General features: G+C 56.8%; 54 protein-coding genes (1 of these 54 cut by a window edge). 22 read left to right on the plus strand and 32 right to left on the minus strand.

Annotation, left to right across the window (positions count from 1 at the left end; all coding sequences use genetic code 11):
• From thiC to ACU6HM_RS12200, 3 genes are all read right to left on the minus strand, one after another.
• Positions 1–881, minus strand: partial view of a phosphomethylpyrimidine synthase ThiC gene (gene thiC / locus ACU6HM_RS12190; protein WP_009460552.1) — the 5' end (the start) only. Its footprint begins 1,036 nt before the window's first position; 881 of the gene's 1,917 nt are visible here — the first part of the coding sequence; it begins with the start codon at positions 879–881; the stop codon falls past the left edge of the window.
• Between the two features lie 190 nt (positions 882–1,071).
• On the minus strand, positions 1,072–1,449 hold the full coding sequence (locus ACU6HM_RS12195) for a helix-turn-helix domain-containing protein (RefSeq protein WP_446763860.1): 378 nt from the start codon (positions 1,447–1,449) through the stop codon (positions 1,072–1,074).
• A 212-nt stretch (positions 1,450–1,661) separates the two neighbouring features.
• Entirely contained in the window at positions 1,662–2,036 is a 375-nt protein-coding gene (locus ACU6HM_RS12200) for a helix-turn-helix domain-containing protein (protein ID WP_022983603.1), read from the minus strand.
• A gap of 112 nt (positions 2,037–2,148) precedes the next feature.
• On the opposite strand from ACU6HM_RS12200, the gene ACU6HM_RS12205 reads away from it, so the two are divergent.
• Complete coding sequence (locus tag ACU6HM_RS12205) at positions 2,149–2,910, plus strand: helix-turn-helix domain-containing protein (RefSeq protein ID WP_009460558.1); 762 nt, start codon at positions 2,149–2,151, stop codon at positions 2,908–2,910.
• An 81-nt stretch (positions 2,911–2,991) separates the two neighbouring features.
• Here the strand turns inward: ACU6HM_RS12205 and ACU6HM_RS12210 are convergent, their stop codons facing one another.
• The 5 genes from ACU6HM_RS12210 to rplU form a co-directional block, all read right to left on the minus strand.
• On the minus strand, positions 2,992–4,245 hold the full coding sequence (locus ACU6HM_RS12210) for a D-amino acid dehydrogenase (RefSeq protein WP_009460560.1): 1,254 nt from the start codon (positions 4,243–4,245) through the stop codon (positions 2,992–2,994).
• A gap of 129 nt (positions 4,246–4,374) precedes the next feature.
• Complete coding sequence (gene proB / locus ACU6HM_RS12215) at positions 4,375–5,532, minus strand: glutamate 5-kinase (protein WP_026484420.1); 1,158 nt, start codon at positions 5,530–5,532, stop codon at positions 4,375–4,377.
• Positions 5,533–5,665: 133 nt separating this feature from the next.
• Complete coding sequence (gene obgE, locus ACU6HM_RS12220; protein WP_009460564.1) at positions 5,666–6,754, minus strand: GTPase ObgE; 1,089 nt, start codon at positions 6,752–6,754, stop codon at positions 5,666–5,668.
• 286 nt (positions 6,755–7,040) lie between these two features.
• Complete coding sequence (gene rpmA / locus ACU6HM_RS12225; RefSeq protein ID WP_009460566.1) at positions 7,041–7,301, minus strand: 50S ribosomal protein L27; 261 nt, start codon at positions 7,299–7,301, stop codon at positions 7,041–7,043.
• Between the two features lie 50 nt (positions 7,302–7,351).
• The gene (gene rplU / locus ACU6HM_RS12230) at positions 7,352–7,663 is read right to left on the minus strand and encodes a 50S ribosomal protein L21 (RefSeq protein ID WP_003801901.1); all 312 of its coding nucleotides are present in this window, start codon (positions 7,661–7,663) and stop codon (positions 7,352–7,354) included.
• A 395-nt stretch (positions 7,664–8,058) separates the two neighbouring features.
• On the opposite strand from rplU, the gene ACU6HM_RS12235 reads away from it, so the two are divergent.
• Together ACU6HM_RS12235 and ACU6HM_RS12240 are read left to right on the plus strand one after the other, a co-directional pair.
• Positions 8,059–8,262, plus strand: coding sequence for a CsbD family protein (locus ACU6HM_RS12235; protein ID WP_009460568.1), 204 nt, complete (start codon positions 8,059–8,061; stop codon positions 8,260–8,262).
• Positions 8,263–8,367: 105 nt separating this feature from the next.
• A complete protein-coding gene (locus ACU6HM_RS12240; RefSeq protein WP_009460570.1) occupies positions 8,368–8,529 on the plus strand; it encodes a DUF1328 domain-containing protein in 162 nt (53 codons plus the stop codon).
• A 75-nt stretch (positions 8,530–8,604) separates the two neighbouring features.
• Here the strand turns inward: ACU6HM_RS12240 and argJ are convergent, their stop codons facing one another.
• Entirely contained in the window at positions 8,605–9,831 is a 1,227-nt protein-coding gene (gene argJ / locus ACU6HM_RS12245) for a bifunctional glutamate N-acetyltransferase/amino-acid acetyltransferase ArgJ (RefSeq protein ID WP_009460572.1), read from the minus strand.
• A 94-nt stretch (positions 9,832–9,925) separates the two neighbouring features.
• Positions 9,926–10,456: a MarR family winged helix-turn-helix transcriptional regulator gene (locus ACU6HM_RS12250; RefSeq protein ID WP_009460574.1), complete on the minus strand. Its 531-nt coding sequence runs from the start codon at positions 10,454–10,456 to the stop codon at positions 9,926–9,928.
• A 733-nt stretch (positions 10,457–11,189) separates the two neighbouring features.
• Between ACU6HM_RS12250 and ACU6HM_RS12255 the strand changes: the two genes are divergently transcribed.
• On the plus strand, positions 11,190–12,839 hold the full coding sequence (locus ACU6HM_RS12255) for an AMP-binding protein (protein WP_009460576.1): 1,650 nt from the start codon (positions 11,190–11,192) through the stop codon (positions 12,837–12,839).
• Between the two features lie 55 nt (positions 12,840–12,894).
• On the opposite strand, the gene hemL is transcribed toward ACU6HM_RS12255, so the two are convergent.
• From hemL to ACU6HM_RS12270, 3 genes are read right to left on the minus strand one after another with little or no spacing between them, the layout of a single operon-like run.
• Positions 12,895–14,178 carry a glutamate-1-semialdehyde 2,1-aminomutase gene (hemL, locus tag ACU6HM_RS12260; protein WP_022983602.1) on the minus strand — a complete coding sequence of 428 codons (1,284 nt, stop codon included), beginning with the start codon at positions 14,176–14,178 and terminating at the stop codon, positions 12,895–12,897.
• 44 nt (positions 14,179–14,222) lie between these two features.
• Positions 14,223–14,909: a thiamine phosphate synthase gene (thiE, locus tag ACU6HM_RS12265; protein WP_254498821.1), complete on the minus strand. Its 687-nt coding sequence runs from the start codon at positions 14,907–14,909 to the stop codon at positions 14,223–14,225.
• The gene (locus tag ACU6HM_RS12270) at positions 14,902–15,729 is read right to left on the minus strand and encodes a bifunctional hydroxymethylpyrimidine kinase/phosphomethylpyrimidine kinase (protein ID WP_009460580.1); all 828 of its coding nucleotides are present in this window, start codon (positions 15,727–15,729) and stop codon (positions 14,902–14,904) included. The genes thiE and ACU6HM_RS12270 overlap by 8 nt, the downstream gene beginning before the upstream one ends.
• Positions 15,730–15,851: 122 nt before the next feature.
• Here ACU6HM_RS12270 and ACU6HM_RS12275 point away from each other — a divergent pair, with 122 nt between their 5' ends.
• The 4 genes from ACU6HM_RS12275 (at position 15,852) to ACU6HM_RS12290 (ending at position 17,862) form a co-directional block, all read left to right on the plus strand.
• Positions 15,852–16,016, plus strand: coding sequence for a rubredoxin (locus ACU6HM_RS12275; protein ID WP_009460582.1), 165 nt, complete (start codon positions 15,852–15,854; stop codon positions 16,014–16,016).
• Positions 16,017–16,128: 112 nt separating this feature from the next.
• A complete protein-coding gene (locus tag ACU6HM_RS12280) occupies positions 16,129–16,650 on the plus strand; it encodes a YqgE/AlgH family protein (protein WP_009460584.1) in 522 nt (173 codons plus the stop codon).
• A 16-nt stretch (positions 16,651–16,666) separates the two neighbouring features.
• Positions 16,667–17,074, plus strand: coding sequence for a Holliday junction resolvase RuvX (gene ruvX / locus ACU6HM_RS12285; RefSeq protein WP_009460586.1), 408 nt, complete (start codon positions 16,667–16,669; stop codon positions 17,072–17,074).
• A gap of 23 nt (positions 17,075–17,097) precedes the next feature.
• Positions 17,098–17,862 carry a lysophospholipid acyltransferase family protein gene (locus ACU6HM_RS12290; RefSeq protein ID WP_009460588.1) on the plus strand — a complete coding sequence of 255 codons (765 nt, stop codon included), beginning with the start codon at positions 17,098–17,100 and terminating at the stop codon, positions 17,860–17,862.
• Positions 17,863–17,867: 5 nt separating this feature from the next.
• Here the strand turns inward: ACU6HM_RS12290 and ACU6HM_RS12295 are convergent, their stop codons facing one another.
• The 8 genes from ACU6HM_RS12295 to mpl form a co-directional block, all read right to left on the minus strand.
• Positions 17,868–18,704, minus strand: coding sequence for a symmetrical bis(5'-nucleosyl)-tetraphosphatase (locus tag ACU6HM_RS12295; RefSeq protein ID WP_250756133.1), 837 nt, complete (start codon positions 18,702–18,704; stop codon positions 17,868–17,870).
• Positions 18,705–18,707: 3 nt separating this feature from the next.
• Entirely contained in the window at positions 18,708–19,868 is a 1,161-nt protein-coding gene (lptG, locus tag ACU6HM_RS12300) for an LPS export ABC transporter permease LptG (protein ID WP_086061563.1), read from the minus strand.
• A 53-nt stretch (positions 19,869–19,921) separates the two neighbouring features.
• Complete coding sequence (gene mtgA, locus ACU6HM_RS12305; protein WP_035275164.1) at positions 19,922–20,641, minus strand: monofunctional biosynthetic peptidoglycan transglycosylase; 720 nt, start codon at positions 20,639–20,641, stop codon at positions 19,922–19,924.
• A gap of 1 nt (position 20,642) precedes the next feature.
• The gene (aroE, locus tag ACU6HM_RS12310; RefSeq protein ID WP_035270447.1) at positions 20,643–21,494 is read right to left on the minus strand and encodes a shikimate dehydrogenase; all 852 of its coding nucleotides are present in this window, start codon (positions 21,492–21,494) and stop codon (positions 20,643–20,645) included.
• A gap of 106 nt (positions 21,495–21,600) precedes the next feature.
• On the minus strand, positions 21,601–22,470 hold the full coding sequence (locus tag ACU6HM_RS12315; protein ID WP_009460600.1) for an energy transducer TonB: 870 nt from the start codon (positions 22,468–22,470) through the stop codon (positions 21,601–21,603).
• A gap of 5 nt (positions 22,471–22,475) precedes the next feature.
• Positions 22,476–24,365 (minus strand): ribonuclease catalytic domain-containing protein, encoded by a 1,890-nt coding sequence (locus tag ACU6HM_RS12320; protein WP_446763861.1) that lies wholly within the window; start codon positions 24,363–24,365, stop codon positions 22,476–22,478.
• Between the two features lie 41 nt (positions 24,366–24,406).
• Entirely contained in the window at positions 24,407–24,994 is a 588-nt protein-coding gene (locus ACU6HM_RS12325; protein WP_336974200.1) for a YqiA/YcfP family alpha/beta fold hydrolase, read from the minus strand.
• A 28-nt stretch (positions 24,995–25,022) separates the two neighbouring features.
• On the minus strand, positions 25,023–26,387 hold the full coding sequence (gene mpl / locus ACU6HM_RS12330) for a UDP-N-acetylmuramate:L-alanyl-gamma-D-glutamyl-meso-diaminopimelate ligase (protein ID WP_446763862.1): 1,365 nt from the start codon (positions 26,385–26,387) through the stop codon (positions 25,023–25,025).
• Between the two features lie 108 nt (positions 26,388–26,495).
• Between mpl and ACU6HM_RS12335 the strand changes: the two genes are divergently transcribed.
• The 8 genes from ACU6HM_RS12335 (at position 26,496) to ACU6HM_RS12370 (ending at position 33,261) form a co-directional block, all read left to right on the plus strand.
• Complete coding sequence (locus tag ACU6HM_RS12335) at positions 26,496–26,993, plus strand: TlpA family protein disulfide reductase (RefSeq protein ID WP_026484403.1); 498 nt, start codon at positions 26,496–26,498, stop codon at positions 26,991–26,993.
• Between the two features lie 161 nt (positions 26,994–27,154).
• Positions 27,155–27,589, plus strand: a complete 435-nt coding sequence (gene aroQ / locus ACU6HM_RS12340) for a type II 3-dehydroquinate dehydratase (RefSeq protein WP_009460608.1) — start codon at positions 27,155–27,157, stop codon at positions 27,587–27,589.
• An 86-nt stretch (positions 27,590–27,675) separates the two neighbouring features.
• The gene (accB, locus tag ACU6HM_RS12345) at positions 27,676–28,128 is read left to right on the plus strand and encodes an acetyl-CoA carboxylase biotin carboxyl carrier protein (RefSeq protein WP_009460610.1); all 453 of its coding nucleotides are present in this window, start codon (positions 27,676–27,678) and stop codon (positions 28,126–28,128) included.
• A gap of 4 nt (positions 28,129–28,132) precedes the next feature.
• A complete protein-coding gene (gene accC / locus ACU6HM_RS12350) occupies positions 28,133–29,482 on the plus strand; it encodes an acetyl-CoA carboxylase biotin carboxylase subunit (RefSeq protein ID WP_009460612.1) in 1,350 nt (449 codons plus the stop codon).
• Positions 29,483–29,578: 96 nt separating this feature from the next.
• Positions 29,579–30,499, plus strand: a complete 921-nt coding sequence (gene prmA, locus ACU6HM_RS12355; protein ID WP_083054656.1) for a 50S ribosomal protein L11 methyltransferase — start codon at positions 29,579–29,581, stop codon at positions 30,497–30,499.
• A 24-nt stretch (positions 30,500–30,523) separates the two neighbouring features.
• Positions 30,524–31,762, plus strand: coding sequence for a zinc-ribbon and DUF3426 domain-containing protein (locus ACU6HM_RS12360; RefSeq protein ID WP_369327169.1), 1,239 nt, complete (start codon positions 30,524–30,526; stop codon positions 31,760–31,762).
• Between the two features lie 8 nt (positions 31,763–31,770).
• Positions 31,771–32,712, plus strand: a complete 942-nt coding sequence (locus ACU6HM_RS12365; protein WP_009460622.1) for a carbohydrate kinase family protein — start codon at positions 31,771–31,773, stop codon at positions 32,710–32,712.
• Between the two features lie 57 nt (positions 32,713–32,769).
• Positions 32,770–33,261, plus strand: coding sequence for a glycine zipper 2TM domain-containing protein (locus ACU6HM_RS12370; protein ID WP_003801873.1), 492 nt, complete (start codon positions 32,770–32,772; stop codon positions 33,259–33,261).
• Positions 33,262–33,322: 61 nt separating this feature from the next.
• Here the strand turns inward: ACU6HM_RS12370 and ACU6HM_RS12375 are convergent, their stop codons facing one another.
• From ACU6HM_RS12375 to ACU6HM_RS12390, 4 genes are all read right to left on the minus strand, one after another.
• Positions 33,323–34,558 (minus strand): methylated-DNA--[protein]-cysteine S-methyltransferase, encoded by a 1,236-nt coding sequence (locus tag ACU6HM_RS12375; RefSeq protein WP_250756131.1) that lies wholly within the window; start codon positions 34,556–34,558, stop codon positions 33,323–33,325.
• A 137-nt stretch (positions 34,559–34,695) separates the two neighbouring features.
• Positions 34,696–35,259, minus strand: a complete 564-nt coding sequence (locus tag ACU6HM_RS12380; protein ID WP_009460629.1) for a YggT family protein — start codon at positions 35,257–35,259, stop codon at positions 34,696–34,698.
• A 114-nt stretch (positions 35,260–35,373) separates the two neighbouring features.
• On the minus strand, positions 35,374–36,279 hold the full coding sequence (locus ACU6HM_RS12385; RefSeq protein ID WP_368044566.1) for a histone H1-like repetitive region-containing protein: 906 nt from the start codon (positions 36,277–36,279) through the stop codon (positions 35,374–35,376).
• 455 nt (positions 36,280–36,734) lie between these two features.
• Positions 36,735–40,193: an indolepyruvate ferredoxin oxidoreductase family protein gene (locus tag ACU6HM_RS12390; RefSeq protein WP_250756130.1), complete on the minus strand. Its 3,459-nt coding sequence runs from the start codon at positions 40,191–40,193 to the stop codon at positions 36,735–36,737.
• 112 nt (positions 40,194–40,305) lie between these two features.
• On the opposite strand from ACU6HM_RS12390, the gene ACU6HM_RS12395 reads away from it, so the two are divergent.
• The 3 genes from ACU6HM_RS12395 (at position 40,306) to ACU6HM_RS12405 (ending at position 41,998) form a co-directional block, all read left to right on the plus strand.
• A complete protein-coding gene (locus ACU6HM_RS12395; RefSeq protein ID WP_009460635.1) occupies positions 40,306–40,764 on the plus strand; it encodes an Lrp/AsnC family transcriptional regulator in 459 nt (152 codons plus the stop codon).
• 99 nt (positions 40,765–40,863) lie between these two features.
• A complete protein-coding gene (locus ACU6HM_RS12400; protein ID WP_009460637.1) occupies positions 40,864–41,373 on the plus strand; it encodes a hypothetical protein in 510 nt (169 codons plus the stop codon).
• A gap of 76 nt (positions 41,374–41,449) precedes the next feature.
• Positions 41,450–41,998, plus strand: coding sequence for a YaeQ family protein (locus ACU6HM_RS12405; protein ID WP_446763863.1), 549 nt, complete (start codon positions 41,450–41,452; stop codon positions 41,996–41,998).
• A 201-nt stretch (positions 41,999–42,199) separates the two neighbouring features.
• Here the strand turns inward: ACU6HM_RS12405 and gltX are convergent, their stop codons facing one another.
• The 5 genes from gltX to ACU6HM_RS12430 form a co-directional block, all read right to left on the minus strand.
• Complete coding sequence (gltX, locus tag ACU6HM_RS12410) at positions 42,200–43,609, minus strand: glutamate--tRNA ligase (RefSeq protein ID WP_446763864.1); 1,410 nt, start codon at positions 43,607–43,609, stop codon at positions 42,200–42,202.
• A gap of 103 nt (positions 43,610–43,712) precedes the next feature.
• A complete protein-coding gene (locus ACU6HM_RS12415; protein WP_446763865.1) occupies positions 43,713–44,354 on the minus strand; it encodes a response regulator transcription factor in 642 nt (213 codons plus the stop codon).
• Complete coding sequence (locus ACU6HM_RS12420) at positions 44,351–45,430, minus strand: sensor histidine kinase (RefSeq protein WP_022983594.1); 1,080 nt, start codon at positions 45,428–45,430, stop codon at positions 44,351–44,353. Before ACU6HM_RS12420 ends, ACU6HM_RS12415 begins: the two co-directional genes overlap by 4 nt.
• Positions 45,431–45,560: 130 nt before the next feature.
• Entirely contained in the window at positions 45,561–48,263 is a 2,703-nt protein-coding gene (gene mgtA / locus ACU6HM_RS12425; RefSeq protein ID WP_022983593.1) for a magnesium-translocating P-type ATPase, read from the minus strand.
• Between the two features lie 134 nt (positions 48,264–48,397).
• Positions 48,398–48,616: a hypothetical protein gene (locus tag ACU6HM_RS12430; protein ID WP_009460652.1), complete on the minus strand. Its 219-nt coding sequence runs from the start codon at positions 48,614–48,616 to the stop codon at positions 48,398–48,400.
• A 392-nt stretch (positions 48,617–49,008) separates the two neighbouring features.
• Between ACU6HM_RS12430 and ACU6HM_RS12435 the strand changes: the two genes are divergently transcribed.
• Positions 49,009–51,480 carry a bifunctional acetate--CoA ligase family protein/GNAT family N-acetyltransferase gene (locus ACU6HM_RS12435; protein WP_083054631.1) on the plus strand — a complete coding sequence of 824 codons (2,472 nt, stop codon included), beginning with the start codon at positions 49,009–49,011 and terminating at the stop codon, positions 51,478–51,480.
• A gap of 187 nt (positions 51,481–51,667) precedes the next feature.
• Positions 51,668–53,746, plus strand: a complete 2,079-nt coding sequence (locus ACU6HM_RS12440) for a CocE/NonD family hydrolase (protein WP_446763866.1) — start codon at positions 51,668–51,670, stop codon at positions 53,744–53,746.
• Between the two features lie 59 nt (positions 53,747–53,805).
• Here ACU6HM_RS12440 and ACU6HM_RS12445 read toward each other — a convergent pair whose 3' ends face one another.
• Both ACU6HM_RS12445 and yjgA read right to left on the minus strand, forming a co-directional pair.
• Positions 53,806–54,474, minus strand: a complete 669-nt coding sequence (locus ACU6HM_RS12445) for an alpha/beta hydrolase (RefSeq protein ID WP_022983590.1) — start codon at positions 54,472–54,474, stop codon at positions 53,806–53,808.
• Complete coding sequence (yjgA, locus tag ACU6HM_RS12450) at positions 54,471–55,025, minus strand: ribosome biogenesis factor YjgA (protein ID WP_009460660.1); 555 nt, start codon at positions 55,023–55,025, stop codon at positions 54,471–54,473. The genes ACU6HM_RS12445 and yjgA overlap by 4 nt, the downstream gene beginning before the upstream one ends.
• Before the next feature lie 67 nt (positions 55,026–55,092).
• On the opposite strand from yjgA, the gene pmbA reads away from it, so the two are divergent.
• Complete coding sequence (gene pmbA, locus ACU6HM_RS12455) at positions 55,093–56,460, plus strand: metalloprotease PmbA (protein ID WP_060186674.1); 1,368 nt, start codon at positions 55,093–55,095, stop codon at positions 56,458–56,460.
• Positions 56,461–56,553 lie beyond the last annotated feature (93 nt).

Raw genomic sequence — 56,553 nt, forward strand, 5'->3', positions numbered from 1 at the left:
GGAACCGGCGAGTTGCGAATAATCCATTCGCGCGTCTCATGGATATTCTTGCCCGTGGACAAATCCATGATGGTGTCCGCACCCCAGCGAATCGCCCAGGTCATTTTTTCGACCTCTTCGCCAATGGTGGAGCCCAGGGCGGAGTTACCGATATTGGCGTTGATCTTCACCAGGAAATTGCGGCCAATAATCATGGGCTCGGTTTCCGGGTGGTTGATATTGGCGGGCAAAATGGCTCGGCCACGCGCAATTTCATCACGAACAAACTCGGGGGTGACCGTGGTGGGCAAGCTGGCGCCGAAACCTTGACCAGGGTGTACCTTGGTCAGGCGACGAGCCATCTCTTCGCCTTGCGGACCGCTGGCCCGCAAACTTTCAATGTATTGCTCGCGTCGCAGATTTTCCCGAATCGCCACAAACTCCATTTCGGGAGTGATGATGCCGCGCCGTGCGTAATGCATTTGCGTGACATTGGCTCCTGAAATGCTGCGTCGAGGCTGACGCTTCAACTCGAAGCGTAACGTGTCCAGTTCCGGGTCGGCCTGGCGGGCTTGACCGTACTGGCTGTTGAGTCCTGCCATCAACTCGGTGTCCTTGCGCTCGCTGATCCAGGCTTGGCGTAGCGGGGGCAGGCCTTTGCGAATATCGATCTGCACCGAGGGGTCTGTGTAGGGACCGCTGGTGTCATAAACGCTTAAGGGAGGATTCGGCTCGGCGCCGAAGTGGCTGGGCGTATCAGCCAGGGAGATTTCCCGAAAAGGCACACGCAGATCAGGCCGTGAGCCGGTTTGGTAGATTTTTCGGGAGTTGGGTAAGGGCTGGATCGCAGCCGGGTCTACGCTGGCCGCTGTGGCCGTAAAAGAAGGGGTTTTGCTTGTCATTGCAGCTCCAAAGAAATGGTGGAGCCGATATAGGAAGAAGTGCCGTGCAGGCATTGCACCTGTGGCACACGCTCCCAGCATCGGCATTATCCGTACTGGTACGAGGGTTTATCTCAACCCGCCAAATGGCGAGTACCCCTGCGTGCTGACAAGTATAGGTATCTTGGAGCTGCTTGTGGACGTATAAGGCTTATTTTCTTTTCATACCGTTGAGCAGATGACGGATGGTTTGATCCAGGTGGTCACGCTCTTTGGGTGGCAAAGCCACAATCTCGTCCACGGAAAAGCGGTTGAAGGGCCAGGTCACAATCGGTGGGCCTTCGCCGGAGTCTTGCAAGGTGGTAGCATGGGCTGCACTCAGCTCCATATTGCCCAGCCCGTTTTTCAGCCATTGAGCACTGATATTCAGGGCTTTGGCCAGATCCAGAATTTCGCGCGCGTCACGCCGCGTACCACTCTCGTAATTGGAGATGGCGCTTTGAGTGAGGTTGCACAGACGAGCCAGCTCGGCTTGAGAAAAGCCGCGTTGCAGGCGGGCGTGGCGGAGGCGATCAGAAAAGTGTTTCACAGTACAGATTGTTCATGGAACGCCCTGCACGATGGTTTTGAGTAAAGATGTCGTATGTGATAAAAATGTCTGGCTTAACCGGCTGAATGAAACGAAGAGAAGCTTAAGATGGGAGCAGCACCAGATTTGTCGGGTTCAAGCCTGTGCTTAAAGCTTGAATGTCAGGGGTGTTTAACAAGGCAGGCGGTATAGGCGGGTAGAACGTACGGTGCCTAGCGTTTTTTCATGCCGTCCAGTAAATGACGCAAAGTGCGATCGAGCAAATCACGTTCGCCATCTGCCAAAGCAACCACTTCATCGACGGAAAACAGACGGAAAGGCCAGGTAACAATGGGAGGACCATCCAGGGGTTCGGACAATGTGTAGCTGTCCTGCGTGAACTCCATCGTGCCGATACCCTTGCGCAACCACAAAGCGCTGACATTCAAGGCTCTGCTCAACTCCAGAATTTCACGTGCATCCCGACGAGTGCCATTTTCATAATTGGAGATGGCGCTCTGGGTCAATCCGCATAGACGTGCCAAATCTGCCTGAGAAAGACCGCGATGTTGACGTGCGTGGCGAAGGCGTTCGGAGAAATGTTTCACACAACAGATTGTTGATGTAAAGCCAAACACGATGGTTTTAATTAAAAATCACAGTCGTGATTTATACTGTCCGGCATAGTCATCAGATGTCATTATAGTTAAGGTATCAACTATGTCGGTTGCAAATGAAATTGCTGGCGGTCCTGTTGTTCTGTACCTGGCCACGTCTATCCCTGATCGAAACTTACTAGAACAACAAATTCAGGCTCTGGCAGAACGTGGTTATCGTCTTATTTTTTGTCCGGATGCGACGGCTTTGCTGCAGTTGGCCCAAACGCGGGGCCGTTACGCCGGTTCGATATGTATTGCCTGGTTGGGCGGGGCCTTGGCGGAAATCTGCTCGGCGGCCGTGCGCTTACGTATGCTGTGTCCGCAAATTGGAATCCTGATGCAGTCTGATGCGACGGACTCGGCCATGCTGCAAGCCTTGCATAGCGGCGGAGATCAGTTTTGCCCCAGGGATGCGTCTTTGGAGTTGCTGGCAGCCAGTTTGCACAGCTTGCAGCGGCGCATGATGCAGATGCCCATCATTCCTGAACCGTCTCAGCCCCAGGAGTGGGTGCTGGATCAGGAGGGCTGGGCCTTGATATCGCCTGTCGGGATCTCGTTTAGCCTGACCAGCACGGAGCGCGCCTTCATCGTCCGCTTGCTGCGCGAAGAGGATCGCCGGGCCAGTCATTACGAGTTGATGCGGGCTGTGGCTAGTAAAACGGATGTAATCAGCAATCCACCCGGTGCTTCGCATATCAACCGCCTGGGCGTTCTGGTCAGCCGTATGAGACGCAAATTCAACCAGGGAGGCACGGTTCTGCCTATCCGCTCGATTCATAACTGGGGCTATATGTTCGCTGCTAATTGCCAGTTGCTGGCCTAGTCAGGATGTCATCAGGGCAGTTGAAAAAGGCCCTGTCGGTTATACCGGCAGAGCCTTTGTTCATGCTGTGGGGGGCAGGGCTTAGTAGTAGCGCTGCACCGACAAGTCGTCTGCACGGATGGCAGGCTCCTTGTTGCTGATCAGATCAGCCAGCAATTGCGCACTGCCGGTAGCCAAGGTCCATCCCAGCGTACCGTGGCCGGTGTTCAGGAACAGATTGGAGTAGCGGCTACGCCCCACAATTGGGGTGCTGTCCGGCGTCTTGGGACGCAGGCCGGTCCAGAAATGCAGATCTGCATCGCTTTGGTAGCTGCCGGGGAACAGATCATTCAGGACCATCAGCAAGGTCTGTTCACGGCGGGGATTCAGGCGCTTGTTAAAGCCGACGACCTCGGCCATGCCGCCCACGCGAATGCGATTATCAAAGCGGGTTAGGGCGATCTTGTAGCTTTCATCCAGCAAAGTGGACTGAGGCGCACGCGAGGCATCCGCAATTGTGGCGGTAATGGAGTAGCCCTTCAACGGGTAGACCGGGATGGCCTGCAGGTCTTTCATCAAACCCGTAGACCAGGAGCCCAAGGCCACCACGTAGGCATCGGCAGTCAACAGGCCATCGGAGCTTTGGACGCCGCTGATCTGCGTGCCGTTGCTGTGAATGCGCTGAATGTTCTGGTTCCAGCGGAATTCCACGCCTTCCTTCTCGGCCAATTCGCTAAGGCGGCGGGTGAACATCTGGCAGTCGCCGGTTTCATCTTCCGGGAAGCGCAGGCCACCGCTTAGTTTGTGCTCTACGTGGCGCAGAGCCGGCTCAATCGTGTGCAATTCGGAGGCGGACAGCAGCTCGTAAGGCACGCCAGCTTCTTTCAGGACCTCGATGTCGGCAGCAATGCCGTCCAGCTGCTTTTGCGTACGGAAAAGCTGCAAGGTGCCTTGGGCACGGTGCTCGAATTGAATGTCGGTCTGGGCGCGCAGCTCGGCCATGCAGTGGCGGCTGTATTCAGCCAGACGCACCATGCGTTCTTTATTGATGGCGTAGCGGTCTGCTGTGCAGTTGCGCCACATGGCCAGTAGCCACTTGATTTGTGTCAGCGTGCCATCCGGGCGAATCGTCAGGGCCGGATGCTCGTCGAACATCCACTTGATGGCTTTGCGCGGGATACCCGGCGCAGCCCAAGGGCAGGCATAGCCAAAGGACAACTGACCGGCATTGGCAAAACTGGTTTCCAGAGCGGGCCCAGCCATGCGGTCGATGACCGTTACGCTGTGTCCTTGGCGGGCAAGATAATAAGCGCTGGTTACGCCTTCTACGCCAGCACCTAGCACGAGGATCTTCATACGGTTCCTTGGGCGCATCGCCCGAAAGGGAAAGTGTTGCAATCAGGCGCGCAAAAACCGCGCGCACTGTCGCAATTCGATACGTTTTATCCGTCTATTTCAACAGGCGGGCAGGGTAGGGGTCAAGGATTAGTCCTGATCCGGTGCACTGCGTGGGAACACCATATTGTTACGGTGTATCAGCTCTGTATCGTGTTCGCTGCCCAGCAATTCATTGATCAGGTGGCTGGGTTGGCCCATGATGCGGCGGGTGTCGTCCGAGGAGTAGTTGATCAGACCACGGGCGTATTCCACGCCGTGCTTGTCCACGCAGGCAACGACATCGCCACGGTCAAATTCGCCTTCTACATGGGTGACACCGACGGGCAGCAGGCTCTTGTGACCGTCTACCAGCGCACGTACAGCGCCTTCGTCCAGCGATACGCGACCACGCACACGCAACTGGTCGACCAGCCAGCGTTGGCGGGCCGAGCGTACGGGCAGGGTGGCACGCAGCTCGGTGCCAATGCGCTCACCTTGTGCCAGGCGGGACAGGACTTGCTGTTCGCGGCCAGAGGCAATAATGGTGTGGCCACCGCTTTGCGCAGCGCGTTTGGCGGCCAGGATTTTGGTGATCATTCCGCCGGTGCCGATATTGCTGCCCGAGCCGCCTGCCATGGCTTCCAGCGTCGGATCGCCCGCCTGTCCCAGCGAGATGAACTGCGCATCAGGATTGCTGCGCGGGTCGGCACTGTAAAGGCCAGCCTGGTCGGTCAGGATAATCAGGGTTTCGGCTTCGATCAGATTGGTGACCAGTGCGCCCAATGTATCGTTGTCGCCCACGCGGATTTCATCCGTGACCACCGTGTCGTTCTCGTTCACGATGGGGACTACACCCAGGTCCAGCAAGGTGTTGATGGTGCCTCGTGCATTCAGGTAGCGATGGCGGTCGGCCAGATCTTCATGGGTCAGCAGAATCTGAGCGGTGCGCACACCATGGCGGGCAAAAGCCACTTCATAGGCTTGAATCAAGCCCATCTGGCCGACGGCCGCCGCCGCTTGCAACTCATTCATGGCCTTCGGTCGGCGCGGCCAGCCCAGGCGGGCCATGCCTTCGGCAATGGCACCGCTGGAAACCAGCACCAATTGCTTGCCTTGGGCATGCAGTTGAGCAATCTGGGTAGCCCATTGCTCTACGGCATCCAGGTCAATCCCTTTGCCCTCGTTGGTGACCAGGGAGGAACCTACTTTAATAACCAATCGGCGCGATTGCGCAACGGCCGATTCAGAATGAGAAGAGTGCTGCATGACGAGTTCAGAAATCCATCGCTTGGCGTGTAAATAGAGAAAATGCCAGGAGTAGGGCGGTTGGCTTAACCGCGTCTTCCGGGCATTTTGGGGTTCAGTCCTGGAGTCTAGATCCTGGACCTGTGTAGCACGATCAGTCTGGGGCAAACCTCTCGTCGTAAATATGGGTGCCGTCGGCAATATCTTGCTCGATATGCTCTTTGCGGCTTTCTTCATCCAGCCAGGATTGCAGCTGATAGACCAGATCCTGTGTACCGACACCGGTCAGGGCGGAGATACCAAAGACCGGGCCTTCCCAGTTCAGCTCTTTGAGCAGGCGGGCTTTCAGGTCTTCCGGGTCCGAGACCATGTCCAGCTTGTTCAGAACCAGCCAGCGTGGCTTGGCGTACAGCTCTTCGCTGTACAGACGCAGTTCTTCAACAATGGCACGGGCCTCTGCAGCCACTTTGGCTACAACATCCTCGTCCGGGTCCAGGCTGGATACGTCCAGCAGATGCAGCAAGATACGGGTGCGGGTCAGGTGGCGCAGGAACAAGTGTCCCAGGCCGGCACCTTCGGAAGCGCCCTCGATCAGGCCAGGAATATCGGCCACTACAAAGCTGTGGGCTTCGGACGAACGCACCACACCCAGGTTGGGGTGCAAGGTGGTGAAGGGGTAATCCGCAATGCGCGGCTTGGCGTTGGAAATGCGGGTGATCAGCGTGGATTTACCGGCGTTGGGCATACCCAGCAGACCGACATCAGCCAGCACCTTCAGTTCCAGACGCAGCTTGCGATGCTCGCCTTCCTTGCCGTAGGTAAATTGACGCGGGGCACGGTTCACACTGGATTTGAAGTGCAGGTTACCCAAACCACCGGCGCCGCCTTGGGCCAGGGTTATTTTTTCGCCATGACGCTTCATGTCAAACAGCTGCTCGCCGGTTTCTGCGTCAAAAATCATGGTGCCAACGGGCACACGCAGGGTGATGTCCTCGCCACCCGCGCCATATTGGTCGGACCCACGGCCGTTTTCGCCGTTGCGAGCGCGGTGCAGGCGGGCGTAGCGGTAGTCGATCAAGGTGTTGACGTTACGGTCGGCCTCGGCATAAATGCTGCCACCGCGTCCACCGTCGCCGCCATTGGGGCCACCTTTTTCAATAAATTTTTCTCGGCGGAAACTGGCAGCGCCGTTTCCACCTTTGCCTGCGACCACTTCAATGGTCGCTTCGTCTACGAATTTCATGGTGATGAGTGCTGTATAGGTCCAGGGGCCGCAGAACCGTATGGGCTGCTGGTCTGGGAGCAGACCATTTTAAACAAAAACCCCAATTGCTTAGTGTATAGGAGATTGGCTTATCTGCCGGTATGTGCCGTGATAGTGGCCGATTTTTAATCTCTTGCTGTGGCCGTAGGGAGACTGGCTAAGCCGGGTGGGCGGGTTTGGGCGATGGCAGGTTGGCCATGCATAAAAAAAGCCCTGCCTAGGGCGGCAGGGCTTTTTCGCAGCGAGTACGCTTTGATCGGGTGGCTTATTCGCCAGCAACGACCGAAACGGTACGCTTGTTCAGAGCACCAGTGATGGAAAATTTAACTTTGCCATCGACCAGGGAGAACAGTGTGTGGTCTTTACCAATGCCCACGTTCACGCCGGGGTGAAACTGAGTGCCGCGCTGACGAACAATGATGCCGCCAGCCGAAATTACCTGACCGCCGTAGACTTTAACGCCCAGACGTTTGGCCTGTGAGTCACGGCCGTTCCGCGTAGAGCCGCCGCCTTTCTTCTGTGCCATTTCTTTAGCTCCTAGATGAAGAAAATACCAAATTCGCTTTTAGCAACAACTTAGGCGTTGATCGCTTCGATGCGGATTTCGGTGTAGTTTTGACGATGGCCTTGCGTTTTGCGGTAGTGCTTGCGACGGCGCATTTTGAAAATCTTGATTTTGTCGTGACGGCCTTGCGCAAGAACAGTAGCCTTGACCACAGCGCCAGCAACGAAAGGAGCACCGATTTGCAGTGCTTCACCTTCGCCGACGGACAGAACCTGGTCAAGCGAAATTTCTTGCCCAATGTCTGCCGGTATCTGTTCTATTTTGAGTTTTTGGCCAGCAGTAATGCGATATTGCTTACCGCCGGTTTTTATAACCGCGTACATAGGGAATCCCTTAAAGAGTCAAACAGGCATCGCGTAAAAGGCCAATAACAGCCCGCTGTAATGCCATCTAACATAAAAAAATCTTGACACGCAAAATGCCAAGCAAAAAATAATAGGATAAAAAGGCTTTGCTGTCAATGGCTTGGGCCTTCTCCTGTCTGTATTTTGCATCCAATCCTTTCGTTTTTCACTGGGTAGGCAGGGTAGGCCCCTTGTCTTGGGGGCGTAAAGGACGTGTGAGGGGACCTGCCCCGTCCAGAACAGGGCATATCGCTAATTTGTTACATTTCTCCTCAATCTGTGGCCTTTGAGTGGCTCGCCTTCCGCTACGGTAGAGCTGTTGCGTTCACAGAAGCGTAAGTCATTTATTTTTCGGACCTACTAAGGGGAAGCGTATGAATAAGGACACGATCGAAGGCAAATGGAAACAACTGGCTGGTAAAGCCCGCAGCGTCTGGGGCGAAATTACGGATGATGAGTGGGCCAAGGTGAAAGGGGATGCCACGCAATTGGCCGGTCTGGTGCAAGAGCGCTATGGCCGTACCCGCGAAGAGGCGGAGCGCGAGGTTAAAGACTTCTACGACAAGTACGACCGTTAGCGGGTGGGAACCTTTTTTTGTCTGTAGGTATTTCATGAGCTGTCGTTGAGATGGTCCGTCAGACAAGGTGCTGTCCCTGTACGTACTGATGATGAGGAGAATCGTATGCTTTACTACGCCGTAATCTTTTTTATTGTAGCTATCGTGGCTGCTGTGCTGGGTTTTGGTGGCATTGCCGCTGGTGCTGCTTCGATTGCCAAGATCCTGTTTGTCGTGTTCCTGATTCTGGCGGTGCTCTCGCTGGTCAAGGGCATGGGCAAGAAATAGAACAAGCCCGCCAGTGGCGGGCTTGTCCGTAAGGAAAAACCGTCTCCACCGATTGGGTGGAGGCGGTTTTTTTTATCAGGAGCGGTAGTCCGCGTTGATAGTGACGTACTCGTGCGAGAAGTCGCAGGTGTAAACCGTTTCGCTGTGTTGGCCACGGCCCAGAGAAACACGTACCAGAATTTCGGCTTCCTGCATGACGCGCTGGCCATCTTCTTCCTGGTAGTCGGGGTTGCGGCCACCGTCCACGGCTACCAGCACATCACCTAGCCACAGACGCAATTTGCTCACGTCCAGATCGCTAATGCCGGCGTAGCCAATGGCGCACAGAATACGGCCCAGGTTCGGGTCGGAGGCAAAGAAGGCTGTTTTCACCAGAGGTGAGTGAGCGATGGCGTAAGCCACTTTCAGAGCTTCTTCGCTGGAGCCGGCGTCATCAACCTGAATGGTCATGAACTTGGTGGCGCCTTCGGCGTCACGCACGATTTTCTGGGCCAGTTCGCGCGAGGCGTCGACCAGGGCATCCAGCAAGGTGTTGTAGTTCGGGTCTGCAATCGACTCTACCGTGACACCGCTTTGGCCGGTTGCCATAATGATGAAGGAGTCGTTGGTGGAGGTGTCGCCATCAACCGTAATGCGGTTGAAAGAGCGGTCTGCCGCCTGACGACACATATCGCGCAGCAGTTCGGGAGCAATACCGGCGTCCGTAGCCAGGTAACCCAGCATGGTGGCCATATTGGGGCGAATCATGCCCGCGCCCTTGCTGATGCCGGTCAGTGTGATGGTTTTACCCGACAACTGGATCTGGCGAGACACGATTTTGGGTTGCGTATCGGTGGTCATGATGCTGTGAGCAGCATTGAACCAGTTGTTGTCGGCCAGATCGTTCACCGCCGCAGGCAGAGCGCCCAGCAGGCGATCCATGGGCAGAGGCTCCAGAATGACGCCGGTGGAAAAGGGCAGCACTTGCTGAGGCAGGATGTTCAGCAGGCGCGCGGTTTCCGTGCAGGTTTGCTGTGCTTTTTCCAAACCAGCCTGACCTGTGCCAGCGTTGGCATTGCCGGTATTGATGACCAGGGCGCGGATGCCATCGTGCGTAGCCAAGTGCGCTTCGCACACTTGTACTGGAGCAGCACGGAAACGGTTGGTGGTGAATACACCGGCCACGCTGGTACCGGGGGCCAATTCAAACACGGTCAGGTCGCGTCGGTTGGCCTTGCGAATACCGGCTTCGGCAATACCGATTTTGACACCGGCAACAGGGTGAATATCAGATTCAGAGGGGATGAACAGATTGACGGCCATGACGCGATCCGAAAAACAATGTTAAAGGCGGCTCAAAGCAGTAATGATACTTGCTTTGAGCCGCCTGAGCATATCTTTGGTCGCGCCGGAGCGCTTAGCTTTCGCGAGCAGCCATGGCCACGTTGTTGCGAGTGATCAGCTTGAGTTCGCCCAGGGCTTCAAACAGGTTGACGCGTGCTTTTTCCGACAGGTTGGCAAACATCTCTTGTAGCCACTGTTCGTGGGAGGCAGCCATTTTCTTGAATTGGCGCTTGCCCTTGGGTGTCAGGCGGATCAGGGAGCTGCGACGATCGGTGAGCACCTTGATGCGTTCGACCAAACCTTCTTTTTCCAGCTGATCGGTAATGCCCGTGATATTGCCGTTGGTGACCATCAGGTGACGGGACAGCTCGCTCATTTTCATGCCAGCGGGCTGACGCTGCAATTGAGCCATCAGGTCAAAACGGGGCAGTGTGGTCGTGTGCTCGGTACGCAGGCGACTGCGAATTTCGCCTTCAACCAGATTGGTGCAGGCCATCAAGCGCAGCCACAGGCGGGTGTCGAAGTGGTCGTCGCTATGGGCACGGCTTTCCAAGTCGGGAGCGGCATCGGCGACGGCGGAAGCGGGGATATCGTTCATGATCATAGATAGCTTGCCTTAATGGTGCATGTCCAAAATGTTTAGCTTTGAAGGACGCAGACCGCAGCCATGAGCAAGCTGGGTTAGCTTGGTGGGTATCTTAGGGGCTGGTTCGAAGTTTGACATTGCGACAGATCAAAGTAAATTCGTTTTTAAGCTTAAATTAATCAACTTGATAGAAAGCACCGGCAAAGCAGGCAAAGCATTGGGTAAGGAAATGCAAACTCTTGTCTGCTATTTACTTTTAGGGCCACGGCTTTGAATAATCTTCGGACGGCACTCTAACTTTGATCCGACACGATAAGCTGGCTAAATTCAAGTGATTATTTATTTGAAGTATAAGGCATTTGCCTCTGTATCGCCTGTTCGCTTAATCACTTTTCTGCTTTTTCTGATACTTTTTTTTGTTTCAAAAATAATGCCTGCCGTAATTTTTCTTAATTGAAAAAAATGCATGCAGAAGATCGATTTATTTCTTATATCCTGAAATTCATTATTGAATTTTGCGTTGCGCGGGCAAGGGCCTCAGAGGAGCCGGGATCAGTCTAGGATACCCCTTGAAACAGCGGAGGATGATGCGCTACTGCGGATAACCCGTAGTCGGGATTGCTGATACTGGAGCATTTTTTTTGCTAATATCCTTTAGAACTAAACAATATAGACCTTGCCAATTTGGCTGGCGCCTTTGATGGACCAAGGTCTACGCCTGAGTGGGGCGTAATCTACGCAGGAGATAAGGATGGAACGTTCAGCGCACCTTGATACCTTTGCACGCGACAATCTGCCACCCATGGAGTGGTGGCCAGAGATGTTGCTGGAAGGCAATCCGGATGTGGACTATCCCGCTCGTCTCAATTGTGCCGTGGCGCTGTTGGGAGAGCAGGTAGCAGCGGGGCATGGTGATCGCGTGGCTTTGCAGTGGGCACAGGGCGATGAGAATCGCAGTCTGACCTACAAGCAGCTGGACGTGCTGACCAACCGTATTGCTCATGTTCTGGTTGAGGACATGAAGCTGGTGCCCGGCAACCGGGTTTTGCTGCGTGGTCCCAATAACCCCATGATGGCCGCCTGCTGGTTGGCCAGCATCAAGGCCGGTCTGGTTACGGTTCCCACCATGCCTTTGTTGCGGGCGGTGGAACTGAAGACGATTCTGGACAAGGCCGAGATTCATGCTGCCTTGTGTGACGAGCGCCTGCGTGAAGAGCTGGAACACTGCATGGACTCCACGCATGATTCCTACACGCCTGCTCTGAAGCAACTGCTGTGCTTTAACGATGAAAGCGCCAAGGGTCTGGAAGCCTTGTTGGCTGACAAGCCCGAAGAGTTCACCGCTTGCGATACGGCGGCTGACGATGTTTGTCTGATCGCTTTCACCAGCGGCACGACCGGCCAGCCCAAAGGTTGCATGCACTTCCATCGTGATGTGCTGGCAATGTGCGATACCTTCTCGCGTCACGTACTGCGTTTGACCCCGGATGATGTGGTCTGCGGTACGCCTCCTTTGGCCTTTACCTTCGGCCTGGGCGGTCTGCTGTGCTTCCCGCTGCGTGTGGGTGCATCTACTGTCCTGCTGGAGCGTCTGACGCCTTCCGATCTGCTGGGCATGATTGATCGCTTCAAAGTGACCATGAGCTTTACCGCACCCACCTTCTATCGTCAGATGGCTGGTTTGGTGGATCGTTACTCCTTGGCCAGCTTGCGTGCCACCGTGTCGGCAGGCGAAGCCTTGCCAGATGCAACGCGTCAGCTTTGGAAGCAGGCCAGCGGCATCGAGATGACGGACGGCATTGGCGGTACGGAAATGATTCACGTGTACGTGTCCAGCCCACCTGAAAAAGTGCGTGCTGGTGCCATTGGCCAAGTGGTGCCCGGTTATGTCGCCACGATTCTGGACGATGATCTGAATCCGGTGCCAGTCGGCACGGTAGGCCGTTTGGCCGTAAAGGGGCCAACAGGCTGCAAGTACCTGAACGACGAGCGTCAGAAGCAGTTTGTTCAGGGCGGTTGGAACTTCCCTGGCGACACCTTCAAGATGGACGAGGACGGCTACCTGTATTACCAGGCTCGTAACGACGACATGATTGTTTCCTCGGGCTATAACATTGCCGGTCCTGAGGTGGAAGGCACCTTGCTCAAGCACGAGGCTGTGGCCGAGTGTGGCGTTGTAGGTGCCGCCGATGAAGAACGGGGCCAGATTGTGCAGGCCTTCATTGTGCTCAAGCCTGGCTTTACCGGAAACGATGAGCTGAAAAAGAAGCTGCAGGATTTTGTGAAAGAGAACGCAGCGCCGTACAAGTATCCACGCGCCATTGAGTTCGTGACTTCGCTGCCTCGTACCGAGACAGGGAAGTTGCAGCGCTTTGTCTTGCGGCAGATGGCGCAAGACTGATTGTTCAGAGCATAAAAAAAGCGGGCATATAGCCCGCTTTTTTTGTCCGGCGCTTTTAGTTTTTGAAGGTGGCAAAAACTTCGCGTGCCGCTTGCACAGTGGCGTCGGTAATGTCCGGGGTGTGCTGCACCGAAACAAAACCTGCTTCAAAGGCCGAGGGTGCGAAGTACACACCCTTGTCCAGCATGGCGTGGAAGAACTGCTTGAAGCGCTCGATGTCGCCAGCCGACACTTGGGCCAGGGAGGTGGGCACGGTTTCGCTGAAGTAGATACCGAACAAGCCGCCCTGGTGGTCTGCCGTAAAAGGTACGTCTGCTTCTTTTGCAGCGGCCTTCAAGCCCTGGATCAGCTTGGCGGTGTTGGCTGTCAGGGTGTCGTAGAAACCGGGTTGAGCCAGTTTCTTCAAGGTTGCCAGACCCGCGGCCACAGCAACAGGGTTACCGGACAGGGTGCCTGCCTGGTAAACACCACCGACGGGAGCGACGCATTGCATGATGTCGCGACGGCCACCGAAAGCACCGACGGGCATGCCGCCACCAATCACCTTGGCCAGGGTGGTCAGGTCAGGACGAATGCCGGTCAGGCCTTGCACGCCTTGAGGGCCAACACGGAAGCCGGTCATGACTTCGTCAAAAATCAGTACGGCACCGTATTCGGTGCACAGTTCGCGCAAGCCTTCCAGGAAGCCGGGGGCTGGGCGCACCAGGTTCATGTTGCCGGCAAAAGGCTCAACGATAATGCAGGCGATTTCGCTGCCTTTCTGTTTGAAAGCATCGCGCACGGCGTCCAGATCGTTGTAGTCCAGCACCAGGGTGTGGCCGACAAATTCGGCTGGCACGCCTGCAGAGGTGGGGTTGCCAAAGGTCAGCAAGCCGGAACCGGCTTTGACCAGCAGACTGTCAGCGTGGCCGTGGTAACAGCCTTCAAACTTGATGATGGTGTTGCGGCCGGTAAAGCCACGGGCCAGACGAATGGCGCTCATGGTGGCTTCGGTGCCGGAGCTGACCAGACGCACTTGCTCGATGGACGGCAGCATCTTGGTCAGGGTTTCAGCCAGCACGACTTCGCCTTCGGTAGGCGCGCCGTAGGACAGGCCGTGTACGGCGGCTTCCTGTACGGCCTTGATAACGTCCGGATCGGAGTGGCCCAGAATGGCCGGTCCCCAGGAACCCACGTAGTCCGTGTATTGCTGGCCGTCTGCATCCCAGATGTAAGGGCCCTGAGCGCGTTCGATAAAGCACGGGGTGCCGCCCACGGAACCGAAGGCACGGACGGGCGAGTTGACGCCGCCGGGGATGACTTTGCAGGCACGTTCAAAAAGTTCGGAGTTACGGGACATGAGGCAAGAATCCAGATGTGAAAAGGTCAAGGCCAGGCAAGGGATCAGCGCACAAAGCGCGATGAGTCCTGGGCGTGAAAGTAGTCGGTAAAGCGTTGCGCCGTGGCGCGTATATCGCTGGTTTCAAACAGGCTGCTGATAACGGCAACGCTATCGACCCCTGCTTCCAGCAGTTCGGGCATTTTCTCGGGTGTGATGCCGCCAATCGCAACAATGGCAGCACGCCGTCCCTCGTGTTCTTGTTCTTGGCAAAGTAGTCGAGCTTGTCGCAAGGTGTTCAGTTCAGCCGGGGGGGCTTCGGGTTTGACGCTGGAAGGGTACATGGCCCCAAAGGCAATGTAGTCTGCATCGTCTGTCAGGGCCTGGCGAGCCAGATCCAGACTGTTATAGCAGGAGCGTCCCAGCAGGGCTTGCGGCCCCAGTGCCTGACGGGCCTGGGTCAACTCGCCATCGCTTTTACCCAGGTGCGCGCCTTGCACATCAAACTCTTGCGCCCAGCTCCAGTGATCGTTCACCAATAGTGGCAGATCCAAAGACAGGCACAGCTTGATCAACTCTTTGAGTTGTTGCTGGCGGATTGGTTCCGGGCCGTTCTTGCGACGGAACTGCAAGACCTGCAAACCCCCTTCGTGAGCGGCACGCACTGCGTTCAACAAGCGGGCGGTGTCGTCCCATTCGGGAGTAATGCCGTATAGACCGGCAGGAAAGCGCAGGGTGGTGGTGTCAGTCATTTTGGGGAGCAACAGGGTTGAACAGGCGGTGGCCCATACCGGGCTGGAAGGTGTCACTGGCACGTGCCTGCAGGTGCAACAAGGCTGATTCTACCGCGTTATCCAGCTCGTGGCCTTGAGCCAGAAAGCTCAGGCAGGCGGTAGCCAGCAAACTGTCTATGTCCTGCTGACGCAGGCCGCCATCCAGCGGCATGCTGTAGTCCAGACGACCGTGATGTCCCTGAAAACGCGTGTGCCATTGTCCGGCAGCACCGGGGACGCCGGTGACCAGTACGGCATTGGCTCCGTTGTTCAACAAGGTTTCCACGGCATCGGGGGTGTCGCCCAGCAGCTCGTCGGCCTGCCAGCGCTCCAGGCTGGGGTGGTCGATCAATAATAAGGAGCTCAGGGGCAGGAGCAGGCGTAAACTGGCATCAAGAGCATCGTCCGCATCCAGTTCGTCCAGGCCGGTGGGCATGGCGCTCAGGTGCAGGACCAAGGGCAGTTCAGGGTAGTCGGAGCAAAGCTCGGCCACCATGCTGGCGATTTCAGGACTGTAGACAGGACCGCACTTGATGGCCTGAATGTTCATGTCCTCCAGCAAGCAGCGCGCCTGGTCGTCGGCAATGTCCTCTGCCAGGGTCTGAATGTTTTCTTGCTGCGCGCTATCGCGCACCAGCAAGGCGGTGGGCACGCTGACGATATGGCAGCCCAGATGAGCGCCAGTGATGGCATCGGCGGGCAGGTGGGCACCGCCGCTGGGATCATAAGGAGCCAGCACGAGCGCCAGAGCAGGACTTGAATTTTTGATTTCAGCAGCCATCTTGTCTTGGTTACCCATGCAGGGCCGGCAAGGCTCTGGATGTCACGGGTTGAGTAATTTAGTAATATGAACCCCATTTTAATGGATTGCCCCGATTTGCACGCGGATCGGACTATGTTTACAAATACAGTAGGAATACTATGCGTACGTGGATGTGCCTGATTTGCGGCTGGATTTATGATGAAGAAGCAGGTTTGCCTGAGGAAGGCATTGCGCCGGGCACACTCTGGGAAGACGTCCCTCCGAACTGGGTCTGTCCCGAATGCGGCGCTCGTAAGGAAGACTTCGAAATGATCCAAGTGTGATCATCTCAAGTTCCAAGGTGGTTTGTTTTGACGGGAGGTGTGTATGAGTGCCACTAGCCAGTCCCCGCTAATCCAAGAAAGCGCTGATCTAACGCACCACCTGTTACTTGCCATGCCCGGTGTGGTTTCGGGCAGCTTGGCCGACACGGTGATTTATGTCTGTGAACATAATGAACAAGGTGCCTTGGGCCTTGTTATCAATCGACCAACGGATCTGAGCCTGGTTGAGCTCCTGTCTCGTATCGAGGTGGATGTGGAAAACCGGGCTGATCTGGCCGCGACGTCTGTCTACTTCGGTGGACCGGTGCAAACGGATCGCGGCTTTGTTCTCCATGATTCCGATAAAACCTATACCTCCAGTCTGGGGGTAGGTGATCTGACTCTGACTACTTCGCGGGATGTGCTGCAGGACGTGGCCCAAGGCCAGGGGCCAGTGCATATGCTGGTCACGCTGGGTTATGCCGGTTGGGCTGCGGGCCAACTGGAAAGCGAGATGGCCGACAATGCCTGGCTGAGCATCAAGGCTACCCATGAAATCCTGTTTTCTACCCCGGTTGGGGAGCGCTATGATCGCGCCCTGGCCTTGCTGGGAATCAGTCCTTTTACCCTGACAGGTGCTGCGGGCCATGCCTGAACACGAAACACCGTCAATGGTCAGCTCGGCGCAAACCTTGCTGGCCTTTGACTATGGCCTGAAAAAAATTGGCGTGGCGCTGGGCAATACCTTGACGCGCCAGGCCCGCCCTTATACGATTTTGCGGCCCGTTACACGGGAACAGCGCTTTGCGGCTATCGAGGCTTTGCTCAAGGAATGGCAGCCCGATCGCGTCGTGGTAGGTTTGCCTTTGACCCTGGATGGTGGCGAGCAGTATGCTTCGCTGCGGTGTCGGCGTTTTGCCAACCAACTGCACGGTCGCTATGGCGTTGCAGTAGACCTGGTCGATGAGCGGGGCTCCAGCATGGAGGCTCAAGAATTGCTGGGCAATAATGACGATGATGATGCCATGGCAGCTTGCGTGATCCTGCAGCGATATCTGGACAGCCTGCCACCGGCCTGAGCTCTCTACAAGGTTGCAGCCTTTTGATTAGTTTATTTCGTTTTAGTTGGCGCGCTGTCGCTCTGATTGTGTGGATCGTGGTCGGCTTGTTAAGCGTCGGTCTGCTTTTTCCGGTATTGCGTCCAGGCGGGCGCCGCGTCATGGTGTTGCGCATGTCGCGCCTCTTGATGCTGATCTGCGGCGTGCGTGTACTGCAGCACGGCCAGGCCGTTCAGGATCGATCCGTGCTCTATGTGTCCAACCATATCTCCTGGTTGGACATTTTTGTACTCAACAGCGTGCGTAGTACCTCTTTCATTGCAAAAAGCGATATTCGCCGTTGGCCAGTGATTGGCTGGCTGGTGGCGGGTGCAGGGACGGTTTTCATTGAGCGCGGGCAGCGTCGTGCCATTCAGATTGTCAGCCAGCAAATGGCTGTGTGCTTTGAGCGTGGTGATGCCGTAGGTCTGTTCCCTGAAGGCACCACTTCAACCGGTCTGGATGTACAGCCTTTCCACGCCAGTTTGTTTGAGACGGCTATCAGCCTGAATGTGGATATTCAGCCGGTGGCTCTGGTATTTGAGCAGAAAGGCCAGCGCAGTGAGCGCTTTGCCTTTGTGGGCGAGCAGTCTCTGGTTGGCAATATCTGGGTTCTGCTCAGTGCGCGTAATGTCTCTGTGCACTGCCATTTTCTGGACCTGATGCCGGCTCAATCCTGTACGGAGTGGGGACGTTCGCAAACGGCACAAACAGCTCGTGAACAGATCCGTGCGGTCGTGTGCCCCGAGGCCGTCACTGTCGAGGCCTGATGGCTTTAGCCCGGTTTCTTGCTTTCCGGGCAGTGAATCTGAACCAGATGCCGGTCTTGCAGGCGTACAGCACTAAGCTGGCGACCCCAGACGCAGCCGGTATCCAGACTGATCACGGTAGGCGTGTTCAGCAAGCCCAGCGTAGACCAATGTCCAAAAATAATAGGAACCTGGGCACAGGCGCGATTCGGCATTTCATACCACGCTAGCAAGCCGGACTCGGCATCCGGTGCACCCTTGTGCTTGAAGTCCATGCGGCCATTCACATCGCACATGCGCATGCGGGTCAAGGTGCTGACAATGGCGCGCAGGCGATCGTAGCCTTGTAGCCCAGCATCCCAGCGATCCGGGTTGTTGCCGAACAACTCAATAATCTTTTCTTGCCAGTCATCCGCACGTAAGAGTGCTTCCAGCTCGTGGGCGTATTCCAGCGTTTGCTCCGGGCTCCAGTCGGGGTGCACTCCGGCATGTACCATCAGATGGCCATGCTCATAATGAGCCAGCGGTTGGTGTCGCAGCCAGTCCAGCAGCTCTTGTGCGTCCGGCGCGGCCAGCAGTTCCTGCAAGGTATCCTGTTTGCCGGGCTTGCGCACCCCGGCAGCGACTGCCAGACAGTGAATGTCGTGGTTGCCCAGTACACAGACGGCGCGATCGCCCAGAGAACGAATCAGGCGCAACGCTCCCAGAGAGTCCGGGCCACGGTTGACCAGATCGCCTGCAAACCAGAATTTGGCCTGGCTGTCGGCTGCAATATCAGGATGGCTGAGCAAGCTGTCCAGGGGGCGGCAGCAGCCTTGAATATCACCAATCGCCCAGATGGCGGGGGAAGTAGCTAAGGACATGATTTAGTTGGTTGTGCTGGAGTTGCGACGACGCCGGTTGTGCCGGTTTTCCATCATGATAAGAGCACTCAAGGCCATGGCCATGGCGATCAGGTTCGGAACCAGAGCGGTGACCCACGGCGCCAGATTGCTGAGCATGGCCACGTTCAAGGCCAGCTGATTGATCATGAAAAAGCCCACGCCCAGCAAGATACCGGTAAAGACCTTGGTGCCCACACCGCCGTGGCGGGTCTGCATGAAGCCGATAGGCGCAGCAATGGTAATCATGACCAGCAAGGTAAAGGGGTAAGCGACTTTGCGCCACAGGGCCACAACCTGACGTTTGGTCTGCAGCTTGTTCGCGTCCAGGTAGCCGATGTAATCCTTCAGGTCCAGAATGGACATGCGCTCGGGTGTCACGACGCGTGCAATCAGTCGATCCGGCGTTAGCGTGGTGGTCAGCGTCAAGGTGGGGCGTTTTTCAATTTTGACCAGCGCTTGATCAGGCGCCTTATCCTGTGACAGAGCCGTGTGGGCCTGCTCATTGACGTGGGTTTCGGTAACGTCCTGCAAGTCCAGCTGGTTCTTGTGGAACTGTCCGCTGGGAGCTTGAGTCATTGCACTCAGGCGCTGCCCATCCGAGAAGTCGAACACGCTGACATCGCTTACTTTGCCATCGCCCTGCAGGTTGGCAATATTGATGATGCGCACCCCGCCACTGTCATTGCTCTCCTTGAACCAGTAGCCACTGTCCAGACGGCCGCCACCGGAACGTCCCAGCAAGGCCATGCCTTGCTCACTGGATTTGATCTCGGCCATGGGGGTGACATACTCGGACAAAACAAAGGCCCCCCCTACCAGGGGCAGGGTAATGGTCCAGAGCATCAGCATCATGTGCAGGCCGCTAACGCCTGACGCACGCAAAATTACCAGCTCATTGCGCTGAGCCAGACTGGCCAGGGCCAGGGTGGCACCAATCAACAGGCCAATGGGCAGCAGGTCGTACAGACGGGTGGGCAGCTCCAGGGCCTGGATGTAAAACAGATTCATCAGGGTGAACTTGGAACCGACCTTGTCCAGCTCTTCAATCAGGGCGAAAAAGGTGAACAGGCCAAGCAGGGCAATCAGCACCACGGCGCTGGAGCGATAGATTTCGGAAGCGAGATAGCGGCGTGCGGTGCGCATGAAAATAGGGCCCAGGAAAGACGTGGCTAGCTTAACAAAAATGCGGATTGCAGTCAGGGAATAGCGACTTGTCGCATACGTTGACTGATAGTGCGCGTGCGCGATTGCAAATAGGGGCTGTTACGGTTTTTGTCATAGTAGGCCGGGTTGGGCAACATGCCCGCCAGACGGGCGGCCTGCATGGCACTGAGCTTGGCTGCATCAACCTTGAAGTAGTGGCGTGCCGCCGCCTGGGCACCAAAAACGCCTTCTCCCCATTGAGCTACGTTCAGGTACAGCTCCAGGATGCGCTCCTTGCTCATGACGGTTTCAATCATATAGGTCAGAATCAATTCCTGACCTTTGCGCAGATAACTGCGTGATTCCGATAGAAACAGATTCTTGGCCAGTTGCTGGGAAATGGTAGAACCACCACGACGGCGGGTAGAGCCCTTTTCCGACTGGCGACGGTTGTATTCCCAGGCTTTGCGAATGGCGTCCCATTCGACCCCCGAATGGTTCAGGAAGTTCGAATCTTCGGAGGCAATCACCGCGCGTTTCAAATTGGCGCTGATCTTGTCGTACGGCACCCATTGATAGCGCAGTTCGGCATCCGCATTGGCGCTGCGCAACTGGCCCTGTTCGGCCGCCATGAAGGTGGTCATGCGGGGCGGCACCACGCTGTACCAGAGCACCATCAGAAACAGGGCGATCTGATAAAGCAGAACACCAGCGGCCACGGCCAGAACGGCCAGGCCAGCCAGTTTCCAGGGATGGGCCAGAAGGCGACGCACGTCAGATTTGTCCGATGTCCTGGCGCAGCTGGGCCAGTACGGGTTCGACATCGGCCTCTACGCCGTGCCAGATCTGAAAGCTGGCGGCCGCTTGGCCTACCAGCATGCCAAGGCCATCTTTGCTATGTGTGGCACCGGCTTGCTCGGCGGCACGCATGAAGGCAGTGGGTTCGCTGGCATAAAACATATCGTAGGCCAGAGAGTTGCTGCGATAACGGGCATCTGGCAGTTCGGGCAGATTCTGGTTCAGGCTGGCCGAGGTGGCATTGATCACAATGTCCCAGTCGCCACAATGATCGTCCAGACCGCCCGCGCTCAGGCGGCGGGAGGCATCCGGGTCCAGAGCAACGACCTGCTCACGAATGTCGTAGGCTTTGGCGCTGGTGCGGTTGATGATGTGCAGCATTTCGCAACCGGCTTCCAATAAGGGGAACACCACTCCACGCGAGGCACCACCTGCACCGATCAGCAAGATACGCTTGCCTTCCGGGTTGTGGCCGACACGCAGCAGGTCCGAGCACAAGCCCACGCCATCGGTATTGCAGCCATGCAACTGTCCATCTTCCAGCCATAGCGTATTGACGGCTCCGGCCATGCGAGCGCGACGGCTCAAGCGTGGGCCCACCAGATCATAAGCCTGCTCTTTGAAGGGCAAGGTGACATTCAGGCCGCTGCCGTCCTTGAAAAACTCCTCCACGGTGGCGTTAAAGCCATCCAGTGGTGCCAGAATGCGCTCGTAGCTCAGGGCCAGATTGAACTGGCTGGCAAACTGCGTATGGATTTGTGGAGAGCGGCTGTGCTCGATAGGGTGACCAATAACGCCGTAGCGCTTGGCGGGAGTCGTGTCGGGCATGGTTAAGCGATGCTTGTCTTGTTGTGAGGTGTCAGCCCCAAGGCTGAAAGCGCATATTTTACCCTAGGGTCTGCTTTTGCCAGAGCTTGCTGTGGACAATACGATCTTATTGCACATCCGTGCCGTGCATACTGAGCCTGTCATGCGTAAAACTCCAGCTGCGGGTAATGACGAGTACATCCGCGCCAGGAGCCACTTGTTCGGGCAGGGGGGCGAAGGGGGCGGCCAGTTCCACAATGCGGCGGGCCGCCAGATTCAAGGCGGCCTGATCTGAAGGCTCAGTAATCTGGGCACGCAGCAGGCTGCCATCGCGCCGGATATAGACTGTCATTTGCAGTTGACCGTACAGTTGCTCGCCATTTTGCTTCGGATAGTGGCGGGTGCCGGTCTGCTCAATTTTTTGACGCCACTGATCCAGGTACTGGGCTTGTTCGCTGGCTTTGGCGCTGGGGCCTACATAGTGGTAGCGGGGTTGGCGTTGTTGTTCACGAATCTGCTCACGCAAAATCGCCAGTTGGCTATTTTGCACTTGTGGGTCCAGATCATGGTCGTCCGGGCCGGGCTCAATGGACGCGCCAATATATTCAAAGCTGGGTGTCGACAAAGGTGCCTTGTCCTGACTTTCCAGCTCGCCCAGCAGGCGCTGCTGTTCAGCTTCCAGGCTTTGCTGGCGTGCACGCAAGGCTTCCAGCACTAACTGATTCGGCAGATTGGGATCGGTCAGCGGCAAAGGATTGCTGGCTTGCCCTTGCTGATGCTCTCCGCCGCCATCCAGATTCAACTGCGCTAACAGTTGGGGACTTAACGGTGCCGAGTCGGTACTGAAATTGACCAGTGCTACATCCAGACTGTTGGCTGGTGCGGGCGAGGGCGCGCGAGCCGGCCAGAAGATCAGCAAAAGATGAATCAGTGCCGAAAGGGCGACCGCCAGCCACAAATAGTCTTTGGGCGCGTGGCGGCGGTCGAGCTTGGTCATGATCGTCAGTCAGCCGTGGCGACCGAGCGCAAACGGGCTTCCACCGTCAAAGCCAGTTCGTCGAAGGACAACAGATCCAGCGTGACTTCCTGACCACGTTCAAGTGCTGGCAGGCCGGGGACATGAAGAACCAGCGGCGCATTGCTCAGGCGCACCAGATCTTCCTTGATGAAGTTGGCCTGGACTTGCTTGATGTCGTTTTGTTGCAGCCAGCGCAGGCACCAGAAGCGCTCCAGAGACGACTGGTAGTCCGACCACTGGGTGTATTGCGATTCAAAGGCGCCAATAATGGCGTACAGATCCGCATCCTTGGGCTGGAAGGGGGCGGCCAGGCGTGCGGAGATGCCGTGCTCGGCCGCCGCCAGAATCTGGCCCTGATTGATCAGGTCCACATAACGGCGCAGAGGCGAGGTCGACCAGATGTATTGCGGCACACCAATGGATTCGTGCGGGCCGGGGGTGGTGGACATACGCGTACGCATGAACTGCTGGGAGCGGTAAATACCGGGCACATTGTGCTCGGCCAGCAAACCGCCCCACAGCTGATTGGCCAGAATCATGTATTCAGCCACCAGCAGGCTTAGCGGCGCATTGCGCACGCGTGGCACCAGACGAATGATGGAGTTTGGATCGTCGTGCGGGCCATCCAGCTCGAAGCTGTATTCCACACGGTTATTGTTTTCCGGTTTGCCACGCACGGCTTCACGCTGGGCTGACAGTTGGCGCGAGAAGTTCCATAGCGGACGCAGCCATTGTGCATAGGGCAGTTCGGCGTTTTCGTCGGCCAGAGCTTCTTCGCTGATGAGCGGGTCCAGCTCGTGTTGGCGCAGGTTGCCCGCCACGGTAATGCGTTCCAGACGAGTCTGATGCGACAGGATTTCACCAGTGCTGATGTCGGCGTCTACATACAGCGACAGGGTAGGACGAGTCTGCCCTTGATCCAGGGAGAAATGCGCGATCAGCTCAGGCGGCAGCATAGGGATCTTGTAGCCCGGTGTGTATACCGTTGCCATGCGATTGCGGGCAATCTGGTCGATCTCGTTGCCACGAGCCAAGGCCAGCGAAGGCACGGCAATGTGAACCCCGATACGCAGGCGGCCCGGTTCCGGATGCTGGACGGACAGGGCGTCGTCAATTTCAATCGTATTGGCGTCGTCCACCGAGTAGGCGGTGACATCGGCCTCGGGCAGGTCCTGCCCCCAATTTTGCAGGGCAATCTCCGGAAAGCCCGTCCCTTTGGGGAAGTGCGCGGCCAAAAAGCGATGTTGATGCAAAGTCAGTGGATTGGACCAGGCACCCAGCGACAGCAGCAGCTTTTCCGTGCTGACACCCAGTTCTTTCTGGGCCTGATCAAACGCTTTCCACTCCAGCGTGTTCTTGTCTGGCTGAGTCAGGAAGGTGCCGGCTTTCTCGGCAACTTCGGGCGGCAGTTCGCCCTTGATCATCTGTTCGGCCCAGGTCTGGATTTGCTCTTGCTGCAGGCGTTTCTTTTCAATGGCGGCCAGAGCGGCTTGCAAAATTTCTGGCGGAGCAGGGCGGTACAGCCCTTTGCCACGACGGTGAAAGTAGGCGGGTGCGCTGTGCAGGGCAAAGATGGTGCCGGTTTTTTCGACAGCGCTGGGCGCGTGACCGAAATAATCCTGTGCCAGCGTGGACGCTTCAAACTCCTCCTGGGGGGCGCATTCCCATAAAAAATTGATATCCAGGGATTCGGCCAGCGCTTGGGCTTTTTCCAGCAGTTCTGCCGGGGCGGGCTGCTCAAAGGTAAATAGAACGCTGTTTTTCTTTATTTTGCTGCGTTTGCCAGACGCGGATTCCACCTGCATGGTGGTATCGCTGTCAGAAAATATTTTTTCTGCTTTGAAATTACCGCTGTCTTCAAAAAGGACGTACATGATTTTCCATCTGGATGGTGCTGGCCATCCGGTAAAGATAGTTAAGGTTGTTGCAGGGCAAAGCGCAAAATTTCGTCGATCCAGGGATCAAAGTCGGTCAGGCCGTGATCTCCGCCTTCCAGAATGTGACCTTGGCTGCCTTTGTACCAGTCCGCCATCTCGCGCCAGTTCAGGACTTCATCACCTTTGGCGGCCAGCAGGTAAAAGCGCTGGGGATCGCTGGGGCGTGGTACGTGAATGTCGTTGAGCTCATCCACATAGTCGGGCAGGAAGTGAAACGGGGCGGGCGAGTGATAACAGACATGCTCGCCCACCTGCGTAGCCAGATCGCGCCCTGCGTAGACCACCGGGTTAAGCAGCACGGCACGGCTGTGATAGTGCTGCGCCAGGTGGCTGGCATAGTAACCGCCCAGCGAGGAGCCGATCACACACAATTGATCGGCGCTCATGCCCGCCTGCATTGCCGTGTCCACAATGCGCTTGCACATGGCAATGGCCTGGGCCGGGCTGGCGGGCAATTGCGGGCAGCGCCACAGGTGCAGCAAGCCTCTGTCCTGCATGGTTTGTTTCAGGCGCTGCGCTTTGTAGGACGAAGGCGAGGAACGAAAGCCGTGTAGATAGAGGATCATGGAGGCACCTGCTATATAGATAAGAGGGTCAGCGTGACAGTTGATCCAGCAGGCGCTGATGAATGCCGCCAAAGCTGCCGTTACTCATCACGACAATGGCATCGCCGGGCTGGCTGGCCTGAACAATGGCCTGAACCATTTTATCCAAATCATTCCACGCTGTGGCGCGATCCCCTAAAGGAGCCAGGACCTTGGCCGCATCCCAACCCAGCGCGTGCTTGCCCTGGGTCTCGCCGTAGCAAAAAACCAGGTCGGCATCTTCCAGCGAACCGGGCAGGCGGGCAGCCATGGCACCCAGCTTCATGGTGTTGGAGCGTGGCTCCAACACGGCCAGAATTCGGGTGGCTTTACCTGTCTGGCTGCGCAAACCGGCTAGCGTAGTAGCAATGGCGGTAGGGTGATGGGCAAAATCGTCGTAGACGGTAATGTCATTGACCACGCCACGCACTTCCATGCGGCGCTTGATGCCGGCGAATTGGCTCAGTGCCGCGCAAGCCTGTTCAGGTTTGACGCCCACATGGTGGGCAGCGGCGATGGCGGCCAGAGCGTTCAGGCGATTGTGTTCGCCGGTCAGTGTCCATTGGACGATGCCTTGGGACTGGCCTTTGAACATCACGTCGAAAGAGGTGGCGCTGATTGCCTTGCTGTCCCAATCTCCGTCGGGGCCAAACTGTTCAACCGGCGTCCAGCATCCACGGGCCAGGGTTTCGTCCAGGCTGGGGGTGTGGGTGGGACGCAGAATCAGCCCGGTGGAGGGGATGGTACGCACCAGATGGTGAAATTGGGTCTGGATGGCGTGCAGATCAGGGAAGATATCAGCGTGATCGTATTCCAGATTGTTCAGGATGGCCGTGCGGGGGCGGTAGTGAACAAATTTGGAGCGCTTGTCGAAAAAGGCGGTGTCGTATTCGTCGGCCTCGATCGCAAACAAGGATTGTTCTGGATTGAAGCGGGCCGACACACCCAGGCCGGGGGCCACGCCACCGATAAGGAAGTTGGGGGACAGCTGGGCCTGTTCCAGGATCCAGCCCAGCATGGAGCTGGTGGAGGTCTTGCCGTGCGTGCCGGCCACGGCCAGAACGTGCTGCTTGTGCAGAATGTTCTCGCCCAGCCATTGCGGGCCGGATGTATAAGGCAGACCCTGATCCAGAATGGCTTCCATCAGAGGATTACCGCGCGTAACTACATTGCCCACTATATAGAGATCAGGGGACAGCCTGGTTTGCTCTGCGCCAAAGCCTTCAATAAGCTCAATGCCTTGTTCTTCCAGCTGCGTGCTCATGGGCGGGTAGACCCCGGCATCGCAACCGGTAACCGTATGGCCAGCCGAGCGGGCAATCAGGGCCAGACCACCCATGAATGTGCCGCAAATTCCTAGTATATGTATGTGCATGACAATCCTCCGGCCTGTATTCTAGACGACTGTTTGATCTGATGCGTGAGCTTTGGTGAGGGCCGGTGCTATCATCCCCAGATGATATTTTTTCAGGTGTGAGCCGGTATGCGTAGGCGTCTTTTTCTGCAGAAATCGCTAGTGTGTGCAAGTCTTTTGGCCCTGCATCCCGCCCCTTGGGCCAGTTTGCTGCCTTCAGACCCCTTCCTGGCGCAAAGCTTCAAGGATCTTCAGGGCGAAGATCGTGCGCTCTCTACTTATATAGGCAAGCCCCTGGTGGTCAACTTCTGGGCGACCTGGTGTGCACCTTGCGTCAAGGAAATGCCGGATCTGCAGGAACTGCACAAACGCTACCCCGAGGTGAACTTTGTGGGTATTGCAGTGGACTCGCTGGATAACGTGAAAGAGTTTCTGGAACGCGTGCCGGTCAGTTACGACATTTTGCTGGCTGGTTCGGGCGGCCTGAAACAAATGCGCAGCGTGGGCAATAAAAAGGGCGGATTGCCCTTTACTGTCGTGTTTGGCAGCAATGGCCGGGTCAGCGAACGCATTTTGGGCCAGATAGATCCCGAAAAGTTGGACGAAGTTATTAAAGCTCAACGCTAACTGGCCGACTTTTTCGCTTAATTTCGTCAAATTGCCGGTCTGGTCCACCCCTGTTTCAAACGGGATGGGACCAATGCTAACTGTTTGTAAGCCAAGCAGGTTTATGGACAAATGACGTTATTTAGCGTAAAAAGGCGGTCTGTCTTGACGAAAAATCCGCTATGGCGAAACATGTCCTGGTCCTTAACGGGCCCAACCTCAACCTGCTGGGTACCCGAGAACCCGATGTCTACGGACATCAGACTCTCGACGATATCAACAGTGGTTTACAGGTGCTGGCCGACCAGCATGGCGCGCAGTGTCATTTTTTTCAAAGTAATCACGAAGGCGGGCTCGTCGATCGAATTCATCAAGCCCGTACCGAGGGCGTGGATTTCATCCTGATCAATGCTGGGGCCTACACCCATACCAGCGTGGCGATACGGGATGCGCTTGCCGGTGTCGGTATTCCGTTTATTGAAGTTCATCTGTCCAATGTTCACCGTCGTGAGCCGTTCCGTCACCACTCCTATCTCTCTGACATCGCTAGCGGTGTCATTGTTGGTTTGGGGGCCTACGGTTATGAAGCCGCGCTGCGGTTTGCTTTGAATAGTTAGGCGGTTCGTTTCGTTTTTTTGACCAATATTTTTTTAATGCCGTCCTGACCCAGTCAGTGGCTAGTGCGGCGTTGCGGGAAGTACGCATGGATCTTAGAAAACTCAAAACCCTGATCGATCTGGTAGCCGAGTCTGGCATTGCCGAACTGGAAATCACTGAAGGTGATGACAAGGTTCGCATTGTGAAATTTTCGCAAAGCTCGGCAGCTCCCGTGGTCTATGCTCCCGAGGCTCCTGTAGCCCAGGTGGTAGCCCCCGCCGCTGGCGCTCCTGCCGCAGCTCCCGCTGCACCCGCCGTTCCCGAAGGCCACGCCGTCAAGGCTCCTATGGTCGGCACGTTCTACCGTGCTCCTAGCCCAGGCGCTGCTCCTTTTGTGGAAGTGGGCCAGACGGTCAAGGAAGGCGAGCCTTTGTGCATTATCGAAGCCATGAAGCTGCTCAACGAGATCGAAGCCGACAAGTCCGGCGTGATCAAGGAAATTCTGGTTGAAAACGGCGGGCCGGTGGAATACGGTCAGACTCTGTTCGTCATCGGTTGATGATATGTTTGAAAAAATCCTAATCGCCAATCGGGGCGAAATTGCCTTGCGTATCCAGCGCGCTTGCCGCGAGATGGGTATCAAGACAGTCGTCGTTTATTCTGAAGCTGATCGTGGTGCCAAGTACGTGCGTCTGGCCGACGAGGCCGTGTGTATTGGCCCCGCCCAAGCCCGTGACAGCTACCTGAGCATGCCTGCCATTATCTCGGCAGCAGAAGTCACCGATGCGGAAGCCATTCACCCCGGCTACGGCTTTATGGCTGAAAACGCGGACTTCGCTGATCGTGTCGAAAAGAGCGGTTTTGTCTTTATCGGCCCACGTCCCGAGAACATCCGCACGATGGGCGATAAGGTCATGGCCAAAAAAGCCATGATCGAGGCCGGTGTGCCTGTGGTTCCCGGTTCGGATGGCGCCTTGCCCGACGATCCCGCAGAAATCGTGCGCATTGCCCGTGAAGTGGGCTACCCGGTCATCATCAAGGCCTCTGGCGGTGGTGGTGGTCGCGGCATGCGCGTGGTCTACACCGAAGCTGCTTTGCTGACGGCCGTTGCCACGACCAAAACCGAAGCCGCTGCTGCGTTCAATAATCCCGAGGTCTACATGGAAAAGTACCTCGAGAATCCACGCCATATCGAAATTCAGGTATTGGCTGATGGTGATCGCAATGCAGTCTGGCTGGGTGAGCGCGACTGCTCCATGCAGCGTCGTCACCAGAAAGTGATTGAAGAAGCACCGGCTCCAGGTATTCCACGTCGCCTGATCGAACGCATCGGCGAGCGTTGTGCTGATGCCTGCCGTCGCATGCGTTACCGCGGTGCTGGTACGTTTGAATTCCTGTACGAAAACGGCGAGTTCTTCTTTATCGAGATGAACACCCGTATTCAGGTCGAGCACACCATCACCGAAATGATCACCGGCATTGATCTGGTCCAGGAGCAGATCAAAGTAGCCGCAGGCGAGAAGTTCGTGCTGCGCCAGCGTGACATCGAGTTTGAAGGTCACTCGATCGAATGCCGTATCAACGCGGAAGATCCATTCAACTTCGTACCAAGCCCGGGCTTGATTACCAAGTGGCACACTCCCGGTGGCCCTGGCGTGCGTATCGACTCGCACGTGTTCACCGGCTACACCGTGCCGCCGTACTACGATTCCATGATTGCCAAGCTGATTACCTACGGTAAGACGCGCGAGCAAGCCATTGCCCGTATGGACATTGCCTTGTCCGAAATGGTGGTGGAAGGGATCAAGACGAACGTGGATCTGCACCGGGAATTGATGCAGGACGCCAGCTTCAAGGCAGGCGGCACCAGCATTCACTACCTGGAACAAAAGCTGGCCCAACGTAGCAAGTAAGGGCAGCAACAGGTCAGGCCACAGGCCTGACCTGACAAGAATGATGACTATGTAAAACAGGGGCGAGCCCCCTGTTTTGCTTTATGGAAACTATGTATGCGTGAACTCTTACTGAGCTGCCAGGAACACGAGGCCGAGCGCTTGTCCGATGCCTTGCTTGAGGCGGGCGCCTTGTCGGTGTCGGTGGAAGATGCCGATGGTGATACCGACCAGGAAAAGCCCCTGTTTGGCGAACCTGGTATCGAACCGGATGTGCTGGCCTGGGACCGAAATCGGGTGGTGGCCTTGCTGCCCGAGGAGCTGGAGCCTGAAGAGTTGTTGCAACCACTTTTTGAAGCCGGTGTGCTGGATCCTGCAAAGGCTCAGTGGAGCGTGCGCGAAGTGCCCGACGAGGATTGGGTTCGTTTGACGCAATCACAGTTTGGTCCCATCCCGGTGGGCGATCGTATCTTGATTGTGCCCAGCTGGCACAAGGACGATGAGGACCTGCCAGCCGCCCAGGAAGGCGATGACGGCCTGGTGCGCATTGAATTGGACCCCGGCCTGGCCTTTGGTACCGGCAGTCACCCCACGACGCATTTGTGTCTGGATTGGCTGGCCCATCATGTGCAAGCGGGTCAGACCGTGCTGGACTACGGTTGTGGCTCCGGTATTTTGGCGATTGCCGCCCGCAAGCTGGGTGCTGGCCATACGGTTGGTGTGGACATTGACGAGCAGGCCGTGATTGCCACGCGCTACAATGCGCAAGTCAATCAGGTCGAGGTTGAAGGCTTGCTGCCCGATGCCATGCCCGCCGGGCAAACGGATCTGGTTGTCGCCAACATTCTGGCCAATCCCCTGCGTATGCTGGCTCCCATGCTGGCCAACCGTGTCAAACCGGGCGGGCATCTGATCCTGTCCGGTATTTACGATTGGCAGGCCGAGGAAATGATCGAGGTCTATTCCTCCTACTTGCCCATGTCGGTCTGGCAGGAGCGCGATGGCTGGGTGTGTTTGGCTGGTCAACGCCCGTTATAAGACGGCAGAACTTAAGGTGAGTTCATGGAGCTAAAGACTCGCTGCCCCCGTTGCGGGACATCGTTTGCAGCTAGTGTAGAAACGCTGCAACGCCGCCGGGGCTATATACGCTGCATTCAATGTGCGCATATCTTCGATGGCTTTGAAGAAGTCATTGATGAGCAAGCCCCTGAGCCTTCCTATCATTCCCCCGCCACGCCGGTTCAGATCGAGCCGCGCCTGGCGTCCGAGCCACCTGTTTCGCCACGGCAGGAACAGGTGCAGTCGGTGGACCTGCAAGCGCCCATTCCAGGGCCGCGATTTGTGGAGCACTCCCGTCATGCCCCGCCGCGTGATGAAGGTACGGCCCACGAGTCCTTGCAGGTACGCAAATTCCCCGACTCCATCCTGACACAAGCACCTGTCACTCCGGCCGCGCCTGCTGCTGTAGCTACCGAGCCTTTTGTCCGCCCGGCAGAGCCTGCGGTAGAGCCGTCAGTCATTCGCGCCCGCTCCAGACACGAGCCTTTGCCGCAGGATGATCAGGACACCTCGTTTTTCGTATCGACCGGCTCTGTTTCTGAGCCAGATGGGGACCATCATATTGGTCAGGCATCGTGGTCGGCTGCCGAGCCTGAGTTCAGTGTGGGCGACCGTGCCAGTGCCTTGCGCGCCTCTTTCCCCTCGCGTCAGGCTGATGGTACGCATGATAGGGATGGCGAGGATTTTCAGCAGGGCTGGGTCATTGACCCCAACCCAGCCTTGCAACGCGAGACACGTTATGAGGGCGAAGCCAGCTTTGGTCAGCGTGTGGGTTCACTGATCTGGACCAGCTTGTGCGTTCTGGGCGTTGTCCTGTTCGTCGTGCAGCTGATGTACGTGTATCGCGTACAGATTGTCAGCCAGATACCCATGCTGCGCCCCGTGTTCGAGAGCGCGTGTCAGACCTTGTCGTGCAAGGTTCCCTACGAACGTCGTCTGGACCAGATTCGCGTGCAGGCTTCGGCCTTGCATAAAGCGCCGAATCAGCCCGGACAGTCCACCTTGGGCTTTACGCTGCGCAACGAGTTTGAACGGCCCCAGGAGTGGCCTACGCTGGTACTGGATTTGAAAGATTTTTCCGGAGCCCTGATCGCCCGGCGCAATATTACGCCCGATCAGTACCTGGCTTCCGAGCGACGTGAGCCTGCTTTTGCAGCGCGCAGTGAAATCATGGTGCGCCTGCCTTTGAATACCGGGCAGCTCCAAGTTAATGGCTACCAGATTAGCCCTTTTTTTCCTTAAGGTAATTTATGACCGAGCGAGTGCTGGTATGTGGTTCGATCGCGTTTGATACGATCGCGGTTTTCGAGGGGTACTTCAAAGATCACATCTTGCCCGACAGCATCAAAACCCTGAGCGTGTCCTTCTTTGTGCCCAGCTTGCGTAAAGAGTGGGGCGGTTGTGCGGGTAATATTTCCTACACCTTGAACATGCTGGGTGGCCAGCCTGTTCCTGTGGGGGCTGTTGGCAGCGACGGTGTGGATTATGTACAGCGTCTGCAGAACCTGGGTATTGATACCAGCATGGTGTGTGTGATGCCCGAGATGTTCACCCCTCAATGCTTTATCACCACAGATCTGGCCGCCAGCCAGATCACCTCTTTCCACCCGGGCGCCATGATCAATTCTGCCCAGATCGATTTGTCTGGTCAGGAAGCGGCATGGGGCATTGTGGCTCCGGATTCCAAAGACGGCATGTTTGCTCATGCCCGCCACCTGCATGCGCAGGGTACGCCCTTTATTTTCGACCTGGGTCAGGCCATGCCTTTGTTCGCGGGTGAGGACCTGCTGGAGATGCTGGAACTGTGTCAAGTTCTTACGGCTAACGAATACGAAGCTGAAGTTATCGAGCAGCGCACCTCCAAGAGCATGGCCGAGATCGCCCAGGGCTTGCAAGCCGCTGTCGTGACGCATGGAGAGCATGGCAGCACGCTTTATCACAATGGTCAGACTTACGAGATTGCCCCTGTGCCCGTGGAAAATGTGGTGGATCCCACCGGCTGTGGCGATGCTCATCGCGCAGGCTTGTTATATGGTCTTACAAAAGGCTGGAGCTGGCAGGAGGCTTGCAGCTTGGGTAACTTGATGGGCAGTATTAAAATTCAGGCGGATGGCCCGCAAAATCATGAATTTAAACGGTCAGATATCTCGGCCATGCTAAAACAGCACTATGGTATTGAGCGCAGTCTGTAAAAGAGCGCTCGATAGTTTTTTATGATTCGGCCAGCTACGTTTTTTGGAGTAAACCGTATGTACGTTTCTTTTTTCGATCGACCCAAAGTGCGTCTGCTGGTAGTGGCGAGTCTGGCAGCCCCCGTGTTTTTGCTGGCAGGTTGTGCCAATAAATCGGCATCCAGCTCGGTATACAGCTACGGTCAGGCTCAGCGCGAACAGATCGTGCGTTTGGGTACCGTGGTTTCGGTACGCGCCGTCACTATTCAGGAAGACCAGAATTCGGGCGTGGGCACCGTGGGTGGCGCAGCCTTGGGTGGTGTCGCTGCCAGCAGCATTGGTGGTGGCCGCGGTAGCATCCTGGCCAGTATCGGTGGTGCGATTCTGGGTGGTCTGGTTGGTAATGCGGTTGAAAACCGCATGGGCAAGACCCAGGGTCTGGAAATCACGGTTCAACTGGATAATGGCGAAACCCGTGTGGTGGCCCAGGAAGCCGATGTACCTCTGTCCGTTGGTCAGCGTGTACGTATGCTTAGTGGTAATGGCCCAACTCGCGTGGTGCCCATGTAATCAGAGCTTTAGTGCTTGGTGCATAAAAAACCCGGCCATTGGCCGGGTTTTTTTACGCCTGTCAGCGCTGAGCCTTTTGGGGGCGTTCGCGCTCCAGCAAGGTTTTCTTGCGCTCCAGGCCCCAACGATAGCCTGCCAGATCCCCGCTTTGCCGCACGACCCGATGGCAGGGGATGGCAATGGCCAAGGTGTTGGTGGCGCAGGCTCGTGCCACGGCACGGGCGCCTTTGGGCATGCCCAGACGTTCGGCAATCTCGGTATAGCTCAAGGTCTGGCCTACTGGGATATGACGTAGAAACTCCCAGACACGTTGTTGAAAAGGGGTGCCCTGGATGTCCAGGGGCAGATCCAAGCCCAGGGTCGGCTCTTCTACCATGGCAACGACCTGGGCCACTCGTTGATTGAATTGCGGATCGGCTTCGATCAGCTCAGCGGCCTTGAATTGCTCTTGCAACTGTTCCAGCAAGACTTTGGCATCATCGGCCAGGGAAATCGCACAAATCCCGCGCTCGCTTTCGGCAACGAGCAATGTACCCAAGCTGCATTGGGCAATCGCAAAATAAAGAGGGCTACTTGGAGTTTGTTGGCGAACGGGCTTGTCCTGCGAGCGCGGGGCGCGATTTACCTTGTTCGAAGAAGGTGCCAATGCTGGCGCCTGTTTGGGCATGCGCCACAAGTACCAGGAAGCCACGCTGCGGTAGGGTGCCCAAGCTTGGCCAATTTCACGCAAGACACGGGCTGAGGGAGCCTTGTCCAGCTGCTTCAAATTGCGATAGCCCTCGCGCACCCCAAAGTCGTCCGCGGGCAGAATGTCTTCATGCTCCAGCGTGTACATCATCATCATTTCCACCGTCCAGCGACCTATGCCGCGCAGCGTGGTCAGCCGCTTGATCAGCTCTTCATCCGGCATTTGCAAAGCGGTGGCCTGGTCGGGAATGATGCCATCCAGGCGAGCCTGGGCCAGGCCCAGAATGCTATTGGCTTTGGCACCGGACAAGCCACAAGCGCGCAGGGTGTCATACGGCGTCGCCAGCACTTCCTCGGGCGTTGGGCAATGGCCGTGCGGATAGATATCAATCAGGCGTTGCAGGATGCGCTCAGCCGCCCGGGTATGCAACTGCTGATACACAACAGAGCGGATCAGGGCTTCGTAAGGGTCGCGCTCGGGGCGTGGCTGATGGATGCAAGGGCCCACGTGGGCGACCAGCGCTTGCCAGTCGGGGTCCAGTGCGGCCAGGAATTGTTCGGCCTCGCGGTAGCGGCTGGATGTGTCTGGTTTTGATGGAAGGCGAGTCATGGAAGTGGCCTGCTGATTGGTGGTGAGGCCAGTATAAGGTCCACTTTCGCACAAGACATCCTGATTCTTGCTCTTGAATTCAGGATAAAAAAAACCTGGGCTATACCCAGGTTTTTCATGCGTACAGTCCGCTGTGCTTAGATTGGCACCAGACTGAAAGCGGTGCGCGTGATGACCATATTGAGCACTTGAGTCAGCAGCAGGACGACCAGCGGCGACAAATCCAGACCACCCAGGTCAGGCAAGACGCGACGGATCGGGTCCAGCAAGGGGGCCGTAATGGAACGCAGCAAGGGCATGCTGGGCGATTGTGGCTGAATCCAGGATAGTAGCGCTTGCAGCAGGACCACCCAGAAGATCAGGCTCAAGGTCCAGCGCAGAACGGTGAAGACGGCTGCCAGCAAGAACATGGGGAAGTTCGAGAGCATGGACACCGATCCGGTCAGTACCATGGCGCTCAAGACCAGGTATACCAGGGCGCTAAGCCAGGCGGCGAACAAAGAGGTCCAGTCCCAATGGTTGCCGCTTTTAATGACACGGCGCAAAGGCATGACCAGCCAGTCCGTGACCTTGAACATAGCTTGCGAATAAGGGTTGAAGGGATGGATTCTGAGCGCATACACCCAGGCACGCAGTAGCAAAATCGTGCCCAGCAGCGACAGAACAATATGGATTAGGAAGAGGGCGACTTCACTGAACATAGTTGCTTGGTATGAATTGATGGGAGAGGGAATTGTCGCATGCAAGTGCTACAAACCAAAGAGCCACCCTGATCAGGGTGGCTCTTTGAGGAGAAACATAAAAGTAGCGTGTGCTTAAGGACGCTTGCCTGTTGGGAAGGGCCAGGAGCCAGCAGGATTGACATCTTCGCGGCGAGGTTCGGCAGGCGCTGCTGCTGTTTTGGTCGCTTTGCGAGCCGCTGTTTTATTGCCTGCTTTAGCGGTGGCGTTAGTCGTTGTGCTGGTCTTTGGAGTCTTGGTTTCTGCGGTCACGGATTTAACTTCTTTCTTCTTTGGAGCTACGGGTTTCTTGGCACTGGTAGCAGGACTGGCTTTTTTAGCCGCGGTCTTTACAACTGCTTTGGTGCCGGTTTTGGTGGCAGGTTTCGCTGCCGCTTTGCTGGGGGTGGCTTTTTTGGCCACGGGTTTGCTTGCCTTGGTGCTGGCCGGTTTTTTTGCGGCAGCGGTGGCAGCAGGTTTGGTGGTAGCGGGTTTGGCGCTGGCCGTTTTGGGCGCAGCTGATTTTTTAGCTACCGATTTTTTGGCAACCACTTTCTTTGCCACCGTCTTCTTGGCTACCGCTTTTTTAGCGACGGCCTTTTTGACAACGGCTTTCTTGGCTACCGCCTTTTTAGCGGCTGTCTTTTTAACAGCTGCTTTTTCGGCTACGGTTTTAGCGGTGCTTGTCTTGGTCGCAGCGGCTTTAACAGCCGTGGTTTTTGCTGGAGTGGCTTTCTTTACCGCTGTTTTTTTCGCAGCCGTTTTCTTGGCGGGTGCGCTGCTTGCAGACTTGGCAGGGGCTTTTACAGCAGCCTTGCTGGTCTTGGTAGCGGTGGTTTTAGCGGGGGACTTGGGGGCAGCGGTTTTGCTGCTGGGACTGGTCTTGGTAGCAGTAGCTTTTACGGGTGCTGCGGCTGCTTTTGCTGGCGTTGCTTTTTTGGGGCTAACGGCTTTTGTGCTTTCTGCTTTTGCTGCGCCTTTCTTGGCTGTTGCCATGATCATGCTCCTTGAGAACAAGTCTTTAGTTTGTCCACACCCATTTGACCTGGCCTGGAAAACTGCAATGGCCTTTTTCAAATGACGCAGGCGTTTAAGGTCGATACCTTATACGCTTAGAAGTCTAACGCAAGCCCCTACACAGTCAAGCATTAATCATGGCTTGGGGCTTATGGAATTAGGAATCGGTGTCTGCTGTCTCAAATAAGTTGCGTTCTGGACACGTGCAATCGGCCCATAGTCGCATCCAAGTCTCTGATTTTTGACGCATTGCTGGATCGATTGCATGGCCTTTTCATGCTTTGAAAGACCTGTGTTAAGCATGGAAAAGGCGCTTGAAAACGGTCTTTAATTCGAGGTTGATTGATGCTTTTCAATGTCGCTTCAAATCAAAAAAAAGCCCTGCATAAGCAGGGCTGAAAGGGCAGGTTAATCGTTTCGAAAGCCGCAGTGGGCAAGGCTTAGGCGGGAACAGCCTGAATTTCCGGGCCAGTGTTTTTCAACTGCTGCGACAACTCGGCAAAGCGGGCTTCATACTTCTTGGCCGATTCCATTTTCACGGGACCGAAGCCGCGCAATTGTTGGGGCAGCTCGGCCAGTTCCAACGCTGTGGCGTAGTTGGCTTGATTCAGGTTCTTGCTCAAGCTGTTGAGCAGGCTCTGATATTCGCGCCAGAAGCGACGTTCCATACGACGCTCATGGGTGTAGCCAAATGGATCCAGTACCGTGTTGCGCAGACCTTTGCCTTTCGCCATCCAACGTAGCAAGGTGGCGGTGCGTGGGCCCAATGTGATCTTGCGCGGGCGGCCGGTAGATGGATCACGGCGTGCCAGCAAAGGTGGTGCGAAGTGAAAGCGCAAGGAGAAGTCACCTTCAAATTGCTGCTCTAGATCCTGGCGGAAAGCGGGCGAGCTGAACAGGCGAGCAACTTCGTACTCATCCTTGTAGGCCATCAGTTTGTACAAGCTGCGTGCGGCTTTTTCCGTCAAAGTAGGACGCTGACCCGGACGCAGTTTCTGTTCGGCTTCACGCAGAGCATTGATGGTGCTGCTAAAGCGCTGGGCATAAGCGGCGTTCTGGTATTGCTCCAGGCTGCTGGTGCAGCGCTGCATGATTTGTTCCAGTGTCTCGCGACGCTGCAAGGTTACGACCTGAGCGGCTGGAGCCAGGAGGCTGGCCAGTGCTTTCTCATCGTGAGCCAGCACGCGACCCAAATGGAAGGCATCCAGGTTGGCTTGAATCGCCACACCGTTCAGGCGGATAGCCTGTTCAACAGCCGCACTGCTAACGGGCATGGAACCTTGCTGCCAAGCCATGCCCATCAAGAGCATATTGGACAACAGGCTATCGCCAAACAGCAGGGTGGCAGCCTGGTGAGCATTGAAAGAGCGCACCTGGTTTTCGCCAGCGGTGGTCTTGAGTTGGCTCAGCAAGTGCTGGGCATCCAAAGGGGCATCCGGGTTGCGGGTGAACTCGGCCGTGGGGGCCAGGTATTCGTTGATGATGGCGTGGGTATGACCAGGACGCAGGCAGGAAAGGGCATTGGGGTGAGCGGCGGCCACCACGTCGCACAAGATCGCCAGGTCGGCTTGGCCGGGATCGACACGCACCGCACCCGTGTTCTCTTTATTGGCAGATAGACGGATGTGGCTGATGACGGTGCCGCCTTTTTGTGCCAGGCCCGTCATGTCCAGCACGGAGCTGGAGCGGCCTTCCAGGTGTACCGCCATGGAGAGCACCGCACCAATAGTGATCACACCAGTACCACCCACACCGGCCACAATTACATTGCAGTCCTTGGCTTGAATATTGGGTTGTGGCAGCGTGTCCAGCTTGGCCAGCAACTGGGCTTTCATATCGGCCTGACCGTTTTGATCGCCACGGCGCAGGGCACCGCCCATCACCGACACAAAGCTGGGACAGAAACCGTCCACGCAGGAGTAGTCCTTATTACAGCTGGACTGGTCGATCTGGCGCTTGCGGCCTTCGGGAGTTTCAGCAGGCACCAAAGACAAGCAGTTCGATTGCACGCCGCAATCCCCACAGCCTTCGCAGACCGCCTTATTGATAAAGAGGCGACGGGCAGGATCGGGGTACTCGTTCTTTTTACGACGACGGCGCTTTTCAGCCGCACAGGTCTGGTCGTGAATCAAAATGGTGACGCCGGGGATCTCGCGCAGTTCGCGCTGCAAACGATCCAGCTCGCGACGGTGATGAACGTCCACACCGGCAGGCAGGCTGACACCGCGATAGCGTTCTGGCTCATCGGTGGTGATGACCACACGACGCGCACCTTCACCAATGGTCTGCTGACAAATGCGAGGCACAGATATCGGGCCGTCAACCGGCTGACCGCCTGTCATGGCAACCGCATCGTTGAACAGAATCTTGTAGGTAATGTTGGCACCCGCGGCAATGGCCTGACGAATCGCCAGATAGCCGGAGTGGAAATACGTGCCTTCACCCATGTTCTGGAACATGTGGCCGGTCTGGATGAAGGGCGACAGGCCCACCCAGTCCGTGCCTTCGCCACCCATTTGAGTCAGTCCACGGGTTTTGCGGTCCATCCAGGTCGCCATGTAGTGGCAACCCACACCCGCCATAGCCTGGCTGCCTTCGGGTACTTTGGTGGAAGTATTGTGCGGACAGCCCGAACAGAAGTAGGGGCGACGAGTCAGACCATTGGTATCAATCGGTGCCAGGTTTTGCACCGTACAGGCAGGCAACTGCACATTGGCGTGATGGCCCAGCCAGCGACGCAGACCCACGGCCACACGGGCAGGGCTGAGCTGGCCATCGGCAGGAATGAGCACTTCATTTTCGATATCGCGCTTGCCAGACACCGTAGGGCGCTGGGCACGGTTAAAGAGCAGATTCTTTAACTGGTCTTCAATGATTGGGCCCTTTTCTTCAATGACCAGAACGTGGTCCAGGCCTTCAATAAAATCGTTCAGCGATTGCGGGTTAACAGGCCAGCTCAAACCAATTTTCAGATGGCGAATGGCGGGCAGATCTTTCAGGCTGCTGAGCTGTTGCAGCGCATCCAGCGTATCCAGTGTGGCTTTGCCGGTGGACACAATACCGATACGCGCATCAGGTGCCGCTTCCAGCACGCGGTCCAGGCTGTACTTGTGAGCAAATTCACGCACGCTATCCAGGCGGGCGTCCAGCGTACCTTCCATGGAAGGGGTCAGGAATTTGCTGGGGTCGTAGGGGTGTTTGCCGCCTTGCTTGTCGGCCAAGGCCGGGGCCAGATCATCCAGAGGGGCAATCTCGAAAGAGCGGCCGCTTTCCACGGTTTCGGTAATGGCTTTGAAGGCTACCCAGGAGCCGGAGTAACGCGACAAGGCCCAGGCCCAGATACCAAAGCGTTCGTATTCTTCAACCGAGCTGGGGTTGACCACCGGGATGCCCCAGGCGATCAGGGATTGTTCGCTGGCGTGGGGAATGGACGAGGACGAGGCCACGTGATCATCACCCACAATCATCAGGACGCCACCGTGTTGGGAGGCACCGGCAGCATGGCCGTGGTGCAAGGCATCGCCCGCGCGGTCTACACCGGGGCCCTTGCCATACCACATGGAGAACACGCCATCGACGGTACGGTCGGCACGCTCGCCAGCTTGTTGGGTGCCCATAATCATGGAGGCGGCCAGGTCTTCGTTAATAGCGGGTTGGAAACGGACCTTGGCCTGGTCCAGATACTTCTGGGCCTTCCACATGATCATGTCCACGCCACCCAGCGGCGAACCACGGTAGCCGGAGACAAAACCGGCGGTGTTCAAACCGTGTTCTTTATCCAGGCGAGCCTGGGTCAGCAACATGCGCACCAGGGCCTGTGTGCCAGTTAAAAAGATGCGTCCTGATTGTGCGGTCAGGTTGTCGCTTAGCTTGTATTGAGTGTCGACGGACTGCGTCATGATGAAACCTCCAGATAGAGATCATGATAGAGAGTCTGCCCTCGCTTTTTTTTGCGTTATAGTTGCGTGTATTCCCTATTCTTTGAAATGTTCATTTCGTAAATATTCAAATATGGATAAAACTGACTTAAAAATCTTGGACGCCTTGCAACTGGATGGCCGAGCCTCGGCTCAGCAGGTCTCCGAGCAGGTGGGTTTGTCCACCGCGCCCGTCTGGCGGCGCATCAAAAACCTGGAAAAAAACAAGGTTATCCAAGGCTATTATGCGCGCGTGGATCGCCGTCAGGTGGGACTGCAAAGTTGCATGTTTACCCAGATCAGTCTGGACCGTCACTCGGGTGAAATAGTCGATAACTTCATTCGTGCCGTGCGCGATGCGCCCGAGATTCTGGAATGCCACGCCGTGACTGGCGATGCGGATTTTCTGCTCAAGATCATGGTGCCAAGCGCGGAGTCCTACGACGATTTCCTGCATCGCTTTCTGTTCAATATGCCGGGCGTGCGTCAAACCCGCACGATTGTGGCCATGCGTGAAATCAAGAACGTGACCCGCTTGCCTTTGCCACTTTGAAGCATCTTGTTATGGGGTAATACAAGCGCCTTCGGGTAGAATAATCAGGATTCGCTGGCCTGTGGTGGGTCGGTATGTACGCATGAAGGACGGGGTTTTATGACGAAGGCGAATATCTTGCGACGCACTTCCTGGGTTGCTGTGCTGGCTACCGTGTTTTTAAGCGCCTGCGCGGTCAAAGCGCCGGCTCCCGAGCCTGCTGCACAAGCGGCTACCAAGCCTGTCCATCCCGCATGTCAGCCTGCTGCGGCGGGGGACCAACTGGCTGGTAATTGGCTAAGCAAGCACCGCCAGAAAGGCGTGGTTGGCGAGTTGCGTACCTTGTTCACCTTGCAAACTGACGGCTCCATGGCATACACCGAACAGGTCAAGCGGCCCAACAAGCCTTCGCAAGGCTTGAACGAAAGTGGTTGCTGGGTGCGCAAGGGCAACGACTTGCAAATCAGCACGCAAGAATCCAATGGGGTCACAACCGAACCGGGCGACCCGATTTATGAAAACCACTACAACATCGTCAGCCTGACAGCCCGCAATCTGGTGCTGCGTGACCAAAGTGGTACCACCTATCGCTTGACCAGAATGTCGCCTGGCTACCGCCTGCCATTCTGATCTCTGCTTGTTTGAATGATTCCTGGCCGTCCTGGGGGCGGCCAGTTTTTTGTCTGTTTCTTTTGCTGGACGCTCCATGGCTCTGCGCGCGACGATTTATAAAGCTGAACTTAATGTGGCCGATAACGATCGGGCTTACTACGGCAGTCATACCCTGACGCTGGCTCGTCACCCCTCCGAGACCGAAGAGCGTCTGATGGTGCGTTTGTTGGCTTACGGTTTGTATGCGCAAGCGGATGAAGCCTTGAGCTTTTCGCGCGGGCTAAGCGACTCGGACGAGCCCGCCTTGTGGGAACATGATCTGGGCGGCAATTTGCTGCATTGGCTGGAAGTGGGCCTGCCGGACGATAGACGTCTGATCAAAGCCAGTGGCCGTGCGGACAAAGTGACGGTGCTGGCCTATGGCCGTAACGTATCTGTCTGGTGGAGTGGCATCAAGGACAAGATCAGTCGCGCCCGCAATATACAGGTCTATGCGCTGGATGCTGCCGGGACTGACGCATTAGCCGCCCTGGCCGAGCGTGGCATGACCATTAATCTGAATGTCCAGGACGGCACGGTCTGGGCCAGTAGCGATAAGGGCGAAGCCACTATCGAAGTCAGCCACCTGAATGCGGCTGTTTGATATGAGTCAACTGCTTGCAACGAAGTAACCTGGCTCGCCGGAGCGAGCCAAAGAGCATCGGGCAAGTGGCGTTGGAGTCGGCCTTAGGTGGTATGCAGGTTTAACGTCGATAGACGAGCCATCGAGCCGATGTCAGGGTACCAAGCAAAAAGAAGGGCATCTCGAATGAGATGCCCTTTATGTAAGCCTTAGCTATAACGCTTACAGCCCAGCCAAACGCCCCAACACTTTGTCGCGCCCAACCAAAGCCAGCACAGCATCCACCGCAGGCGTCTGCTTCTGCCCCGTCACAGCCACACGCAAAGGAATAGCCAGCTTGGGCATCTTGACCTCATGATCCGCCAGAACCTGCTTGATCAAAGCAGCCAGACTCTCCGTATTCCACTGCGGCAAGCTAATCGCCTTGCTGGCAAAATCACGCAGCAAAACACGCGCTTCCGGCGTCAATACCTCGGCCATCAGCTCATCGCTGGCGGGCTCGAAAGGACGGCAGAACAGCAAAGCACCTTCAGCCAGCTGATTCAAAGTCTCGGCACGGTCTTTCAACAAACCCATGATGCCGGGCAAGTCCTGACCATCCGTCTTGCCACCCAAGGCCTCAATACGGGGAGCCACACGCTCGGCCAGATCCGCATTGTCACTGGCCTTGATGTAATGGGCGTTCACCCAGTTCAACTTCTTGGGGTCCCACTGCGAAGCCGACTTGCTCAGACTGCGCGTATCAAACCACTCCACCAACTGCTCGCGGGTGAACAGCTCGTCATCTCCGTGACTCCAGCCCAAACGAGCCAGGTAATTGATCATGGCCTCAGGCAGATAACCGTCCTTGTCGTAATCCATGATGCTGACCGCACCATGACGCTTGGACAGCTTCTCGCCATCAGGGCCCAGAATCATGGGCACGTGACCGTACTCAGGCAAAGTCGCGCCCAAAGCCTGCAAAATCACAATTTGACGTGGCGTGTTGTTCACGTGATCGTCACCGCGAATCACATGAGTGATCGCCATGTCCCAATCGTCCACCACCACGCAGAAGTTGTATGTAGGCGTGCCATCCGGGCGGGCAATGACCAGATCGTCCAGCTCGCTGTTATCAAAGCTGATGCGGCCCTTCACCATATCGTCCCAGCTGGTTGCGCCGGACTGGGGGCTCTTGAAACGAACTACAGGCTTGCGATCAGCCGGGATGGCAGGCAATTGCTTGCCAGCCTCAGGACGCCAGGTACCGTCATAACGAGGCTTCAAACCTTGAACACGCGCTTTTTCGCGCATGGCTTCCACTTCCTCGGGGCTGCTGTAGCAGTAATAGGCATGGCCGTCTTTCAGCAGCTGGGCGATGACCTCGCGGTAACGATCCATGCGCTGCATCTGGTAGAACGGACCTTCGTCGGCATCCAGGCCCAACCATTGCATACCATCCAGAATGCCTTGAACCGCCTCGGGGGTGGAACGCTCCAGATCCGTATCCTCAATACGCAGCACAAAAGTGCCTTGATGATGACGGGCAAAGGCCCAGGAGAACAGTGCAGTGCGTGCGCCGCCCAGGTGCAGATAACCAGTGGGCGAGGGGGCAAAACGGGTGCGGATGACGTTGGAAGTAGACGTGCTCATAACTTGTGTGTGGCCTTGACCTTGGGAAGCCCGCATACGGGACCGAATCTGCGTATTTTAACCCAGCACGCCAACTAGGAAAGAACCGCCGCGTAGAACTGTCCTAATGGCCGCTTTCTGTATTGAGTTGATCGAACTGGCGCACCAGTTCCGCCAGCGACCCGGCTTGCATTTTTTGCATCACGCGGGCGCGGCGAACTTTGACCGTCACTTCCTTCACATCCAGCTCGGCCGCGATCTGCTTGTTCAGCAGGCCTTGCACCACCCGCTCAAAGACATCGCGCTCGCCGGCGTTCAGGTTGTCCCAGCGTTGCTGCAAAGTCAGCCGGGTTCTGGCTTCTTCCTTGCGCTGCGCATCAGCAGCCAGAGCCGACTGCACGGCATCAATCAGGGCCTGATCTACAAAAGGCTTGGTCAGAAAATCCCAGGCACCATGCTTGATGGCCTTGACCGCCATATGAATATCGCCGTGGCCAGTAATAAAGATGACCGGCATATGCAGCCCGCGCGATTCCATCTGCAAATGAAAATCCGTGCCGCTTTGCTCGGGCATGCGCACATCCAGCACCAGACAGGCAGGAGCATCAGATAAAGGATGCGCCAGAAAGTCTCGTGTAGAGGCAAAGCTCAGCGCGTTCAAGCCTACGCTGGCCAGCAAATCGTCCAGGGCAGCGCGAACGGACGGGTCATCATCAATGATGTAGACGGTGGGCGTGTTCAGAGAGGAATCCAGATTTTCTGTCATGGCGCCAAAGGTAAGGTGAAATGAAAGGCAGCACCACCATCGGCTTGGTCAGTGGCCCAGATATGGCCGTTATTGGCATCAATAATGGTGCGGCTGATGGTCAGACCCAGGCCCAGGCCGCTTGCCTTGGTGGTCCAGAAGGTATCAAACAACTGAGACAGTTGCGTGCCCGACAAGCCGGGACCATTGTCCTTGATGGAAAACAGCACCTTGTTGGCTTGCGGCTTGTCGCCGGGCAAGACGCTGGTTTCTATGGTGATATGAGCCGCATGGTAGTCCGAGGGAGGGGACAGGGCTTCGATGGCATTGAGCAGCAAATTGGCCATTACCTGCTGAATTTGAACCCGGTCGGCAAAGACCTGGGGCAGATCGGACTGCAGGGCCAGACGCAGGTCGATATGCTGACGTCGCATCTCGCCACCGGACAGGCTAAGCAGCTCGGTCAGAGCCAGATTCAAATCAAAAGCGCTGCTGGTGGGGGCTTCGTTACGGGTAATGCTGCGTACCCGATCCAGCACATCCTTGGCGCGCTGGGCGTCGTACACAATACGCTGCGCGGCAGCCTGTGCCTTCTTGACATTAGGGGGCGAGGCTTCCAGCCAGCGCTGACAGGCGCCCGCGCTGCTGTTGATGGCGGCCAAAGGCTGGCTGACTTCATGGGCAATCGAGGTGCTGAGCTGGCCCAGGGTAGTCAAACGGGACAGTCGCAGCAAATGCTCGCGCGTCTCATGAGCCGCCGCCTGCACGGATTTGAGCTTCAGCCCCAGATACGAGGTGATCGCGATGGCAATAATACTGATGCCGGTATTGACCAGGCCCACGTCGTAGTCGCCCGAGCGGGTCAGCAGAAAACTGACCACGGTCAGCACCATGCTGATGGTAGTCAGGGCAACAACTTGCCGTGCCGACAGAAAACGAATCGCTATCAGCAGCAGCGGGGTGTGAAAGACCGCAGCGGCGATAGCGTAGTTGGTGACGGTATCGGCAATGAAGACTAGCGCCATCAAAATACAGATGCCGGTCAGGGCCAAGGCTCGGTAGGTTTTGCTCGATAGGAAGCGAAGGGGCGGTGTCATATTTTTCGTGTATGGGCCAGGCTGCAGGATGGTGTCTGTCGTGTGGCCATCATATACCCGAGGTTCTTTCAGAATGTGCGTTAAGGCCTGAGCCCCCGAAAGGATTTCCGGGGGCCCAGACCTGTCCGACTTAGAACCACTGGCCAAAGCGGCGGATGTACAGCATTTTCATACCCTGTGCGACCAGGCAGTAAGCCAGCAAGGTGCCGACCAGCCACGGGAAGTATTCCCAAGGCAAAGGCTGCAGGCCAACCAGTGCACCGACGCCCGAGAAGGGCAGATAAATACCAATAGCGGCAATCAGGAAGGTCATCAGCATCACAGGCAGGGCTGCGGTGCTTTGGATGAAGGGGATCTTTTGCGTACGCAGCATGTGAACAACCAGTGTCTGCGAGAGCAAGCCTTCAATAAACCAGCCGGACTGGAACAGCGATTGCAGTTCGGGCGTATTGGCGCCAAACACGTACCACATCAGGACAAAGGTGGTGATGTCGAAGATGGATGAGGTCGGGCCTATCCAGATCATGAAGCGGCCAATATTCTTGGCATCCCATTTACGCGGTTTGCGTAGAAAGTCCTTGTCCATGCGGTCCCAGGGCAAAGCCAGCTGGGAGATATCGTAGAGCAGGTTCTGAATCAGCAAGTGGATCGCCAACATGGGCAGGAAGGGGATGAACGCACTGGCCACCAGCACCGAGAAAACATTGCCAAAGTTGGAGCTGGCTGTCATGTTCAGGTACTTGATGATGTTGCCAAAGGTTTCGCGGCCTTTGATCACGCCTTCTTCCAGAACCAGCAGGTTCTTTTCCAGCAGGATGATGTCTGCCGATTCCTTGGCAATATCCGTGCCGCTATCCACCGAAATCCCCACGTCGGCATCGCGCAGGGCGGGGGCGTCGTTGATGCCATCCCCCAGAAAACCGACGGTGTGACCATTGGCTTGCAGCGCTTTGAGTACACGTGATTTTTGCAGGGGCGTGAGCTTGGCAAAAACCGAGTGGCGCTCGACAGCGCAACGCAGATCGGGGTCTTGCATCAGCTCGATTTCAGGTCCGAGCAAAGGCTTGCCGGGCTCCAGGCCCACTTCACGGCAGATTTTCGCGGTAATGATTTCGTTATCGCCGGTCAGTACTTTTACGGCTACACCGTGCTCGGTCAGGGCGGCAATCGCTTGGGCAGCACTTTCCTTTGGTGGGTCCAGGAAGGTCAGCAAGCCTTGTACCGTCATCTCGCGTTCATCCTGGGCTTCATAACGGCTCTTGGCCTGTTCGACAGGAATACGGCGAGTGGCAATCAGCAGGACACGGAAGCCGTCCGAGTTGTAGCGGTAAGCCATTTTCAGCAAACGGGCACGTTGCTCGGTATCCAGTGGCAAGCGCTGGTCACCGTCTTGTACGTGGGTGGCAATGCTGAGCATTTCTTCCACCGCACCCTTGCAGACCATGAGCTGTTCGCCTTGCGGATTTTGCACGACAACCGATAGGCGACGACGCACAAAATCAAAAGGCAGTTCGTCTATCTTGCGGTAGGAGCCAATGGCTTGCAGGGCAGAGGGTGTTTTTTCTGCGAAGCGCAGTACCGCCTGATCCATCAGGTTCTTCACGCCGCTTTGGTGCAGGCTGTTGAGCAGCGCCAGTTCCAGAATGCGGGGGCTGTTGCGATCATCCAGACCCAGATGGTGTTCCAGAATGATGCGATCTTGTGTCAGGGTGCCGGTCTTGTCGGTACACAGCACGTCCATGGCACCAAAGTTCTGGATCGCGTTCAGACGCTTGACCACCACCTTGTTCTTGGCCATGGCCACCGCGCCCTTGGCCAGGTTGGAGGACACAATCATGGGCAGCATTTCAGGGGTTAGGCCCACGGCAACGGCCAGTGCGAACAGGAAGGCTTCGGTCCAGTCGCCTTTGGAGAAACCGTTGATCAGCAGCACGATGGGCACCATGACCAGCATGAAGCGAATCAGCAGCCAGCTGACGCTGTTTACGCCCCGGTCAAAAGAAGTTTCGGCGCGCGAACCGACAATGGCTTTGGCCAACGAGCCGAAATAGGTCTTGGCACCGGTGGCCACAACCACTGCCGTGGCCGTACCGCTGACTACGTTGGTGCCCATAAAGCACATATTGTTCTGGTCCAGCACACCGGCCTGGGAGCTGGACGCCGTAGCACTTTTGCTGCTGACTGCGCTAAAGACATCGTACTTTTCGACAGGCAGGGCTTCACCTGTCAGGGCGGCCTGGCTGACGAACAAGTCGCGGGACTCTATCAAGCGCAGGTCTGCCGGGATCATGTCCCCAGCCGACAGGCGCACAATATCGCCGGGCACGATCTGGCTCATGGGGATTTCGCGCATGACCGTGGCGCTGGACACGGTAGAGCGTCGTTGTACGCTGGCGGTGGTACGAACCATGGCTTTCAGAGCCTGGGCAGCTTTGCCGGAACGGTACTCCTGCCAGAAACGCAGCAGGCCGCTCAAGGTGACCATGACCACAATAATCAGCACGCCGGTGTAGTCCACTTCTTCGCCCGAGCGCATGGGCAAAATAATGTCGGTGACAGCACTAACGGCGGCCAGCACCATCAGGACCGCAATAAAGGGATTTTTAAAGGCCAGCGCCAATTGAATCAGGGCGTGGGCGGGCTTGTCCCGGGCGACCTCGTTAGGTCCGTATTCGGTCAGGCGGCTCAAGGCTTCGGCGTCGGTCAGGCCATTCAGATTGGCTTGTACAGAGGCCAGGGTTGTCTCCAGGCTAAGCCCGGTTTCGGTGGCCGTGCGCAGCTTGGCGTCGTAGTCCACTGAGCGCAGTGGCGGACGATGTTGTTGAATGCTCATGTAATGCTCCTGGTGTACAGGCGTGACGGTGCTGTCCATCCCAAGAGATGGACACAGCAGGTCCTGCCGACCGGTGTGAGGGTCGGCAAACTAAAGATAAGAACAAGCGGATTTAGTAAGCGTCAGGCCAGCGTTTAGTGGCTGGGCAAGGTGCAGCGCCACACTCGCGCTGAGGGTGGTTTGTCACTGTCTGCAATCCAGTGAATTTCTGGTTTGCGACTGGCCGTGTTGATACGCCAGGCAATAGCGGGGCGGCGGCCAGGAACAGCACGCTCGCGAGGGCAAGGTGTGGCAAGATGCGAACCCGACGAGGTCAGGGCCCGGATCGGTCCAGTATGAATAATGCGGTGCATGGTTGACTCCTGATCGTGCTGCGCAAGCCACATCAGCAGACAACCCGGTGGGTCAGTAGCGTCTGAGGGGCCTGTGCAGCATCTTTCTTCGACTGTCGTCGCTGGACATAGTGTGTTTTTTCCTGTCAGAGAGAACGAAAGGTCCTGCTTTCCGAACGGGTGTTATTTTACGACCTGCAAGCCGCTTTGCGACTGGCTTTGCGCCCGTTTTGCCCAGGCATTGGCGTATGGTTGCTATACGAAAGTATATGAATGGCCCGCCACGGGATAAAAACCGGCTGCATGATGCAAGACAGAGATAGCCAGCCAAGTCTCTTTTATTTGTAGGCGGCTGTGCTTAAGATGGGAGAATTCATTATTTTGGTGTGTGGTTTTCTTATGGCGGAACAATCATGGCAGCCCTAAGGCATCGTCTGACAGCATTGTTTGAGCCCCGTTCGGTGTTGGTCGTGTCCACCTTGCCTTTGCCCCTGATCAACGAGATGCCAGCCCGATTGGCTGGGCGGATCACGCAGGCACGGATTACAGCCACGCAAGTGCTGGTGCCCGATCGTCTGGAAGGACTGACCGATACACAGCGCCTGGATCTGGCGCTGGTGTGTATCGAGCCGGTGCGTTTGCCACAGGCCCTGGATGCCATCCGGGTGCATAAGCCACGTGTGGTTCTGTTGCTGCCCTCCAATCTGGCCTCCCGCGATCCTATGGAAGACATGGTGTATGCGCGCTCCTGGGCCCGTATCAATAATTGTCTGGTGCTGGGGCCGCGTGCCTTCGGGATACAACGGCCGCATCTGGGCATCAATTTAAGTCACGAGCCGCAAATGGCTCTGGCGGGCCGTGTGGCCTTGGTGTCTCAGTCACGCTCCATTACCTCGGCCTTGATGGACTGGGCTGAGGATGTCAGCCTGGGTTTCTCTGCCATTGTGTCGGTCGGGGACGAGGCCGTTATCGACGTGCCCGAGGTGCTTGAATATCTGGCCATGGACCCGCGCACGGACAGTATTGCGCTGTATCTGGAGCACACACCTGCTTCTCGTCGTTTCACCAGTGCCTTGCACGCCGTAGCGGCCGTCAAACCTGTGGTGGTCCTGAAAGTAGGCGGTCAGCGTCAGCAGGGCGAGGCCCACGAGGCGGTCTTCAATGCCTTGATGCGGCGTGTGGGGGCGGTGCGCATTCGTTATTTTGTGCAGCTGTTCTCGGCCCTGAAAGTGCTGGTTTACACCCGCCGTCCCAAAGGGCGGCGTATTGCCTTGTTCTCCAATGGGAATGGGGCCGCGCAGATGGCTTTGGATGTACTGGGTTCGGATGCCGCGGTGACCTGCCCGGAGCTGTCGCCCTCTACCCAGCGGGCGCTGGATAATCTGCTGGCTCCTGGCGACCAGGTTCAGAACCCGGTGGTCACTTATGTGCCACTGACGCCCATGCGTATCGACTCGGTTATTTCCACCTTGCTGGATGACAAGGAAATTGACGGGGTGCTGGTCTTGCTGACACCAGACCCCTTGGCCGATATGCCGGCGGTATCGCGTGAGCTGGCCATGCTGTCGGCCAGTGCTCGCAAACCCATTATTACGTGCTTGATTGGGGATGCGGATATGCGTCCCCTGCGTCATTTGCTCGATGGTGTGGGGACGCCGGCTTTCCGTACCCCGGATACGGCTGCCAACGCCTTCGATCTGCTGGCCCGCTATCACTACAACCAGCATTTGTCGCAGCAGACCTTGCCGCCTTTGCCGCTGGGCACCTTGCCTGAGGTAGAGCCTGCCCGAGAACTGGTACGCCAGATTCAAAGCGAGCGCCGCGAGGCTAGCGAGCAGGAGTGCCGCGATCTGCTGCGCTACTTCCACGTGCCTGTTGTCGACTTGCGTGTGACGCACGATCAGGGTGAGCCTGATCCTGATGTCCCGCCCATGGGTCTGCGTTTTGAGACCGACGACAAGTTGGGCCCTTACGCCGTCTTTGGTGGGGCCGATCACGCGGATTGGCTTTCCTCATCCTATCCGGCGGTAGAACTGCCACCGCTGAACCGCTATCTGGCGCGCCAGTTGGTGGAGCGTAGTCCCTTGTGGCGCAAGAGCCTGTCCTCGCAATTGACGCCTTTGGTGTTGACGCAACTGTTGCAGGTGCTGGAGCGTCTTTCGGATTTGATGAGCGAGTTGCCCGGCGTGCGCCGTGTGGTGCTGGACCCCATCATGGCGGGCGAGAATAGCCTGTACATCAAGAGCATTTCCATTTCCCTGAGCAGGCAGTCCATGCTGGTACTGCCTGAAACGGCTGGCTATCGCCACATGGCGATTCATCCCTATCCGCGTCACATGATTGAGCGGCGTCAGTTCAAGGATGGGCAGCGCTGGACCTTGCGCCCTATACGTCCCGAGGACGCCGAGGCCTTGCAGACCTTTATGCGTGGCCTGTCGGATGAAAGTCGCTACATGCGCTTTGTGTCCATGCTGCGAGAACTGACTCCACGCATGTTGTCGCGCTACACCCGCATCGACTACGACCGGGAGCTGGCGCTGATCGCTACCGTGCGTTCGCCCAATCCAGATAACCGTAACCATCCCCGTGACGAGATTATTGGCTTTGCCCACTATCTTCGTAATGGTGATGGTCGGGGGGCGGAGTACGCCCTGGTTATCGGGGATGCCTGGCAGCGGCGTGGTCTGGGAGTCATCCTGATGGAGGCGCTGATACAGGCTGCCGCCGAGCAGGGGCTGACCTACATCGACGGCTATGTGCTGGCCTCCAATGCGCCTATGCAAGCTCTGATGAAGCGTCTGGGCTTTCAGAACGATGCGGACCCGGAAGATCCCAGCATGCGTCGTGTCTGGCTGGATCTGGGTGAGACCCGTCGCTCGGATTAGGCACAGGCAGGCCTGTCTGCTTGTCAGGTAAATACCCGTTTAATTGTTCCCCTGATGTCCCAATTCACTCAACGGTGGCGGGACTATGATGCACTCGTGATGGCAGGCAGTACAGCGCTGGATTGCTGGCTGCCGCCGCATCAATGGATGGTGCCCACCACCGACGGCGCCACATACCGGGGACACAATGATGCGATTGAATCTGGCTGCTTTGCAGCGCTGGGTGCTGGGCTTGTTCTTGATAGGCGGCCTGCTGGCTTGCTCCGGGCAGACAGCGATGCCACCTGAAAAAAACCATTACGAGTTCTCCATGGAGAACGACAGCCTGGAAATGCGCGATGGTGTGCGCTTGGCGGTGACGTATTATCGGCCATCGGCTAAAACACCGGGTGAAGCCTTCCCGGTCATTCTGGAGATGCTGCCTTATCGCAAGGACGACTTCTTCGCGCTGGGTGACTACGAGTACGGCTCTTATTTTGCCAAGCGGGGCTATGTGCTGGCGCGGGTTGATGTGCGTGGCACAGGTGGCAGCTCTGGCCCTGTCCCTGTTAGCGAGTATTCCGCTGCCGAGATTGCCGATGCCGAGGAGCTGATCGATCAGTTGTCTCGCAAGAGCTGGTCCAATGGCAAGGTGGGTATGTACGGCCTGTCCTGGAGCGCCTTCAACTCCTTGATGACGGCTCACAGAAAACCGCCAGCACTCAAGGCCATTATCGCGGCGCACGGTTCTACCGATCTGTTTTACAACGACGTTCACTATATTGATGGTGCCTTGCATATTGACTCCTATGCGCACCAGATTGATACCGATAACGCCATGCCGCAAAGCCCGGATTATCGGATTGACCAGGAGTATTTCAAGAACCGTTTTGACCGCGAGCCCTGGATTTTTACCTGGCTGCGTCAACAACAGGACGGCGATTTCTGGCGTGCCGAGTCCCTGGCCTTCAAAAAGCAGCCTTTGGAAGTCCCGGCCTATTTGATTGGTGGCTTGCTGGATGGCTATCGTGATTTTGCGCTGGATGTCAGTCGAACCTCGAAAGCGCCTGTAATTGTGGAAATGGGGCCCTGGAACCACGCCTGGCCAGAATATGGCGTGCCTGGCCCGAATTATGAGTGGCGCGAGAAGGCGGTGCGCTGGTGGGACTACTGGCTTAAAGACATAGATACCGGAATTCTGGATGAACCGCGTCGGATGGCCTTCATGCGTACCGGCCATGCTCCCGCTACCGATCGGACCAGCGTGCCCGGTTATTGGCGCTGTGATCCGCAATGGCCGGTGGAAGGCGCGCGGACTCAACGTCTGCATCCTCAGGCCGGACACCAGCTGGCTGCTATTTCTCCTGCCTCCGGTTTGGCTCAGACCTTGCGTTACAAGGCTGGAGCGGGTTTGGCGGGTGGTGGCTGGTGGGGTGAGCAAACGGGCGATATGGCTGCCGATGATGCACATAGCCTGGTGTATGACTCCGCGCCCTTGAGCGATGCCATGGAAATCATGGGTATGCCTAAGGTACGTCTGAAGGTCGCGGCTGATGCGCCTTTCTATCAATGGACAGTGCGACTGGAGGATGTGGCCCCGAATGGGCAGGTTTCTTTGGTCAGCGGGGCAATCATCAACCCTTCCCAGCGTATCTCGCGTCTGGAACCACAGCCCTTGGTGCCGGGTAAGGCCACCAATTTGGAAACATCCATTCACTTCACTACGTGGCGTTTCAAGCCGGGCCATCGTATCCGCCTGGCGGTGAGCAATGCGCAGTTCCCTATGGTCTGGCCCAGCCCGACGCCGGGTGTCACCAGTCTGTTTCCGGGTGCGGATACCTGGGTAGACCTGCCCGTGGTGCCTGTGCGGGAGCAGGGTACGCAGGCTTGCGTCATGTCGCCACCCCAGGCGAGTGAAGCGGCTCCTTTCGGCCGCACTATTGACGGGGATGGCCCCATGTTCAGCAGTGTTCGTAATGAAGCTACGGGCGATTCGACGTTCACCACCAGCAATGAGCTTAGCTGGGTGCTGCATGACAATTTGTACCGCTCCGAGGAGATGTATCGCTGGGAGGTCAATGATGCTACGCCTGCCAAGGCGCGCTATCAGGGTGATCGGCGCAATGTCTTTACGATCAAGGGGCGGGAGATTGATATGTCAGCCCAGGCTCGGATCGAGTCCGACGAGTCGTATTTCTACCTGACTTTCACGCGGGTGCTGAAAGAGGATGGGGTGCAGGTTCGGGAAAAGACCTGGCAAGAGCGTATTGCTCGGATCTATCAATGAAAAGCTGAATAAGAAACGCCGCTGTGATTGCAGCGGCGTTTTTTTGTCTTGTGCTCTGATTAGCGCAGTACCTGTTTCAGGAAGTGGCCAATCGCGCTGATTTCTTCCGGGCAAACAGCGTGGGGCATGGGGTAGACATTCCATTGCACCTGATAGCCCATGGCTTCCAGTTGCTGACGGCTGGCTTCGGCACGTGTCAGAGGCACGACCGGGTCCATGCTGCCATGCGCCATGAATATAGGCGTGTTCTGATTGGCCTGATGACGTTCTTTTTCCACCGCTGTCGCCAAAGGCAGGTAACCGGACAGGCAGAGCATGCCAGCCAGACGCTCTGGCAAGCGCAAGCCGGTTTGCAGCGTCATGGCACAGCCTTGCGAGAAACCGGCCAGAACAATATTTTCCGTGGGAATGCCGCGAGCGTTTTCGCGGGCAATCAGGTTCTGCACTTCGATCTGCGATTGGCGCAGGCCGCTTTCGTCCTCGTGGCGCACCAGGTCCGCCACATAAATGTCGTACCAGGAACGCATGGCCATGCCGCCATTGATGGTGACGGGCTGGATGGGGGCGTGCGGGAAAATGAAACGAATAGCGGGGGCGTTTTGCAGGCCCAGCTCTGGCACTATAGGGGCGAAATCGTGGCCGTCAGCGCCTAAGCCATGAAGCCAGATAACGGCGTGCTGAGGGTTGGCACCGGTTTCAATCTCAATCGACTCAAGCAGAGGGTTCATGCGGACTCCGAAAGATCTACCAAGGTCTTGATGTACTGGTACAGGGCGCGGTAGTGCTTGCGCTGTGGGTCCTGGCCTTGTACCAGTGTGGAATTTTTCTCGGCTTCTTTGCGTGCGGCACGAATCAGGGTGCGCAATTGCTGGATATCGGCGCCGGAAAATTCATTCATGAATTCGGTCAGAGCGTCGTCATCACGCAACAACAGGTCGCGTAGCGCTTCCAGCCTGTGCATGGCACGGGTGTCTTCCTTGGAGCCGTTTTCCCAGACGTCCAGTTGTTTCAGGATCGGTTCGGGCTCCACATTGCGCATCAGCTTGCCCACGTAGTGGATTTGACGGCGGCGTCCTTCGCGGGCCGTCGGGCTGATGCGCTTGGCATCCTTGATGGCAGCCATCAAGGGCTCGCCCAGATCAAGTTGTTTGAGTCGGTCGTCCGAGAGCTCAATCAGGCGTTTGCCCAGGTCGAGCAGAGCGTGCATTTCGCGTTTTACCTGCGATTTGCTGGGGCGGTCGTAACCGTTTTCATCGATTTCAGTGCGTGGACGGGCCATAAGAAGTGAAATAGCAAAGATTGTCGCCAATTGGCTATGATAACCGCCTAACCCTCAAAGAGTAGCAATGAGTCATCCAACTATTTCCCAATTGTCGATCAGTGCCAATCAGTTCCAGTTTTGTGAATTGGTGGATGAAGCGCTGCGGCATGCCAAAAAACTGGGCGCCAGTGATGCTGCCGTCGATATTTCAGAAAACAAAGGTCTGGCCGTCTCTGTGCGCCAGATGGAACTGGAAACGGTAGAGCAGACGCAAGACCGCTCCTTGGGTGTGACCGTGTTTGCAGGCCAGCGCAGTGGCTCGGCCTCCACGTCGGACTTTTCGATCAAGGCGCTGCGTGAAACGGTGGAAGCCGCCTGGCATATTGCCCGCTACACCGCTGAAGATCCTTTTGCTGGGCTGCCTGAAAAAGACATGCTGGCGCAAAGCTATCCCGATCTGCACCTGCACCATCCCTGGCTGCTGGACGCGGATCAGGCCGCCAAACTGGCGATTCGTGCCGAGCAGGCTGCGCTGGAGTTGAGTCCTCTGATCAGTAATTCCGAAGGCGCGTCGGTCGATACGCTGGAAGGGCATTTTGTGATGGGTAACAGCCGCGGCTTTCTTGGGGGCTACCCCTATAGCCGTCACTCGCTCAGCGTCAGCCCCATTGCCGGCAAGGGCGACAATATGCACCGCGACTACTGGTACAGCAGCTCGCGTGACCCTTCCCGCCTGGCCAGCCCCGAGTCGGTTGGGCGTTATGCGGCCGAGCGCACTTTGTCGCGCCTGTCGGCCCGCCGTATTCCGACCGGCCGCTATCCGGTGTTGTTTGAAGCCCCGCTGGCTGTGGGCTTGATCGGCTCTCTGGTGCAGGCCACCAGTGGCTCGGCCCTGTATCGCAAAACCAGCTTCCTGCTGGATTCTTTGGGCAAGTCTGTCATGGCCAAGCACATTGACGTGCTGGAGCGTCCGCATCTGGCTGCCGCCATGGGCAGTGCACCGTTTGACTCGGAAGGGGTGCGTACCTGCGACCGTGATGTAGTGCGTGGCGGCGAGCTGAAAGGCTATTTTCTGTCTTCCTACGCAGGCCGCAAACTGGGCATGCCTTCTACGGGGAATGCCGGTGGTTCGCACAATTTGCTGCTGAGCTCGCGCCTGACTCGTCCCGAGGACGACCTGGATGCCATGTTGAAGAAAATGGACCGTGGTCTGCTGGTAACTGAGCTGATCGGCCAGGGTATCAATTACCTGACCGGCGACTACTCGCGTGGTGCCTTTGGCTACTGGGTGGAAAATGGTCGCATTCAGCATGCCGTGGAAGAAGTGACGATTGCAGGCAATCTGGCCGAGATGTTTGTGCAGATTGTGGCCGTGGGTGCTGATACCTTTGCGGCTGGCTCCAAGCGTACGGGTTCCATCCTGATCGAGCAGATGTCGGTGGCCGGTTCCTGATTTCTGCTACCTGGAAAACTGGCTTGGCCCCTTATACCTTGCCACGGGCAAGAGGGCGCTCAATAAACAGATGTTTACGGCCTGAGTTCGGAG

This window comes from Alcaligenes sp. RM2 (assembly GCF_052931795.1).

Coding starts and splice junctions, on each gene's coding strand:
- ACU6HM_RS12210 (WP_009460560.1), bottom strand. CDS start 4,245: ATGAAGATCCTCGTGCTAGGTGCTGGCGTAGAAGGCGTAACCAGCGCT.
- accC (WP_009460612.1), top strand. CDS start 28,133: ATGTTTGAAAAAATCCTAATCGCCAATCGGGGCGAAATTGCCTTGCGT.
- ACU6HM_RS12380 (WP_009460629.1), bottom strand. CDS start 35,259: ATGTTCAGTGAAGTCGCCCTCTTCCTAATCCATATTGTTCTGTCGCTG.
- argJ (WP_009460572.1), bottom strand. CDS start 9,831: ATGGCCGTCAATCTGTTCATCCCCTCTGAATCTGATATTCACCCTGTT.
- ACU6HM_RS12335 (WP_026484403.1), top strand. CDS start 26,496: ATGCGTAGGCGTCTTTTTCTGCAGAAATCGCTAGTGTGTGCAAGTCTT.
- ACU6HM_RS12280 (WP_009460584.1), top strand. CDS start 16,129: ATGCCCGGTGTGGTTTCGGGCAGCTTGGCCGACACGGTGATTTATGTC.
- ACU6HM_RS12295 (WP_250756133.1), bottom strand. CDS start 18,704: ATGTCCTTAGCTACTTCCCCCGCCATCTGGGCGATTGGTGATATTCAA.
- yjgA (WP_009460660.1), bottom strand. CDS start 55,025: ATGGCCCGTCCACGCACTGAAATCGATGAAAACGGTTACGACCGCCCC.
- ACU6HM_RS12270 (WP_009460580.1), bottom strand. CDS start 15,729: ATGGGTAACCAAGACAAGATGGCTGCTGAAATCAAAAATTCAAGTCCT.
- prmA (WP_083054656.1), top strand. CDS start 29,579: ATGCGTGAACTCTTACTGAGCTGCCAGGAACACGAGGCCGAGCGCTTG.
- ACU6HM_RS12385 (WP_368044566.1), bottom strand. CDS start 36,279: ATGATCATGGCAACAGCCAAGAAAGGCGCAGCAAAAGCAGAAAGCACA.
- ACU6HM_RS12440 (WP_446763866.1), top strand. CDS start 51,668: ATGATGCGATTGAATCTGGCTGCTTTGCAGCGCTGGGTGCTGGGCTTG.
- ACU6HM_RS12405 (WP_446763863.1), top strand. CDS start 41,450: ATGGCTCTGCGCGCGACGATTTATAAAGCTGAACTTAATGTGGCCGAT.
- ACU6HM_RS12430 (WP_009460652.1), bottom strand. CDS start 48,616: ATGCACCGCATTATTCATACTGGACCGATCCGGGCCCTGACCTCGTCG.
- ACU6HM_RS12445 (WP_022983590.1), bottom strand. CDS start 54,474: ATGAACCCTCTGCTTGAGTCGATTGAGATTGAAACCGGTGCCAACCCT.
- ACU6HM_RS12370 (WP_003801873.1), top strand. CDS start 32,770: ATGTACGTTTCTTTTTTCGATCGACCCAAAGTGCGTCTGCTGGTAGTG.
- ACU6HM_RS12315 (WP_009460600.1), bottom strand. CDS start 22,470: ATGACCAAGCTCGACCGCCGCCACGCGCCCAAAGACTATTTGTGGCTG.
- ACU6HM_RS12400 (WP_009460637.1), top strand. CDS start 40,864: ATGACGAAGGCGAATATCTTGCGACGCACTTCCTGGGTTGCTGTGCTG.
- accB (WP_009460610.1), top strand. CDS start 27,676: ATGGATCTTAGAAAACTCAAAACCCTGATCGATCTGGTAGCCGAGTCT.
- pmbA (WP_060186674.1), top strand. CDS start 55,093: ATGAGTCATCCAACTATTTCCCAATTGTCGATCAGTGCCAATCAGTTC.
- ACU6HM_RS12250 (WP_009460574.1), bottom strand. CDS start 10,456: ATGATCATGAACGATATCCCCGCTTCCGCCGTCGCCGATGCCGCTCCC.
- gltX (WP_446763864.1), bottom strand. CDS start 43,609: ATGAGCACGTCTACTTCCAACGTCATCCGCACCCGTTTTGCCCCCTCG.
- ACU6HM_RS12395 (WP_009460635.1), top strand. CDS start 40,306: ATGGATAAAACTGACTTAAAAATCTTGGACGCCTTGCAACTGGATGGC.
- ACU6HM_RS12275 (WP_009460582.1), top strand. CDS start 15,852: ATGCGTACGTGGATGTGCCTGATTTGCGGCTGGATTTATGATGAAGAA.
- ACU6HM_RS12420 (WP_022983594.1), bottom strand. CDS start 45,430: ATGACACCGCCCCTTCGCTTCCTATCGAGCAAAACCTACCGAGCCTTG.
- lptG (WP_086061563.1), bottom strand. CDS start 19,868: ATGCGCACCGCACGCCGCTATCTCGCTTCCGAAATCTATCGCTCCAGC.
- hemL (WP_022983602.1), bottom strand. CDS start 14,178: ATGTCCCGTAACTCCGAACTTTTTGAACGTGCCTGCAAAGTCATCCCC.
- proB (WP_026484420.1), bottom strand. CDS start 5,532: ATGCAGCACTCTTCTCATTCTGAATCGGCCGTTGCGCAATCGCGCCGA.
- ACU6HM_RS12375 (WP_250756131.1), bottom strand. CDS start 34,558: ATGACTCGCCTTCCATCAAAACCAGACACATCCAGCCGCTACCGCGAG.
- ACU6HM_RS12240 (WP_009460570.1), top strand. CDS start 8,368: ATGCTTTACTACGCCGTAATCTTTTTTATTGTAGCTATCGTGGCTGCT.
- ACU6HM_RS12320 (WP_446763861.1), bottom strand. CDS start 24,365: ATGTACGTCCTTTTTGAAGACAGCGGTAATTTCAAAGCAGAAAAAATA.
- mpl (WP_446763862.1), bottom strand. CDS start 26,387: ATGCACATACATATACTAGGAATTTGCGGCACATTCATGGGTGGTCTG.
- rplU (WP_003801901.1), bottom strand. CDS start 7,663: ATGTACGCGGTTATAAAAACCGGCGGTAAGCAATATCGCATTACTGCT.
- ACU6HM_RS12365 (WP_009460622.1), top strand. CDS start 31,771: ATGACCGAGCGAGTGCTGGTATGTGGTTCGATCGCGTTTGATACGATC.
- ACU6HM_RS12235 (WP_009460568.1), top strand. CDS start 8,059: ATGAATAAGGACACGATCGAAGGCAAATGGAAACAACTGGCTGGTAAA.
- aroQ (WP_009460608.1), top strand. CDS start 27,155: ATGGCGAAACATGTCCTGGTCCTTAACGGGCCCAACCTCAACCTGCTG.
- ACU6HM_RS12325 (WP_336974200.1), bottom strand. CDS start 24,994: ATGATCCTCTATCTACACGGCTTTCGTTCCTCGCCTTCGTCCTACAAA.
- ACU6HM_RS12360 (WP_369327169.1), top strand. CDS start 30,524: ATGGAGCTAAAGACTCGCTGCCCCCGTTGCGGGACATCGTTTGCAGCT.
- obgE (WP_009460564.1), bottom strand. CDS start 6,754: ATGAAATTCGTAGACGAAGCGACCATTGAAGTGGTCGCAGGCAAAGGT.
- ACU6HM_RS12255 (WP_009460576.1), top strand. CDS start 11,190: ATGGAACGTTCAGCGCACCTTGATACCTTTGCACGCGACAATCTGCCA.
- ACU6HM_RS12435 (WP_083054631.1), top strand. CDS start 49,009: ATGGCAGCCCTAAGGCATCGTCTGACAGCATTGTTTGAGCCCCGTTCG.
- ACU6HM_RS12205 (WP_009460558.1), top strand. CDS start 2,149: ATGTCGGTTGCAAATGAAATTGCTGGCGGTCCTGTTGTTCTGTACCTG.
- ACU6HM_RS12390 (WP_250756130.1), bottom strand. CDS start 40,193: ATGACGCAGTCCGTCGACACTCAATACAAGCTAAGCGACAACCTGACC.
- ruvX (WP_009460586.1), top strand. CDS start 16,667: ATGGTCAGCTCGGCGCAAACCTTGCTGGCCTTTGACTATGGCCTGAAA.
- mgtA (WP_022983593.1), bottom strand. CDS start 48,263: ATGAGCATTCAACAACATCGTCCGCCACTGCGCTCAGTGGACTACGAC.
- rpmA (WP_009460566.1), bottom strand. CDS start 7,301: ATGGCACAGAAGAAAGGCGGCGGCTCTACGCGGAACGGCCGTGACTCA.
- aroE (WP_035270447.1), bottom strand. CDS start 21,494: ATGCCCGACACGACTCCCGCCAAGCGCTACGGCGTTATTGGTCACCCT.
- thiE (WP_254498821.1), bottom strand. CDS start 14,909: ATGACTGACACCACCACCCTGCGCTTTCCTGCCGGTCTATACGGCATT.
- ACU6HM_RS12415 (WP_446763865.1), bottom strand. CDS start 44,354: ATGACAGAAAATCTGGATTCCTCTCTGAACACGCCCACCGTCTACATC.